Here is a 57,671-nt window from a genome sequence, read left to right as displayed (position 1 = left end):
AGAGAGGTTTTGATGAATGAAATTACATTAATTCAAGGACTTCTGCTGATGATTGTCGTTTTCATCTGTGCATTGGACCAGCAGATGGAAGCATTCTATTGGTTCAGACCAATGGTAGTGGCATTCTTCTCAGGTATCGTTCTTGGAGATATGGAATTAGGCATTAAGGCCGGGGCCGTTGCCGAACTTTCATATCTGGGCTTGCTTACCGTAGGAGGTACCGTACCGCCTGATCCGCTGATGGCAGGTTTCATGACTGTTGTCATCGCTTATACGACAGGCAGAGGTGCTGAAACAGCACTTGGTCTTTCCTTGCCATTTGCTTTATTGGCACAGTGGTTAGGTATTTTCTTCAACACAGCTTATTCAACTGTTGTTCGTATGTGTGAAAAAGCCGCTAAAGCAGGGGATACAGGTAAATTTACACGTATCTGCTACGGCGCTTGGTTCGTAAAGTCAGGGGCAATGGCAATCGTTGCGTTCTTGGCTGCTTATGGTTTACAGGAACCGATCCAGAACTTCGTTAATGCCTTCCCAACAGAATTGGTACATGGCTTTGAAGTTGCCGGCAACATGCTTCCGGCAGTAGGTTTGGGTTTATTGTTGATGGTTATGTTAAACAACCAGAACATTCCTTATCTGTTCATCGGATTCTTCATGGCTACTTTTACCGGAGTTGACAATGTACTTCCGATTGCGATGGTTGCAGTTGCGATTGCTTATATCGACTATCTGTACAACCAGAAAATGAAAGCTGCTTCTGCGGCGGCAGTTGCAGTAGATGGAGGTGACGACGAAGATGGCATCTAATTACAAAATTACAAAGAGCGACTTAACAAAGTTAGGTTTGTACTCAGTTATTGAACAGATCGGTTTCAGTTTTGAACGTATGCAGGCGCTGGGCTTTACTTGCTCTATGTTGCCTACCATTAAAAAGATCTATGGTGATGATAAAGAACAGTTGGCTGACTTCATGACCAAAAACATGGAATTCATCAACACTGAAATGCACATGGCAACTTTCTTGATGGGTCTGATCGTTTCTATGGAAGAAGCTGGAGAAGATCGTACCTTGATCTGCAATATCAAGAACGGTTTGTTTGGACCATTGGCAGGACTTGGAGATGCGATCTTCTGGTTTACGCTGCTCCCTATTTCTGCCGCAATCTGTACTTCATTAGCACAAGACGGTTCACCGCTTGGACCGCTTCTGTATATCGCAATTTGGTTCGTATCAGCGATCTCTCGTATCTGGTTTGCTCGTTTGGGTTATAGCTTAGGTACAAAAGCGGTTTCTACGATTTCTGAAAATGCGAACGCGATCACTCGTGCCGCAGGTATCTTGGGTGTCATGGTAGTCGGCGGGTTGATTCCGACTTATATCACATTTGCATTTGGCGAAGGCTTAACTTACGGTATCAATGAAGCTACGGTACAGAGCATCTTCGATAATGTTATGCCAAATATCCTGCCGCTCGGCTTTGTATTCTTAATTTACTACTTGTTCAAGAAAAAGAACATGTCTGTACTGGCAGTTATCTTAGGAATCATCGTATTCGGCATTGCAATGTCCTATTTAGGATGGATGTAATCTGATAAATAACTGTTAAAAAGGACTTCCGCGGCAGCGGGGGTCCTCTTTTTTTTGAAATGTTAGGACATTAGTGTGTTTATTGACAAATGGAAACAAAGCATGACAATAGGAAGATGTGTCATAAATAAGGAGATATAAGATGAAAGAAATGGTTAATTTCGATGAACAGAACTTTTTGAAGATCGGAGCGTCTATTTATGAAAAGCGTTCGATGATCGAGCATATTGCGGAAGTGATCTGCAAAGAAGACTTTACCAACCTGTTTTTTACTTCCAGCGGCGGCAGCCAGGCGATGATGGACCCATTTTGGGATATGGTAAATGAGATGTCGGATATTCCGGTATACCGCATGATTTCCGCAGAATATCTTGCCTGCGGTCATAATCAGGTAAAGGAAGGAACCGTTGCTTTTTTAGCGTCAAAGTCCGGCGATACGAAAGAAACGATGGCAGCTGCCAAAGTATTAAAGGAAAAAGGGGTGCGACTGGTATCGGTGATCGGTAAAAGTGATTCGCCGTTAGAGAAGATCAGCGATTACAGCGTTGTTTACGGAGATGGACGGCCACAGGAACTGATCTTGTATTTGTTGATTGGGAAGCTGCTTCATATAGAGGGCTATTTTGACGCATATCCACAGTTTGCGGATGAACTGAAGCATTTGCCGCAGGTATTATGTGATGTGCGTATCGCCGTTGATGAAAAAGCAAAACAGTATGCACAGGATTATCATAAAGAACCATACAATATCTGGATCGGCTCAGGCAACTGCTGGCCGGTATGCTATGCGTTCGCCATGTGTGTATTGGAGGAAAGTCAATGGATCCGCACCAAGTCGGTATCTTCGCCGGAGTTTTTTCATGGGACATTGGAACTGGTAGAAAAGGGTGTGTGCTGTACACTGGTGGTGACAGAAGGCAAAACAAGAGAACTCGATCTGCGGGTAAAACGTTTCTTAGAAACGCATACGGATAAATTCACATGCTTCGATACGGCGGATTATCCGTTTGCGGGCATCAGCGATGCGTTCAGAGGCATCTTGTCGCCGGTCGTGATGAATGCGATCTTGCAGCGCATTTCCAAAAATATGGAGGCAGTTACCGAGCATTCACTAGACATTCGCCGTTACTATCGCGTGGAGTCTTATTAGGAGCGTATTTATGAGATTAGTGGGAGTAGGCGATAATGTAGTAGATCGCTATCTGAACTTAAAAGTCATGTATCCCGGCGGCAATGCCGTCAATGTGGCGGCACATGCGGCGCTTTTAGGGGAGAAAAGCGCCTATTTAGGCAGAATTGCCGAAGATACAGAAGGGAAACTGATCAAAGAGAGCCTGTGTGATCTGGGAGTGGATCTTTCCCATTGTGAATTTGTGAAAGACGGTACGACAAAGAAATGCGATGTGAATGTTTATGAAGGGGAACGGGAGTTTGTCAAGGTAGATCTAGGGAAGAATTGGCCCGGCGCACCGATGTTAAAGGAAGCCGATCTGATTTATTTGGATACGTTTGATGTGATCCATTCCAGCTGTAACGCCCATATGGAAGATCAGATCGCTCTATTGAAGCGTTGTCATGGGGTGATCACTTATGATTTCAGCACCAAGGATAAATATCGGACAGACGATTATTTGAAGAAAGTGTGCCCTTATTTGGATCTGGCGCTGTTCTCCTGTGATGATAGGAGCGAGGAGGAACAAAAGGCCTTTGCCCGTGAAATACATGCTTATGGTGCAGTGCATGTGTTGATCACGGATGGTGATGGGCAGTTGTTTTATAACGGCAGCGATTTTATACGCGGTGCGATTGCCTATGTGGAACCGCTGGATACGATGGGTGCCGGTGATTCTTATTTAGCTGCCTGTGTTCGTGAATTGGTGGATAGCGGCTGGCAGAAAGGGCAAGTACTGTCGGTATCGCAAATGCAAAAAGCGATGGAAGCAGGGAAGCGTTATGCGGCGCAAAACTGTCTGCGCGCAGGAGGTTATGGCTATCCACGTAAAATGATGGAGTAGAAAAAGGAGAAAACAGGGCCGCAAGCAGATAGAATGTTCTTTTTCATTAGATAAGCAGTCAATTCTATGTTATAATGTTATAAACTAATAAAATTGTAAGAAAGGAGCGGCGCGCCATGGATAAACTCTATGAAAAACTTGTTCTGCAAAGACAGTCCGCAATTCCGCTGTATTATCAGTTTAAGCAATTCATCATTGACAAGATCGAAGCCAATGAATTGCATGAAGGAGATCTGATTCCGACGGAAGAAGAACTGTGCAAGCTGTATGCCATTTCTCGGCCGACGCTGCGACAGGCTTTTGCGGAATTGGTAAATGAGGGATATTTGACCAGACAGCGGGCAAAAGGAACATTTGTGGCAAAGCACTCGCTTTCCTCTAAATTTGTCAATAAGATCATGCAGTTTAATGAGGAGATGGAAGCGCTTGGTGTAACGCATCGCACAGAGGTCAAAAAATGTGCGGTGGAAAATGCTTCGCCGGAAATTGCTTCGGCATTGCAGCTGCGTGATGGAAAAGCGATTGCACTGCAGCGGCTGCGTTTTGCGGATGGCGAACCGCTGGTCTTTGAGTTTACCTATATTCCTTACAGGCTGTTTCGCGGGATTGAAAATCTGAACTTTGCGAAGGTATCGCTCTATGAAAATATGAAAAAAGAGTATGGTTTGTATGTCGCAAGAACGGAAAAAAGTGTGCGTGCCATCGCGGCGACGGCTGAGATCGCGGAAATGCTTGGAACAAAGGAAGGTGCACCGATCCTACGCATCGTAACGAAAGGATTTTCAGTTGAGAATCTGCCGCTGGAGTATTCGATCGCATATTATCTGAGCGAACGCTATAATATGCGTTTAGATGTCGTATCACCTGATTTTAAGGGGTGCATCAATCAATAAGGAAAAAGAAGCGAAGGCTTCTTTTTTTAGGATAAAGGGTGTTTAAGGTAAACCGATTGTGTGAAAAAAAGGAAATGACTGACAGAAAATATTTACATCCTTATTCCAATATGATATAATGTCATTACAAATGAAAGCGGGTGTAAATGTGGATGCAAAAGAATTAGCTGCTTATATTGATCATACGAACTTGAAACCGGATGCGAGCGAAGCGGACATGAAAAAGCTTTGTGAGGAAGCAAAAGAATATGGCTTTTGCATGGTAGCCATTAACTCGGTGCAGACTTCCTGCTGTAAAAAGTGGCTGTGCGACAGTGCTGTGCATGTAGGCGCCGCCATCTCCTTCCCTTTGGGGCAGACGACCATTGCAACAAAACTGTTTGAATGTGAGGATGCACTGCGAAATGGCGCCGATGAAATTGATTATGTCGTCAATTTGACAAAAGTAAAAGACCATGACTATGCGTATATCGAGGATGAGATGAGACAGATGGTAGCGCTTTGTCACAAGTATCATGTCATTTGTAAAGTAATTTTCGAAAACTGTTATTTGAATGATGAGGAAAAGATCCAACTATGTGAAATTGCCAATCGTGTCAGACCCGATTTCATTAAGACAAGCACCGGTTTCGGTGTTGGCGGAGCAACCCTTGAAGATGTCAAACTAATGGTAGAACACGTCGATGAAGCGATCGCGGTGAAGGCGGCAGGCGGTATTCGTGATCTGGACACGGCGCTTGCCATGATCGAGGCCGGAGCGAAACGAATCGGCACAAGCAGCGGCATCTCATTGATTCATGAATTGACAAAACGGAAAGAAAGCTGTTAAGAGCAGCTTTTTTTCATGATAGGATTTTAAGATGGGCATTCATTGTGTTTTTGATAAAACTTCGCTATAATCATTACAGTTAAATTGAGGTGAGCAGATGAGAAAAGTGGAATTGCTTGCGCCGGCTGGATCAATGGAGGCGCTTGAGGCAGCGGTACAGTGTGGGGCAGATGCTGTTTATTTGGGAGGACAGGCATTTGGGGCAAGAGCCTTTGCGGCTAATTTTGATCGGGAGCAGTTAAAAGAAGCGATCGCTTATGCACACCTTTATGGGGTAAAGGTCTATGTAACGGTCAATACGCTTGTTTACGAAGAGGAGATGGAAGCTTGTCTTGCTTATGTGGAAGAATTGCAGAAAAGTGATGTAGATGCCTTGATCATTCAGGATTTAGGGGTGCTGCGTCTGATCCATTTGCATTTTCCGGATATGGAGCTGCACGCTTCTACACAGATGCACGTGCATCAGGAAGACGGAATCGCCTTGTTGAAGGAATATGGCGTAAAGCGTGAGGTGGTTGCCAGAGAAACGAGCTTGGCGGATCTGCGCCGCTTTTGTGAAACAGATGTGGAAATCGAAGCATTTGTGCATGGTGCGCTTTGTGTCAGCTATTCGGGGCAGTGTCTGTTAAGCGCCGATTTATTCAAGCGCAGCGGTAATCGGGGCATGTGTGCGCAGCCTTGCAGGATGCGCTATACGCTTTTAGAAGAAGGACAAAAGGTCGCATCGGCCGGCAGTTATTTATTGTCGCCGAAGGATCTTTGTACCTTAGATCATATCGGGGATCTGATCGATGCCGGGGTTGCTTCCTTCAAAATAGAGGGGCGCATGAAAAAAAGTGAATATGTGGCGCAGGTGGTAAGCAGTTATCGCCGTGCCATTGACGCGCATTTACAGAAAAAAGCTTATCACAGCAGGCAGGATCTGCCAGCCTTGCAGCGATTGTTTCATCGCGGTTTTACGCTGGGACATCTGTATGAACAAAGAGGACCGCAGCTCATCAATCAATATCGCCCCAATCATATGGGAGTAGCACTTGGCAAAGTGGTATCGGTGCGCCGGGATCGCATTTCTGTTTCTTTGTGTGCAGATCTGCATCAGGGTGATGGGGTGCGTATTTTGAAAGCAAAAGAGGATGATGGCTTCATCGTCAATCGTATGTATGATACAAGCGGCAGGCTGATTTCTCACGCCAAGGCCGGTGAACAGGTCGCGCTTGATAAAAGAGGCTATGTCGAGGTCGGTGCGAAACTGATCAAAAGCAGTGATGTGCTGCTGGAACAGGCATTGCAGGCACAGGTAAAGGCAAGACCGCGTAAGGTCTTGATTAAAATGCGTGCTGAATTGAAAGTTGGTCATGTCGTGCGGCTTTGGGTGAATGATGGGGAGCGGGAAGTATATGCGGAAAGTGAGATCGGTTGTGAAGCGGCAAAAAGCGCCGGCATGGGGAAAGAAGCGATCGCGAAGCAGCTGTCTAAATGCGGCGATACGCCTTTCCAAATCACATCTATGCAGATCGAGGTGCAGGACCACTTGTTTATCGCCAATAAGGCGTTAAATGAGGTGAGAAGAAATGCTTTAGATGCCTTGGCACATAAGCGCATGCGCCGTTATAAAGAAAGAACAGTGTGGAAAGAGGTGGAAGCGATCGCGTCATCGCCTCAGAGCGTTTATCCGCTAAAGGTGTATTATCATGTGCACCAAAGCAGGCAGGCAGCGGCGTTAAAGGATGCAAAGGGAGAAATCGTCGCTTACGGAACGCTTTGGGAAACACTGCGAAAAGAAGGCATCCATGCGATAAAAGGTGCATCACGTGTCAAAACGCATCCTTATCAAGAGGAAACCCTGATTCAGGAAATCGGCGGTTTAAGATCGAAAAAGGCAAAGATCAGCGGTGCATCGCTCAATGTGGTAAACGCTTCGGCGGTACGTTTTCTGCAAGAATATGGCATAGAGGATATCTGCTTGTCAGATGAATGTGAAAAAGAACAGGCAGCAGCCATCATCAAAGCATACCGACAGCGTTTCGGTACGACCTTTCAGGCAGGTATCAAGATCTATGGCAGAATGGAGGATATGATCTCCAAGCATTGTGTCATCGCTGATGTATTGGCGAACGGTGCGATCCATTGCGGGAAATGTCATGCGCATCACTATGCCTTGCAGGATGAAAAAGGACGCCGCTTTCCATTATATGGTGATGAGGATTGTCTGATGCATGTGTTATCACCGCAGGTACGCGATTGGATCGATGCGCTTCCTGCATTCTATGAGGCAGGTGTGCGCAGTTTCCATGTGCATTTCTATGAGGAAGAGGAAACGGTGATCAAGCAGATCGTGAAACGGATCGAAGCGAAGCGGGAGCAGCTTTCATGAAGCAGAAAGGCTTGTTGGAAGGAAAGGTATCGCGTGTTTATATCCGCTATCTGATTCCCACGATCATCGCGCTTGCTTCTCAGTCTTTGTATTGTCTGGCTGATGTTTATTTTATTGCGCGGGGAAGCGGCAGCGTTGGCTTAGCGGCGCTCAATATCGCAATGCCGATCTTTACCTTCTATTCGGCATTCGGTTTGCTTATGGGGATCGGCGGGGCAACGACCATCTCTATTTTAGAGGGACAAAACAAGCTCCGTCAAAAGCATGCGGCTTTTACGCTGGCACTGCTGTTTACGATCGTTGTTACCTTGCTTATGACGATCGTGGGACTTCTTTTTATGGAGGAGATCGCTTTGTTTTTAGGGGCAACCGCAGAATTGCTGCCATATGTCGTCGATTATATGACGCCGATTCATTTATTGAGCGTATTTGCGGTCTTGTCTTATGCGCTGCAAGTACTGATACGCGGTGATCATGCACCCAATTTGGTAATGGCGGCAATGCTGATCAGCAATTTCACGAACATCGTCTTAGATTATGTATTTGTCGTGCTGCTGGATGATGCGATGCAGGGTGCGGCGATCGCGACCGGGATTGCGCCGATCATTGCCGTTTTCCTGTTATCGACACATTTTTTCAAAAAGGACTGCTCCCTGCGCTTCACAAAACACGGCTTTTCCTTTTCGCTGTTAGGGCGGATCTTTGCGAATGGCATGGCAAGCGCATTGATGGAAATCAGTGTCAGTGCGGTGGTGGTCGTCATGAATTATGTGATCCTGCGGGTCGGCGACGCGCTGTATTTGGCGGCCTATGCCATCATTACCAATATCGCCTATGTCGCAAAAGGCATCATCAATGGCTTTGCCCAGGCGGCCCAGCCGCTTTTTTCCACGAATTTCGGTGCCGGACATTACAAACGGGTGCGGCATAGCTTCTATGTGGCATTTGGCATCACCTGCATGAGCGGTATCGGTGCCTACCTCATGATGGCCGTTTTTCCGAATGCGGTCGTTTCGCTGTTTGCGAGTGGAGATCGCTCGCTTAGTGAAATAGCGGCGAGAGGCGTGCGGCTTTATTTTCTCTGCTTGCCTTTTCTCTGCGCCAATACGATGATGATGTATTATTTCCAGTCGATCGAATTGGCGTATCGCTCGATGGGACTTAGCCTTCTGCGCGGTTTTGTGCTGGTCCTGCTTTATTTAGCTCTGCTCAGCACCGCTTATCAGATGAACGGGGTATGGCTCAGCGTGAGCGCGGCGGAAGGGACGTCCTTTTTACTTGGCGGCGGGATGGTGATCGCCTATATGCGAAAGGAAAGAAAGGAGCGTTTAGATGTTACGGATCTTGGTCATGGTATCGTTAAATGAAGATGAAAAAATGCGGCTGGAGTCGTATTTGTTTGCCCATTATATGTATGCGGAAACACCTAGTAAGGAACAGCTTGTGAATGCTGATATCATCATCGGCAATCCCGGCAAAGAACAGCTAAAACAATGCCGGCGGTTAAAATGGGTGCAGTTGATGAGTGCGGGAAGTGATGCGTACTATGATGATCCGATGTTTGAAACGGTGTATTTGACGAATGCGAGCGGAACCTATGGCTTGTCTGTCAGTGAACATATGATCGGCGCGCTGCTCTTTCAGTTTCGCCGCTTCAAGACCTGTCAAGCGCATCAGCAGCAGCGGATCTGGGAAAACAGCGGTGAAGTGCGCTCGATCGACGGATGCAATGTGCTGATCCTGGGGCTTGGGGATATCGGCTCTTCCTTTGCCAAACGCATGCATGCGATGGGTGCCTATACGATCGGGATCCGTCGTCATCATCAGGAAAAACGGCCTGCTTACATTGAGGAGCAGTATGGCATAGAGGCCTTGGCTGATGTCCTGCCGCGCTGTGATGTCGTCGCCTTGTGTCTGCCAAAGCATGAAAGCACACATCATATCATCAATGCGGACATGCTGGAAAGGATGAAAACAGACGCGGTCTTGATCAATGTCGGCAGAGGCAGCGCTGTTGATACAGAAGCTTTGATCAAAGCGTTGAAACAGAAAACGATCGGCGGTGCCTGTCTTGACGTATTCGAACAGGAGCCGCTGCCGCAGACCCATCCGCTATGGGACTTAGACAATGTTTTTCTTACTTCGCATTGTGCGGGAATCTGGAACGCTCGGGCAACGCGCAACCGCTTCCTTTGTCTGGTAAAAGAAAACTTAGAGCGTTTTATGAAAGGAAAGCCACTGTTGAATATGGTCGATCGACAAAGCGGGTATCGCCAATTTGATGAGGATCTGATGTTTCGCTGAAAAAGGGATCGTGATTCACCGCAAGAGCACTAGGCTGCTTCGTATGCATCAAACAAAAGGAAATACCTGATTGATAGAAAAAAAGACTGCGAGACAGTCTTTTTTGAAGGAAGAGGAACATTCGTCATTTTTATCATGACTAGTCTATTATATGAGGATCGATCGTATTCGGTGCTTCTTCGATGTCATGAAGGTCTTGATCGGCAGGTCCTTTTATCAGTTTTCCATCATAAGTAAAGCGTGAACCGTGGCATGGACAGTCCCATGTTTCATCAACGGCATTGTAGTTAAGGATACAGCCAAGATGGGGACAGCGGATATTGACGATCGACAGCTTCCCATCTTTTTCCACCGCACCGTAAACGGTGCCGTTTTCATGGAAGGTGCGCACATGAAAAGGGTAGTGATCAGGGAAAAAGGATTTTATGTGGCTGGTCAAGTAATGTTTGATCATCTTCATATTTCCAAGGAAATAACTGCTTTGAAAGATTACCTGACGGCGATGGGGTGCAAAAAGCGCTGCGTAGGGCGTCATCTCCACCAGTAAATTGGCGACCATTGTCTTGGCGGCGACCACGCTCATCGTATTGCCCCATTTACCGAATCCGCTTGCGAATTGTATGCTTGGATCATCGGCGATCAGATTGCCGATGAAAGGCAAACGGTCATGTGATACATAATCTTGATTGCGCCATGTAAGGATCGGCTGTTTCAGCTGAAACTGACGGGTGCACATCTTGACCCACCGGTCATGATCTTCCAAAGTCATAAAACCGGCATGATGCTGATTGCCGCTTAAAATGGCCAATACGCTTCCATCATCATCTATCTGCGTGCGCGCTGAAAAGATGTGATCGCTGTCGATGTTGATCATCATCGTATCATGCAGCGGATAGGCGCTTTTGGCAGCCAACAGATCGCCCTGTACGAAATCCACCTTGGTAAAAAACAGATTGCCATGGTCACTGATCGGGAAATGTGTTGCCATGATGATTGATTTCGCATGAATCGTGCAGTTGTTGCAGGTAATGGCGTAACCCTCTTTCTGCTTGTTGATCGCAGTTACGGGACTGTGCTCATGAATGGCAACACCGTTTTGATGCATACGCTGTGCTAATTCCAGCATAAAGTGATAAGGGTGGAACTGCGCCTGTTTCATCATTCTCAATCCCTTGACAAAAGGCATCTCATAGGGCGGCTGAGTAACGACTTCATAAGGGATCCGCAAAGCATCATATGCCTGCCGCTCTTTTTCTAGTGCTTCTTGTTCCCGCTCGTCAAGCGCCATTAACATTGCATCTACACGCCGAAACTGACAGTTGATCTTTTCATCGTTGATCAGATCTTCCAAAGCGGTAATGGCATCACGGTTTGCTTCATAGTAAAGCCGTGCTTTTGCTTCACCGTGGGTCTTGATCAGATCGCTGTAAAGAAAGCCCTGCTGTGCCGACAGCTTGCCGGTGTTTCTGCCGCTTGCCCCCTGTCCGATCCTTTCTGCCTCTACTAAAGCGATCCGGCGATCGGTATGGCTCAAATAATAGGCGGACATCAAACCGCACATACCGCCGCCGATCACCAGCGTATCCACATGGATAGAATCGCTTAGTGACGTGTAAGCTACAGAAGGTTCTTTGATCCAGTAAGAACGTTTCATTTGTATATCACCTCATGATTAGTATGAGGATAAAACCCTTGCTTATGCGTTAAGGGAAACGGGAATCTTGAAAAGTTGATGAAAATGAGTGAAAACGCTTGCATAAAATGAAATTCATAGTAAAATAAAAGTACAAAGAAAACAAGTAGGAGCGTGATTGTCATGATGAGTTATGGCGGCAACAACAAAAATCCTATTGCGGTTGGCGACAACCTAGTTTTCGACAGGGCTTTCTGAATGACGCTGGTGTTAATATGCTTGCGTCATTTTTTATCCCCGTTATTTATCTTTCATGATCAAATATCATATAAAAGGAGGAAGGTATCATGGATCAATTCAACAAAGTATTTTGGGACGCTTGCGGAAACGGTGATTTTACCGCAGTATGCGCGGAAATGGCAAAAGGAGTGGATATCAATTATCAAAACGGCGACGGCAGAACGGCACTGATGCGTGCCGCAAAACGTGATTATAAGGATATCGTGCGCGTATTGCTGGATAACGGCGCCGATGTAAACATCGAAGATCATAAAGGAAAGACCGCTATCATGGGCGCAGCGAAAAAAGGCAATAAAACGATCTGTAAGAAGCTGATCGAAGCCGGCGCCGATGTCAATAAACAGGATGATCGCGGGCGCAATGCGTTGATGCGGGCGGCTTTTTTAGGACAGGATCGCTGCTGTGAACTGTTGCTGGATCATGGTGCGGATATCAATGCGCAGGATGAAGTGGGACGTACGGCTTTGATGGAAGCGTGCGTGGCGTTCAAGAAGGATACGATTCGGTTGCTGATCAGCCGCGGCGCCGATGTGAATGCGTTTGACAACAATGGTTGTACGGCGCTGATGCGTGCCGCATACGGTGGATATGTGTCGCTTGTGGAAGAACTGTTAGCGGCCGGTGCGGACAAAGAGATGGTGGATAAAGAAGGAAACAAGGCGATCCACTATGTAAGAGAACACTGCTTGGCTCAGTTAAAGCCGATCTTGAAATAGGAGGGAAACGGTATGCGGGATTATTTAGCTCATGAAGTGCGCAATGTCAGTGTATTGGGACACTCCGGTGCAGGGAAAACGGCAGTATTGGAAGCGATGCTTTACTTTACCAATGCGAGCGATCGCTTTGGCAAGACCAGTGAAGGAAGTTCACTGATCGACTATGATGCGGAAGAAATCAGACGCGGTATTTCTGTCTATACGAGTTTAGTGCCGATCGAATGGAAGGAGAACAAGATCAATTTCATCGATACACCGGGTTATTTGGATTTCATCGGTGAACAGGAGGCAGGACTTGCGGTCGGCGATAATGCGCTCATCGTTGTCGGGGCAAAGGACGGTGTGCAGAGCGGTACGATCAAAGCGTGGGAAGCGGCACAGGCACATAAACTGCCGACGATTTTCTTCATCAATAAAGTAGATGAAGACCATGCTTCTTTTGAAACGGCTTATGAAGGACTGCGCGATGCGTTTGGCAAAAGCGTCATTCCATTTGAAGTACCGATTCGGGAAAACGGCGAAGTGATCGGCTCGATCAATATTTTGCGTGATAAAGCGTGGTATTTCAAAGGACCGTTGGCGGATCCGCAGAAAGCCCAGCCGATTCCGGATGATTATACACAGCAGGTAGCGGCTTATCGTGATCAGATCGCCGAAGCGATCGCCATGGGTGATGATGAGCTGATGGAAAAATATTTCAGCGGCGAAGCGTTTACGGAAGCAGAATTGACACGTGGGGTGCGTATCGGCGTGCGCAGCGGCGAGATTCGTCCGGTATTCAGCGGCAGTGCGATCAATTCCACCGGTATTGAACGTTTAATGGATCTGATCATCAAATATTTCCCGGCTTATGGAGAAAGCGGCAGTTATGTGGCGATGGAAAACAATGAACCGGTAGAATTGGCAACCAATGAGAATGAAGTGCTTTCCGCACAGGTATTCAAAACGATCGTCGATCCGTTTGTCGGCAGGATCTCTTATTTGAAAATATTGTCCGGCGTCATGAGCAGCGATTCGCTCGTTTATAATACGAATAAAGACCGCAGTGAAAAGATCAATACGATCTATATCATCAAGGGAAAACATCAAACTGCGGTCGGTAAGCTGTTTACCGGCGATATCGGGGCAGTTGTGAAATTACAGGCAACGCAGACCAATGATACCCTCTGTGATAAGGATCGGCGCATCTTGATCGATCCGATCAAATTCAGTGAACCGATGCTGGCAATGGCGGTCTCACCGAAGACGAAAAATGACGAGGATAAGATGAGCAACGGCTTACAGCGGATGTGTGAAGAAGATCCGACGATGAAAGTCGTCAATAACCCGGAAACAAAACAGATGGTATTATACGGTGTCGGGGATCAGCATATTGAAGTGATCTTGGCGAAGTTAAAAGCCAAATATAAAGCAGAGGTATTATTGGAAGAACCGAAGGTGCCGTATCGGGAAACGATCCGCAAAGCGGTAACCGGCGAAGGCCGTCATAAGAAACAGACCGGCGGTCATGGACAATTCGGACATGTATTCGTTGATTTCTCACCGAATGAAGACGAGGAAGAAATGGTATTTGAGGAAAAAGTATTCGGCGGCGCCGTACCGCGTCAATACTTCCCGGCAGTGGAGAAAGGCTTGCGAGAATGTATGGAACATGGTGCGCTTGCCGGTTATAAAGTGGTGAATATCAAAGCGGTGCTTACGGACGGTAAATATCATGATGTCGATTCATCAGAAATGGCGTTTATCATGGCGGCACGTCTGGCTTTTAAGGACGCGATGGCAAAAGCCAATCCGATTTTATTAGAACCGATCATGCAGGTAAGCGTAAAAGTGCCGGATGAATATACCGGAACGATCATGGGCGATTTCAATAAGCGCCGCGGCATGATCATCGGCATGGATCAGCAGGATGGCTATCAGTTGATCCAGGCGCATGTGCCGATGGCGGAAATGATGAAGTACCCGATCGAGCTGCGGGCAATGACGCAGGGACGCGGTACCTTTACACAGGTGTTTGACCGCTATGAACCATTGCCTGCCAATCTGGCAGAGCGCGTGATCGCGCAGGCAAGAGCGGAAATGGAAGAATAACAAGCAGGAAAAGGAAGAGAGCCTGTCGGTTCTCTTTCCTTTTATGAAAAAGGAGGGGAAGCAGTGGCAAACTATTATTTGAGTGAATCCGGCAGTATCTTCAAGGTGCAGGGAGAAGGGGCCTTTATTTATTCCAAGGTTACGCACAGCTTTGAGAAGTGTAATCTGTATGGAGAGATCCTGCGCTTCAAAGAGAATTTTCAAGAATTAAGCAAAGCGGAAGCGCTGCATTTGATCCGCAAGGAGGATGCGTCCGGTGCACCGCCGACCAAACAGTATATGAAGCTGCATGAGGCGATCCAGTTTGCCTGTGTCGCTCATGAAGGACAAATGCGCAAGGGAACAAAAATTCCTTATATCGTGCATCCTTTTGAGGTCGCGCAGATCTTGACGGATGCGGGCGCTGAAGAAGATGTCATCATCGCCGGTCTGCTTCATGATACATTAGAGGATACGGGAACAAGCAAAGAAGAGCTGGAACAGCGCTTTGGCAAACGCGTGCGGATGCTGGTGGAAGACTGTACGCAGGAAGAGGGGAAATCATGGGAAGAGCGCAAACAGAATTATGTCAATTATTTGGAAACGAAGGCTACGCTGGATAATCTGATGATTTCCTGCGCCGATAAGCTCGCCAATTTACGCAGCACCAAAGCCAATTATTTACAGGAGGGCGAGGCGGTGTGGAATCGTTTTAACCGCGGCAAGCAGCACCATTGCTGGTATTTTTCCAAGCTGATCGACGCATTTTCGCCGCTTCAGGATTATGCGATGTTCTGGGAGCTGAATACGATTTATAAAGAGTTATTCGTGTCCTATTTCAAGGAAAAAGACACCATTTATCAAAGCAATGGACAGGAAAGCTACTGTTATCAGAAAAGTATGATGAAATGGCAGGCAATCACGACCCCTTACAGTGAAATCGAAAAACTGGAACCGATTTCCATCGCTGATGCGAATCATTTGATCGAACAGTGGGAAGATGAAGCGATTGCGAAGAAACAGTAAAAAAATGAGGCACTGACAGGTGCCTTGTTTGTTATAGGGGGGGGAAAAGGAAGTGAGGAAAAAATGGAGCTTCAAGAGTTTGTTCATCTGGGAGTCAATAAAACGGAGTTTTTTATTTTGTTGGTATTGTCAAATGAAGTGTGTCATACACAAAGAACGCATTTTTCTACTATGGATCTAATGAAGCCAACACATTACAAAATAGAGACAGTTGAGAAAGCATTGAGAAAACTACTGAAAAAAGGACTCATTCAGTGTGAGGGAAAACAATATAAGATAAAGGATGCGTTAAAGCTAACGCAAGCACAGTTTCAGATATTGAAGCGGTTGAACGAAGAAAAGATCGGGGAAATAACGGCAGATGGATGGCGATGTATCTTGTTTGCGCTGTTAGAAGAAAGTTGTTCGATTACGGAATGTGCAGAAAAATATAAATTGAATAGGAAGTATTTGCAGGAAGCGAGTGAAAAAATGTGTGACAGTCAAATTTTAGAAAAAACAGACCAGGAGCGCTTTCAATTACGTTCTTATTGGCGAAACAGCGCCTTAAAAGCAGTATTAAAGGCATGCTTTTTACAGTCGCTTCTGCCTCAAAAATATCATTGCCATGATCCAATGGAAGAAATCTGCCGTTTTCACTGTGATCCGATTAGCAAGGATCTGGAAAAGCCGGGAGAGCATAATTGGGAATTGTATCGTTTATTAAATTGGAATGATTTTGGCTATTATGATATTATGCAGTCATTTTGGGGAATCTGTAAAATCGGATTGCGATTGCCTTACGCAGATAAAAAGTATAATTTAGATCAAATAGGAAAAAAGGAATTTGTACATCGTTATGTACTGCATGATGAAAAAGTTGTCGGGGAATGGGAAAAGCTGACCAAAGCCTTTCCTAAATTAAATGTATTGATACAACGAGTTTATTCAATTTCTAATATGATGCCGCTGCCACAAAATATGAATCAGTACAAAGGCATCGGCAAATGCATCATAAAGGACAAAAAATATGAAGCGCATGATCAGTTATCTTTATTTGTGGAATTGATCGAACTTGCGCTTAATGAAAATGAATGTAATCTTGTGAAAACTAATTGTAGAGGAGCGATCGTTTCGAAAGCGGATAAAAAGGAATTGGAGAGATGGAAAGCGTTTTTAATAGAGAATCAAGTACACTTGGCATTAGAGGAGGAATTTGGTGTAAAGGATGGACGTTTGTATGGAAAAAAACTGTTCACAAATGCTTCCTTAGATTATAATTTTGATAAAATAAATAAAAGCGATTATGAAAAAATGTTAGACAACATTGTATCACGCATGGATAAACGAGCTGATAAATTGGCAGAAATGATTGATGCGCATGCTATAAAAAGATAAGACGAGGCATCCATATAAAAAGGGCTGATTGGCCCTTTTATTTCATGTAAGCATTCGTATTGTCGCGCATTGCTTCATAGATAAAAGTCGTTTTGTCACAACGAATATAGCTTTCGGTATATTCGACCAGATTGCCTGCTTCATCTATGCCGGTAAATTCAAAGTAGTAAAGCGGATCACCTAGCGGGATGCTTAACTGTTTCGCCAGTTTTTCGTCAGCCGCAATGATGATGAGCTTTTGTCGAAAAGAAACCGGGAGATGTTCGCGGCTGCGCATGTATGCATAAAGCGATACATGGGCATAGTCATATTCCGCAATATCAGGAAAGTAGTGCAGCGGCAGATAACTGTATTCCACGGCAAAAGAATCATCGTCTGCACAACGAATACGCGTTAAAATGAAAAGCGGCGTATGCAGAGGTACACTTAATTTATCGGCAAGATAAGGAGATGCCGGTATTTCATCACTGATCAGCACTTTGTCTTTCTTACGGATCCCGCGTTCCTTGAAGATGGCGCTTAGTCCCATCGTATTAGGACTGTTCCATGAAAATTTGCCGGAATTACGTTTGATCACAAAGGTGCCTTTGCCTTTGGAGCGTACGAGCTTGCCTGCTTCGACCAAAGCGTTTACGGCATTTTGCACCGTCAGACGGCTTACCTGATACTGTGCTGCCAGTTGTCGTTCACTGGGAATCATCTCTCCCGGCAGAAAGGTGCCGTCATTGATCTTTTTCAACAAATCCTGCTGTATCTGCATATACATCGGCTGTTTGTTCATTCGCTTTCACCACTGCTTTCATAGATGAAACGATCCGGCTTCATATAGCTTTGCGCAAATTCGATCGCTTGTCCGCTTCGATCATATACGACCCCCTCCTGTTTTACTAAGAAGCAGCCTTCCTCCACTTGAAGCAGATCTGCGATTTCCCGATCACAGCGCTCTACCAAGATCGATTGTGCGGAGCGATCCAGCCAAAACTGATAATGATCTTCTAAGATGCCATATAAAGACTTTTCATGAAACGGCTGTGTTTCAAAATCCGGTACCAGCGTTTTAGGAAGATAAGAGATTTCTAAGGAAACCGGTTCACCTTCGATTTCCCGGATCCGCTTTACCTCATAAGCCGCTTTTTCCTTTGTCTGCATTTTTTCCTGTTTGTCAAGGGGAAGCGCGACTTCTTTGATCGAGACGACATGAAGCCGCAGCAGTTTTCCTTCCTTTAACATCACTTGTGTCGTGGAAGCAAGACGCGATACATTTTTAATGATGCGGCGCTTAGAAGCATAGTAGCCGCTGCGGTTGCGGGAATAGATCCAGCCCTCCTGCATCAGCAGTTTCAATCCGGTGCGGATCGTCGCCCGCTGCACATGCAATAGCTGCGCCAGCTCTCGTTCACTGGGCAGCTTTTCCCCTTCGCGGATCGGCCGGTGCGCAATCATATATTTTAATTCATTGCAGATCATAATATCCTGTGTCAATCGTTTCATAAAATACCTCGGTTTACCTGTATCTTACACGTTTCTGGCGTATCTGTCAAAAAAAGCAGAAGAATTTTCTGCTTTTTCTCGTTTTGCTTCTTTTTTACAGTTCGTCCTCATTTGTGGCAAGCGGACTGTTGGTACGGTAATTTTCGCTCTTGCTGGAAGCGATCTTATCAAATTCCTTAAACATCGGATGTTTGGACCATTTCTTTAATTCCGTCGTAACCTTGTAAGCCAGATACTGGAATGGTACGACTTCATATAACGGCGCAACATTTGGGCAAGTCGCATGTTCGATCGAGATGATGCGATCACCTTTGCGGTTGTTGGAAATCATGAACGTCTTATCGCTGACAGCGCTTGTCGCATCATAGATCTGGGCGATACGACTGCTGGTCTCATCGTGGTTGTCAATGAAGAATACCGGATAATTCGGGGTCAGCTGTAGGTTTGGACCATGGATATATTCCTCGATCTCATAAGCGAAAGAAGGAATCTGGATCGTTTCACCGATCTTCAAAGCGCCTTCTAGTGCCGGGCCCATTGCCGCACCGCAGCTGCATACATAAACATGCGGCATGCTTAACAATACTTTTTTGTTCTTTTCATAGAAAGCCAAAGTCGCATCATACATCTCTTTATGGCAGGTAAATGCCAGTTCGATCTGATCGATGAAATACTGATAGCGTTCTTCATTGATACGTCCGGTTCTTAACGCCGCCTCCAAAGCAAACAGCATCAGGTATTCACACAGCGTAACAACGCCTTTGGTTACATAGCCGACCGTTTCTACGCCAACGCCATAGTCCACTAACAGATCACAGTGGTCTTTCATATCGGAATTGACATCGCCGGTGATGCCGATCGCCTGTTTGCCCATCGCTCTTAATTTATCTAAGGCCGAGATCGAATTGGTGCTGTAACCGCTCTGACTGATGACGAATACCATCGTATCATCGCTCACTTTGTTTTCATAGTGTTCAAAGGTAAAAGGTGATACGACCTTTACTTCCGCATCTAATACATCACGCATGAATACTTTGGCGCAGTTAGACGCATTGCTGGAAGAACCGCAGGCAACGATGGTCACGTCTTTATAGTTGTTTTTCACATACAGATCGACCAAAGATGCAGTTAATTCTTTTCGCTTACCTAAATTTTCCAGCCCGACTTCTCTTGCTTCCAAGATAAAATCATTCATGTTTTTCTTATTTTCGCTCATAATGTCCTCCTTAGTTATGGCTATACCAATTTATGCTTTTACTATACCAAATTGTTATGACAAAATCAATACCAAATCACCTGAAAATAAGAAAAGCGCCATGTCCGCAACATGACGCTGTATTTGATCAAAAAGAATAGTGAATGCTGGAACGATAGGCCTGGTACAGTTCTTCGTTTTTCGCATCGCCGCCGTCTAAATTGGCGCTGTAGAAGATCGGCGGTGTCTTCATGCCCAGATCCACCAGACGCTGTGCCAATGCCGCAACGATCGCATTCAGCATCACGGCGCCTGCTACGGTAGAGGTAGGCGATACCTTTTGTTCCAGTCCGCTGATGGAAACACAGGCATCGCCGATATCACCGTGATTGTCTAGGATCAAATCGGCCAATTCAAACAGGCGTTTCCCGCTTGGATGACGGGAAGAAACACTTTTTGAATAAGCGAGATTGGTGATCGCGATGACTTTGGCATGATGTTTCTTGGCTTCCATGGCGATTTCGATCGAGACCGGATTGCGCCCGGATACGGAATGAATGATCAAGACGTCGCCCTCTTGAAACGATACCTTGCTGTTGGCGATCTGCGTGCCATAGCCGACGCAGCGTTCCATTTTCGATGTCAGGGTGATCGGTTCATTGTCTAACATCAGCTCTCTTGCAAAGATCGGATTGAAGAGCATGAGCCCGCCGGCACGATAATACAGTTCCTCACTGAGGATACCGGCATGACTGGCACCGAAGGTATAAATGGAATGATGATCCATCACACACTTCGCTAACAGTTCCACACATGCTTCCATGGCACCTGTTTCTTCCTGTTCGATGCAGCTTAACAGTTCATGGATGCGATCTAAATACAGAAACTGCATAAAACGCCTTCTTTCTATGCGATCAATCCGGCAATAAAGCCTTCGATGATGCCCCACAGCGAGAAGTCCTGACCGCCGTAGACTAACATCCACTGCTGGATCGTGTTATTGAAGAAGTAAGCGCCGAAGCCTACCAGCAATACCATAACGACTCCGGATAACGCCGCACCGACGATCGCACCGCGTACCCCGCCGGTCGCATTGCCGACGATCGCCGCACAGCCGATCTCAAAGAAGCAGGTAGAGATCAGCGGAATGATAACGGTCGGGAACATGCCGGCAGTCAATAAGATCGTGATCGTAGAAGTGACCATAGCAACTAGGAATCCGATGATCAAGGCATTTGGCGCATATGGGAAGATAACCGGTACATCCAGCGCCGGGATGGCATCCGGTACAAATTTATCGGCGATTCCCTTAAATGCCGGTACGATTTCCGCGATCAGCATACGCACACCCTGTAACATGATGGTAATGCCGACACCGAAATAGATGGCATGGGTAAAGATATAAGTGAAAACACCGGTCGAAGCTTCGCTGTAGCCCCATACGACGGCAGGATCATAGCCATTGCCAAGCAAGATGAAATACATGACCAGATAAGTGATCGCGATCGCAAAAGAACCGGTGATCGCAATTTCACGCAAGAAGCCGAAAGACTGCGGGATCTTCAGATCTTCTGTTGATTTGTTCTTGTTGCCGATGACTTTACCGATCAAGCCGGACATCACGGAAAGACAGGTTGTCGGATGCCCGATGGTAAAAGAATCATCACCCGTTACCTGTTTCACAAACGGACGCATCAGGTTCGGTGAAACGATCATATACACCGCAGTAAAGACAGTCGCCAAAGCGATCAGTTTACCACCGGTCAATCCGGCATCTACGCCGGCTGCGATAAAGACAAACGGAAACCAGTAAAGCATATGCCCGGTCAAAAATACCGATTTCCACTTCGTGAAACGCGCCACCAGCAAGTTGATGGCAAAAGCAACGACCATAACGATACCGATCTCAGTACCAAACTGCGCACCGATATCAACAGTGGTGGAAGGAATCGCCTGCGGCATCATCGTATTGAATGCCGTAGCGATACCGTCAATGGAATTGCCGGTAATCAAACCGGTACCGGTCGATAAGATAAAGAAACCAACTGCGGTCATACAGGTGCCGCGGATGACTTCCGATGCGCTTTTCTTCTGCAAGAGCAGACCGATCATGGCGATCAGCGCAATAAAGATCGCACCCTGACCGAAGATCTCATTGATAATAAAATCTAAAACTACCATAAAGTAAACCCCTTTCTATCTTATTTCAATGTTTCAAAGTAGGCGAGTGTCTTTTCTTCCACTTCCGCCTTGTTCATGAAATTGCCGATGACGACAACCGGCACGCTTGCCCGATCTTCAATGCGTTCTGCCAATTCTTTGGAAATAAAGATGACATCGCATTGATTGGAAAGACAAGTTCCGACATCTCCGCAAAATGCTTCAATGGCAACACCGGCTTTTTTGGCAATGGCTTCGATGTTCATGCGCAGCATCAGCGAAGAACCGCAGCCAAATCCGCATACGGTTTGGATCTTAGGTACTTTCATGATGTTCCTCCTTTCTCATCTATGCTTAAAGTAGAGATACTTTAGGCTATTGATTCAATAATTCATACAGCGCTTGTACGCTTTGACAGGCACAGATCTGTTCGATGATCTCTTCCTTCATCAGCTTTTCCGCAATCAGTGATAACTGTTTCATGTGCGAAGTCTTATCTTTGCAGGCAAGGCACATGACGACTTTCACCGGGTCATTGTCGCTGTGAAAGATGACATCTTCCACAAAGGTTGCGATGGAAATCTCGCTTCGTTTTACCGCATCGCTAGGTGCGGCATGCGCTAAGGCAAAATGCGGCATGATGACGATGTATGGTCCCAACGTCTTGACGCTGTTGATCATGCTGTCGACATACGCTTCCTTGATCGCTTCACTTTTGATCAGCGGAGCGGCTGCCTGTCTGATGGCGTCCTCCCATGAATCAGCATGCTGATTGATTAAAATATGATGAAAATGTATCACTTCTTCCATTGTCTTTCTCCTTTCAGTCGTGCATGGATAAGATCGCCTGCACATCGACGTCTTTTGCGCACAGTGTCTTGATATTGCGCTCCTTTTCTAAAATATATGCCAAATTCAATAAATCGTTGTCCTCTTTGTCATGGATCCCCAATACGACGATGGTATGAACGCTTTTTGCGTTGTGATCACCGAAAAGCAGCGGCTGATGCATCGTAAGCAGCGCCGTGCAGTTCTCTTTGATGCCGTCATGGATCCCGGCATGGACATAAGCACAGCCCGGTGTCAAGACCATATAAGTGCCATAGTTTTTTACCGCGTCGATCATAGCGTTCACATAGCGCTGTTCGATCGCTTGCTTCGCCAACAGCGGAGCGGCTGCCAAGGCGATCGCCTTTTCCCAGCTTTCACAGCGTTCGATGACCTGTATGGCGTCTTTTTCGATATAATCACTGATCGCATGCGGTATTTTTGCGATTTCACTGCTTTCGCTGGACTTGATAAAGTGATCGCACATCTTGGAATAAGAATCCTGAAACAGGCGATTTTTGATCTTTTCGATGTCGCTTGCGGATAGCAGCGGATTGACGACCAGCACCGGAATATCATTTCGTTCATAGGTATTGGTGGAAATAATGAGATCCACTTTCTGCTTTGATAAAAATATTTCCGCTTCGGCCTTTGACATCGGACCGTCGACATGACATTCGGCCAACGTCTGTTCGATGCGGGTCTTTAGGATAGCGCTGCTTGCCAAACCGAAGGAACAGACCAGCAAGATGTGCAGCGTAGTAGATGCTTTGATATTGCGTTCATAGATCGAAGCGATATACATGGCGATATAAGCTGTTTCATGCTCGTTGAAATGAATGTGAAAGCGTGTTTCCATGAGCGAGAGCTGCTTGCGGGTAAACGCATAGATCAAAGAGATCGAAAGCTTGATTTCTTCCAACAGTTCATTGCGTATGGCAATGTGATTGCGGATGCGGTAGATGGCAGAGCGAATATGGATCGTTAATCCGCGTATCATTTCTTCATCTTCCAGTTCATCAATGTGGTGCAGCCTTTTTAAGGCGTCCAGCAGTTCATGAGAAATCAGATAAGCGTCATCGTAGATCGTTTCGGAAGCATGATCCTGCTGCATGCGTTCACTCAGCATAATGGTGCTGATATAGGCGCGTTCCGCTTTTGCGCTGATATAAGGCGTCAAGGTATGAAACAGTTCTTCCTCTTGCTTTTGTAATCGTTTGGCACGTTTTAGACAATGCCCTTGTTCCATGCGCCATAAAAAGAAAGTCAGCAGCAGCGTCAAACGGTTTTTATTGACGAAACGAATGCTGTGGGCATGTTCGATTTCCCGGATCATTTGGGATATGACGCTGTCATAGCGTTCACTTGCCAGCTGTAAAGGAACGGCGTTGCTTACGATCAGCGGATATTCATTTACCATCTGCAGGAAAAGCTGCCGCAGCGCACGCTCATCACCGCTTAAAGAAATCCCGACGCCTTGCTGCTTCGTGATATGCAAAGCGTTCTTTTTGATGATCGCTTCAATTTCCGCAAAGCTGTTGATGATCGTCTGCCGGCTGACTTGACACGCTTCTCCCAGTTCCTGAAAGGTACAGGAATCATGAATCAGCAGCAGTGTCAAGATCAAGGCATGGCGTTCCTCTTTATTGAGGTAATGTCCATCGCTTGCCTCCAGCATCTGCTTTAATTCCATTCGCTTCTGCACATCTATGAAAATGCGTACGCCGATTCCGCTTTTGCGCACGATCAGAAGCTGCCGTTCTTTCAAATAGGCTTCGATCTGATCAAGGTCATTGCGGATCGTACGGATGCTGACGGAAAAATGCTCGGCCAGCTGTCTGCCGGTGAGATAATCGTTCTGCTTCAGCAGATATAAGGAAATATCTTTCTGTCTTTTGGTTAAAGTGATCATGGCCGCCTCCTGTTTCCATTATAAAATCGTCCTGTTTTTTGCCAATACCAATTTTCACCCAAACAAGTGGCAATTTTTGTACTATTTCCCTGCGCTTCCACATCTTTTCTTACCTTTGCCAAGGGAAACAGATCAATATAACAGGAAATACTTTTTAATCAAAGTTTGACATTCAAAGTAATAAGTGCTATCATAGCGAGTATGTGCAATGGCACATGGGAGGTATTATGAGCAAGAAAACAAAGAAAATATTAAAAATTGTCGCTGCATCGGTCGCAGCTGTGCTGCTTGCGGTATGTATCGGCATATATGCGCTGTTCCACAATGAGATCAGCACCCTTCGATCATTAGAGAAAGTAAATGATTACCCGCTCTATACGATGGATTATCAGGGTGATTATGGCTTAGATGCGTTTTTGGAGCAGGGCGGCGCTTCTAATGACGGGGAACTGGTATCGTTCGTGGTAAAAAGACTGTTAAAAGGCTTGCCGATCGAAATCAATATTCCCAGTCTTGGCTGTTCTACTTTTACGGCAACGACACCGGACGGCGATTACTTGTTCGGACGCAATTTCGATTTAGATTATTCACCGGCCATGCTGGTACGCACCAAACCGGACGACGGCTATGAATCGGTTTCTATGGTAAACTTAGGCTTTATCGGTTATGGAGAGGAAAAACTGCCGGATAGCCTGCTTAGCAGCATCACGACATTAGCCGGTCCTTATGCCCCATTAGACGGCATCAATGAGAAAGGGCTCAGCATCGGCGTCTTGTTGATCCCAACCGAGGAAACCAATCAGGATACGGATAAGACCGATATTACGACGACAACGGCGATCCGTATGATCTTAGATCGCTGTGCGACGGTAGAAGAAGCGGTTGCGCTGTTAGAGCAGTATGATATGCATTCCAGCGCCAACAGCTGCTATCATTTCCATATTGCCGATGCGCAAGGCAATTCAGTGATCGTAGAATACATCGACAATGAAATGAAGCTGGTAGAGCCGCAAGGCGCTTATCAGGCGGCAACCAACTTTTTATTGACACCGGGCGATTATGATTTCGGTCATGGGCAGGATCGATATGAAATCTTAACGACAGAGCTGGATGCCAAAAACGGCGTGCTTTCAGAAAAAGAAGCGATGGAATTGTTGAAAAGTGCATCACAGAAGCCGCATAAGACGGACAGCGGCAGCATCAGCTCCACCCAGTGGTCAGTTGTTTACAACAACACCAAACGCACGGCTACGATTTCCATGGGCAGGGATTATGAACAAACCTTTGAGATATCCCTGTTTGATGAAAAATAAAACTGAAAAAATGATGCGCAGAGAGCGTGTTGAAGCAGACAGACGGTCGCAGAAAAGAACAGATGACCGTTGACAGACAAATAAAAACCGCTGTTTCTTTTAAGAAGAGCGGTTTTTATTTGCATCAACAGCTTGTGATCGTTTGCTCGCTGTTTTTTTTCATTATGAACAAGTAATGGGAACTTATCGATCAAGTCCGTAATAGGCGCTGTACGTTTCGATCAAATAATCGATGTAGCAGTTAGGGTCAAAGGGCTTGCCACACACGGCCATCATGATCTCTTCCGGTGTTTTCGTTGCCCCATAACGGTGGATATGTTCTTTCAGCCAATCCATAATGATGTCGAAATCACCTTTTTTCAGTGCTTCATCTACATGGATATCTTTTTGCATCTGGGCAAAGAACTGTGCCGCAAACGCACTGCCTAACGCATAAGTCGGGAAATAGCCGAACATGCCGTTTGCCCAGTGCATATCCTGTAAAATACCTTCAGCCGGCTTGCTTGGACGGATCCCCAGATATTCCTCATATTTATCTGCCCACACTTTATCTAAATGCTCTAAAGGCAGATCCTCATTGAAGATCATCTTTTCCAGCTCATAACGGATCAGAATATGGATCGGATACGTCAGCTCATCGGCTTCGGTACGGATCAGCGATGGTTTAGAAACGTGCAGCAGCTTGATGAAATCATCGAGCGTCAGTGCTTCTAACTGTTCCGGGAATCGTTTTTTTAATTGCGGGAAGTTGCTTTCCCAAAATGCCCGGCGTCTGCCGATATTGTTTTCCAGTAAACGGCTTTGACTCTCGTGCATACCCAGTGAAAGACTGTCGCCCGCCGGCATGCCATCATAAGCGCGATCCACCTGCATGCCATACAGCGCATGTCCATATTCATGAATGATCGAGAAGATCGAAGAAACCAGATTGTCTTCCACATAAGCGGTGGAAAGACGCGTATCATCGGCACAGATCTTAGAGGTGAACGGATGCATCGTAACGCCCATATAGATCTTGCGCGGGTCATAGTGGAGATATGCCTGTAAATCATGCATGACTTGTTCTTGTACGGCGCTGTCATAGTGCTGATGCAGGATCGTATCGTCGATCGGCTTGCCTTCTTTTTGGAGACGTTTGATAAAAGGCAGCAGTCTGCTTTTGATCAGGGCAAAAAATTCATCATAGGCTTCCATGCTCATGCCCGGCTGAAAGCGATCTAACAGCACTTCATAATCGCTTTTCTCACTGTGCAGGTAAGAAAGTGATTCCTTCAACATCGTAATGACTTTTTGTAAATGCGGTTCAAACAACGCATAGTCATTTTGCTTTTTGGCTTCCTCCCAGGCGCTGGAAGCATCACCGACACAGTTTTGATAAGCAACATAAAACGGTTTCGGCAAAAAACGCAGTTCCTCTAGATCTTTTAACAGCAGCTTGGCATTGATCAGATCCAGTGCATCGCTATCCTCCATCTTGACGATCGCTTCTAGTTTGGCGATCGCATCGGGATCAGTCAAATGACTGAATAACTCTCCGCTGAGGATCGCAACACATTTATTGCGGTAAGGTGCACCGTCTTTTGGGGCAACGGTAGACTGATCGAAATTCATGATCGACAGCGCACACTGGTAGGCGCTCAACTTTTCCATATAGGAAGTTAAAAAGGCACTTGCTTCTTGTTTTGTCATTTTCATACCTGATTTCAGTATCTGAAATCTTTTCCTTTCCGTAACTGTTTTTATTATGATACAATTAGTTTATAAAATCAATCATAGAACATCATAAAATACGGTATGATAAAGCATAGCAGAGTCAAAAAAGCGAGGTGAAGCACATGTATATGAAATGTGTCGGATTATTAGAGAAACGCGGTGTGCGCAGAGAGGATATTGCGGAATGCGTCTTATTTTTGCAGAAGCAGTATATCGAGGATCTGCATGTAACCCAGTGTCTGAAAATGGTAGATGACGTTTTGCATAAGCGGGAGGTGCAGCACGCGATCATAACGGCAATCGAATTAGACAGGAGCGCGGAACAAGGCAGTATGATCGATCAGGATCTGCGCCGTCTGCTCATGCAGGATGCGCCGCTATATGGCATTGACGAGGTATTGGCATATGGTATCTGTCATTTGTATGGGTCGATCGCCATTACCAATTTCGGTTATATCGACAAGGTAAAGCCGGGAATCATCGGCAAGCTGAATACACATCAGGAAGGCGTGTGCCATACATTTCTTGATGATATCGTCGGTGCGATCGCCGCAGCGGCAGCGGGAAAACTGGCGCATGGAAACAGCAGAAGCGAGCAGGAGGGATAACATGACACAGCGAAAAGAGCAGAAACAGATTCCCTGCGTATGCGATAAGCATTATATCAAGGAACAGCTGCAGGGCATGGGCGTACGCAAAGGCATGGTGCTGCTTGTGCAGGGCAAGATGGAAAAGCTGGGGAAGATCATCGGCGGCGCGCAGACACTGATCGATGCGATCATGGAAGTGATCGGCTATGAAGGCACGCTGGTCATGCCTGCTTTTACACCTTATAAAAAAGATCCCGCATGCCTGTGGGATGGCAAGGAATATCGGGAGCAGTGGGAACAGATCCGCAAAGGCGAGCGTCCTTTTGATCGCAAGCTGGATGCGCCGCGCAATACATTAGCTGCCCAATTTATGCGCAATGAAGGCGTGCTGCGTTCCCATCACCCGCTTTATTCTTTCCTTGCATGGGGCAAGTACGCAAAGGTAATCGTGGAAAAGCATCCGCTGCATTTCGGCTTGAATGAAGAATCACCGCTTGGCAAGCTTTGTGAGTTAAATGGCTATGTGCTGCTGTTTGGATGCGGCTATGCTTCCTGTGCCGTATTTCAAATGGCAAACCATGCGTTAGATCTGCCGGTGCGTTTGGTAAGCGTACCGATTGCCAAAGGCGGGGAAACAGCGTTTCAGGAGCTGTTGGATATCCCTTATCAAAACGACGTGTTTCAGGAAGTCGGCATGGTCATGGAGGATCGCAAGATCGTTGAATTTATGTATATCAACAATGACCGCTGCCGTCTGTTTTCCGCAAGAGAAGCAGTCAATATCGCCATTACATACGGACATTTGAAAAACGGTGCGTTCGCTTAGCGATCAAAAAAAAGGACAGATGTCCTTTTTTAGTGCGCAGCTTTTATTTTTTGACCCAGCGCCCATAGATGCCGCAAGGCAACGTAAGCGCAGAAGCGCTGATCGGCAATGTATTTTCACCTGCTTCGATCACGCCGTTTGGATGTTTCTTCATCACGGTAGACGCCAAAATGTTTTCTAATGCGGTCGGCGGGAAACCGGTCGTATAAGCGTTGATCAAAAAGAACAGCGGATCATCGTCAAGGATTTCCATACATGCGGCAACCAGCGGATATAACTGTTCTTCGATCTTCCATACTTCTTTATTGGGACCGCGTCCGTAGCTGGGCGGATCCATGATGATCGCATGATATGTATGACCGCGCCGTTTTTCTCTCGCCACAAATTTTAAGACATCGTCAACGATAAAACGGATCTTTTTGTTTTCCAAATGGGATAACGCCATATTTTCTTTTGCCCACTGCACCATGCCCTTGCTGGCATCGACATGCACGACTTCCGCCGCCCCGGCTGCCGCACAGGCCATACTCGCCCCGCCGGTATAAGCAAACAGGTTCAGGACGCGGATCTCGCGATCGGCGTTTTTGATCTGTTCCATCATAAAATCCCAGTTGCTTGCCTGTTCGGGAAATAAGCCGGTATGCTTAAAACCGGTCGGCGACACCTTAAAACGCAGATCCCGATAGGAAATGACCCAGCTCTCCTTTAACGGCTTTAAGTATTCCCAGTGTCCGCCCCCTTGCTTTGAACGATGATAATGCGCATGGGGATGCTTCCACAGCTTGCTTTCCTCCTGAAGCGGCCATAGGGCGCTGGGATCGGGACGCCGCAGGATCACATCTTTCCAGCGTTCCAGCTTTTCATTGTTTCCGGCATCCAGACATTCATAGTCTTCCCAGTGCAGCGCAATTTGTTTCATCATGGCTCCTCCGTTCTTTCTTTTTTCTCATTGTCTATCATTATAGCATGAGATAACATCATTTCACATAAAAAATGACAGGAAATCAAACGGAACTGTGATAAAATAATAAGAAATAAGTGTATCGGAATGAGAATAACATAGAGAGAACAGGAAGGAGTGAAAGGATGTTGAATCGTTTATTGGATGACTGCTTTTTAAGCGAATTTCAAAGCGAAGTGATCGAGGTGGAGGAAGAGAACGGCCTGTACTGGCATGCTTTGCGGGAAACGATCTTCTTTTATGAGGGCGGCGGCATGAGCAGTGATGAGGGGGTCATCGCCAATCATCCGGTCTTGGCTTTAAGAGAAAAACGCGGTATGCTTTGGCATTTGTTGGATGTGAAACTGAGCGGACAGGTGCATCTGTCGATCAATATGCACGCGCGTTTTCGCAAATGTCAGATCCATACGGCGCAACATCTGATCTCGGCGCTGGTCAATCAGGTTTATCATACCGAGGTCTTGGCGCATCATGTGAGTGATGAACAGAACGATATTGAGTTTAACTTAAAGAGCTTCAGTGAAAAACAGGTCAGTGAATTACAGATCTTATGCAATGGCCTGATTCGCGACGATCTGCCAATCAAGGTGTTTTATCCGACCCATGAAGAAGCGATGAAGCACGCCCCGCTCAAGCGTTTGGCACATGATGATCTGCGCGTCGTCAGCATCGGCAATCTGGATTATAATCCATGCGGCTGTATGCATGTGCCAAGTTTGCGCTATATTCAGTCGATCTATATCATGGGCTATGAAAAGACGACAAACGGCTATAAGATCCTATATCAAGCCGGCGATCAGCTGCTGGAAAACATTGATAAACGCTATACGGTGCTGGATGAAGCGGGAAAAGCGCTGGCCCTGCCGCATCTTTACATTAACAGCGGTATTTATAAGCTGGGCAATGAGGTCAAAGCGCTGAGTGCCGATCTGATCGTTTGGAAGCACAAGTATTATAAACTGGGCGCCGCTGATTTGGCGAAGCGTTTTCCGCATACGATCTTTATGGAGTTTGATGATATTGACGTGAAGTCGCTTTCTCAATATGCGCGCTATATCGTATCGCATTATGAGCGGATCGTCGTGTTTGTGGCAAAGATCTATGACAGTGCGCAGGTCGTGATCGCCGTTTCTTCCACTTTAGAAGAAAAAGCCGATGATTTATATCGCCGCATTGCCCCGGTATTGCATTTGCATGGCGGCGGCAATGAAGTGCTGGCACAGGGCGGCGGCGCTTGGCATAAAAATTTGTTTGAACAGATAAAAATTTTGCTTACAGCAGAATAAATATGCTATACTTATAAAGCGAGAGGAGTTGTCAATGTGAAGAATTTTAGGAAAATGACCCTTGCTTTGTTTGCCTGCCTGCTGTTTACGGTAAGCGGCTGCGGCGGCGAAGACAGTGAAAAAGAAGAAGCCAATAAAAAGGTGAAACTGGTAACCAATGAGATATATGAAGCACCGCAGGATCCAAACAATACGCAGACCGAGCTGTTCAATCAGCTGAGCAAAGCGTTGAAGGACGGAGCGGATGAAGAAAAATGTGCAGAGCTGGTGGCAAAGAATTTTGCCTTTGACTTTCTGACGCTGGCGAATAAGAAAGACGGTACGGATATCGGCGGTCTGACGTATCTGCCGCAGGATTACCGCGAGGAGTTTTCCCTGTATGCGCAGAGCAATTATTACAACAGCTATGCGACGATCGTAAAGCAGTATGATAAAGATTCTCTGCCGCAGATGAAGGAACTCAAAACGGAAAAGATCACGCCTTCTTCACTTTATATCGGTGAAACGAGCGGGGAAGGTTATATCGTATCCTTAACGGCGAAATATGAGAATACCGAACTGTCAAACGATGCGCTGAAGACGTCTATGAGCATTCAGGTCATGAAGAATGCGCAGGGGCGCTTAGAAGTGATCGGATTAGAATAAAAGCTGAGCAATCAGCTTTTTTAGATGGAAAGTGAGGCTAAAAAATGGAAATCGAATTACTGATGGAAGGCGCGCTGGGGAAACTGGAGCCGGAAAGCTTTACCAAGCAACTGCGAGAGCTGGGCGAAAAGGAACAGATCAAAGTGGAGGACTATGGCGATCTGGTGCAACTGCACCTTTGTCCAAATGGGATCATTTCATGTGTGTATGAAAAAGGCTTTGTGAGCTTAACGGCGATCACCAGTTATGCCGGTGCGGGGTTTCATCATGCGGCTTTGAGGCTGATGCAAAAGATACAGGAGGAAAGCGAGATCGATTTTTCTTTGCAGGATTCCAGCAATTATCTCACCCATCAGGATTTTGAATTGCTGGAAGCGCACTTTTATGAATGGCTGGAGGAAATGCGGGAACAGATCATCGGCGCTGCTTTTGATGCACAATTCATGATCGCATGGGATCATCAAAGCTATGAACCGCAGCCAAAGGAAGCACATGTGATCACCCCGCTTGGCTACTTGTCGTATGATGAGATCGCAATGAATGAGGCGCCGGAACTGGCACAGCGTGTATTTGTTTGGAATCAGATCGAAAAAGACGCGTCCTTTTATCGCAATACCGCTTTGGCGCTGTTGTGGAAAGAAGGCTATTTTACTTACGCCAACATGAATGAAACGACCAAACAGATTGCACATGAGATCGTGGATCGCTTTGAGATTGCCTATGAAAAAGACGCGCAGATCGCGATTCCGATGCACGCGTACAGTGAATTGTGTCAGGTGCTGGGCAGAACGCCGCAGATCCATCTGGCGCATAAGCTGGATGAAACAACAGCTTTCGGATACCGCCGCCATCATGTATATTATCCTTTTCACAACTGGCGCATTGCCGCCATAGGTACGTGTGAAAAGCAGGAAGATGCTTTCAGCGATGCGCTGATCTTGATCGGACCTTATGAAAGCGAAAACGCACCGTGGTCATGGATGATGAAAGCAACGCCTGTCCCTTTGCGAAAAGCGGCTTATGAACATGCGCTCGTGATGGATGGGGAAGGCTTGCAGGGCAGTTATCGTTTGATAAAGGAAGTGGATCATCAAGTGTTAGATGCGCAGATCGTGCATGATGAAGAAGCGCTGCAAGTGCAGTTTATCTATCAGGAAGCTGCCTTATTGGAAACAGCGCTAGCACTGTTAAAAAAGATGACTTACATCAAAGAAGAAACGCCAAAGACACAAGCATAAAAAAAGCAGCATGCACGCTCACGCATGTTGCTCTTTTTTTATGGCTGTACCGTTTGTGAAGTATCCGGTGTGCTTGGATCGGTTTCCGTATTTCCTTCATCCGGCTCGCTTGGCGCAGTCGTTTCTTCATTGCCGCCGGTGCTTGGCTCGCTTGGCTGCGTCGGCGTTGTCGGCTCGCTTGGCTCACTAGGAGTCTGGGTCGGCGTATCCGGCAAGATCGTTTCTTCATTTATGACGGCTTCCCATTGTGATGTGTTATCGCCTGCCCATAAGAAGTTATAATCGCTTGATACATAGACCCGATCTTTTTCTAAATTGTTGAGATCAAAAGCGAAGGTCGAAAAATTCATCAGCTCGCAAAGTTCTTGATAACGATCGATCACCGCCTGAATATCATCTTTATTTAACAGATAAACACTGAGCGGAAGCGCGCTTCCCATGCTGGCAGTCGCAAGCATATCCGAATAGCCGTTGTTCAAAGAGATCGAGGAGAACGTCCACTCCTGCGGATGATCCAACTGATAAGAAATGAAGTTGGTTACTTGTTCGATCGGCATATTGGTCGCACAAAGGCGAGTCGCAATATCCATCAGCTTTTCGATCTTACCGACGTTGCCGATATGCAGCATACGTTTGACGATTGCTTGGAATACGCGCTGCTGTGCCTGGTTGCGCGATAGATCCTGATCGACATAGCTGTGGCGATGACGGGCATAGGCAAGTGCCTCACGGCCGTCGATCCGTTGTTCGCCCTTGCTTAGACAGATCAAATCTTCCTGTGCAAAGCTGCGGTTTTCATCCTGTTCACAGAAATCAAGCGGAATATCGATGTCAATGCCGTCCAGTGCATCGACGATCTCGATAACGGAGCTGAAATTGAGCTTCAAATAGAAATCTACATCAATACCGAACAACTGTTCGATCGCCGTTACCGTATTTTCACTGCCGGAAGAACCGGTATGCGTCAATTTGTCATTGCGGTTGCCCAGTGCCGGATTCGGCACAAAGCTGTCGCGCGGAATGGAGATCATTTCCACGTGTGCCGCAAGCGGATTCACGATCAGCAACATATTGACATCACTGTTGTTATCCGTGTTGATATCGCCGGTTCCTTCATTTCCGGTAATAAAGATCGTAAAGGTTTCATAGCGGATATCCTTTTCACTGCCGTTTGCGGTAATGGTTTTCTTTTTCTTATAGGTCTGAATGATGCCGGTATCGCTCTTTACCGCAGCAATGCTTTGCCCCAGCGTCTGATAAGCGGCGTCGGTAATGACGATCGCATCGCACTTTTCATTCAGCAGATCGCTGATCATCGTACTGTAATCCAGTTTTTCCTCAAATGTCACATCTTTGGCTTTCTTGGATGCAGTGATCTTCTTTTTTACATATTCACCGTATTCTTTGTCGTTGCCATCTTGGATTAGCACCTTTTTATCGCTGAGATCGGCAATCGCATCAATTCCGCTGTCATTTCGCACAACGACATGGATATTGGTGTAGCCGATGGTTTCCGCTGCGGTGATCTTGCGGGTAGAAGATTCCACATTGCCGATCGTTACTGCCGCAAATGTCAAACCGATGCACAGCAGCACGATAAGCACGCGTTTGATCCACTGGATCCACTCTTTGACTTTCGCAAAGATCATCAGGATAAAGATCAAAGCAAGCAAGACCAAGATCAAAATGATCATGTATAAGTATTTATCCGGCAGAAAGCGGAACGCATAAAGCCGATATACCAAATAGGATCCCGCTGCCACAAACAAAACCGCCAGCAGCGCATCCCAGAATTTTCGAGATTTTAATAATTTCATCAATATCACCTCAATATCAGTATTATACACGATAATAGGGCAAGATAACTAATAAAATTGTAAAAAGAATGAAAAAGAAAAGATCGGAAACAGACAGCACTGACAGATGAAATGATTGAAATAACCGCTTTCCATCGTTTGCGCTTAGATAAAGAGTAAGAAAAATGCACTTCACGATCTAATAAAAAAGCCCCTGTAACAGAGGCTTTTTCAAAAGTAACATCAATGTGGATACTGCGCATCGACATCATATACGACGCCGTTGTTTTTTAATTTCTCATAAGTCTTGCCATGCAGATCATCTAAATCAAAGCTGAAATCGGAAAGCTTTTGTGGATCGATAAAGGAATCGATCGCTTCTCTTACTTCCGCCACATCTTCTTTTGAGAACAAATAAACATCTAACGGTCCCAGATCCGGCGCCGACGCATTGATCCTGCTGTCGAAAGTGCGGTCGCTGATCGTAAGCGAAGAAATCGTCCAAGCTTCTCCGTCTTCCAGTTCACTGGCCGCAAAAGCAGAAATCTCATCGCCGCTGAAGTTCGTCATGACATAATCGCTGACATTGCCAAGCAGCGTATCCACTTTGGTGATGCCGGATGGCGATAGGATCTTCTTTACGATTCCCTTGACGATATCGACCTGCGCTTTATTTCTGGAAAGGTCCTGATCGACATAGCTGTCGCGGTGGCGGGCGTAGGCCAAGGCCTGTTTGCCGTTTAATTCCTGAGGACCGGCATTCAGACAGATCAGATCTTCCTGTGCAAAGCTGCGGTTTTCATCCTGTTCACAGAATGTGATCTGGACATCGACGTTAATACCGTCTAACGTATCGACGATTTCGATCAACGATGAAAAATTGATCTTCACATAGTAATCGATATCGACCTGAAACAGATTTTCGATCGTCTGCAATGTATTCTCCACGCCATACATGCCCGTATGCGTTAATTTATCATTGCCATATTCCAAAGCCGGATTTGGCAGATAAGAGTCACGTGGAATATTGATCATCTTCATCTCATTGGTGATCGGATTGACCAGCATCAGGATATTGACATCGCTGTGCAGATCGGTGTTGAGTTCGCCTGCTTCATCCATACCGCTGACGAATACGACAAACGGCTTTTCGGTAATGTCGATATTGCCGCTGGAGGTATGTTCTTTGGTATAGGTGATTTCGCTTAAAATGCGTACGGAAGCAGACAGGTTCTCGTTTTTGCGGGTCAAATAGTTGTACTGTGACTGCGGTACGATGATCGCATCGCACTGTGCTGCCAACAGCGCTTCACTCATATCCAGATAGCTTTCATTTTTCTCATAGCGAATATTCGCCACTTCTTTATTTAACGCTTCCTGTACTTTTTTGCCGATATCCGCATCGGTGCCGTCATGATAAAGCACGCTCTTTTGCGAAAGCTCGCTCTGTTTTTGAATATCACTGTCCGCTTTTACCAGTACATAGGCGATTTCCGTCGTCGTGGAATTGCCGATCTGGTAAATGCTGTCCTTTAAGCGCCATACAAACAATGTGCCGACACTGGTGGCGATCGCAATCAAAAGCAGTAAAAATCGTTTTACGACGCTGATCCAGCGTTTGGTGCGCACGATGCTTAAAAAAGCTAAGATCAATAATACAAACGATAGGCCCAGCATGATCAACATGACCCATTTCGTCGGGATCACCTTAAATGAAAACAAGGAATATAGAAAGGCAGCGCTAGTCAAAACCGCAATGATCGCGATCAATACATCAAAAGAAGAACCGCGTTTCAGCTTGACCGGTCTGCCGGATGTCCTTTTTCTTTGTTTCAAGTTTTATCACCTCGTTTTCTAATTATAATACAGATTGAAATAATAAGGAAGAAAAAAACAGACAGAAAATCTTAATTTTACTGAAGTATATGGCATATGCGCAAGCATAGCTGCCTTGAAATTTCGCTGTACTGTCTTTATAATGAAATAGAATGAAAAGGGGAAATCATCGGTATAACAAAAAAGAGGAGGGACGCACATGGCGCAGGAAAATCAAATGAAAAAAGCGATCTATGACGCACTTTGTATAGAACTGGGAATCCAACCCATTCAAGTATTGAAAGAGGGAAACAGAGAAACGCTGAAAGGCTTTACCGCACAAGGGCTGGCAGATCATTTTCAAGTAAGCCGTAATCTGATTTCTCATTATCTCAACCAACTGTTTGCACAGGATCTCGTCTTTAAGATCGACAGCAGACCGGTTTACTACTTTCCCAGAAAGGCATTCCTTGAACAGTTCCATTTAGAAGCGCTTAGCCGAAGCTATACAAGCCTTTTAGAACTGATGGAAGAAATCACCCTTGCGGAAGGAAGATCCGCTTCTTTCTCTTTGATGATCGGCGCAAATGAAAGTCTGAGCTATTGCATCGAGCAGTGCAAAGCGGCTATCAGTTATCCGGGGCAGGGGTTGCCGATTTTATTGAATGGACCGACGGGAACCGGAAAATCCATGTTGGCGAGCTGTATGTATGAATATGCGAAAGAAACAGGACGCATTCAGCCAGACGCCCGTTTTGTAACGGTAAACTGCGCCGAGTATGCCAATAATCCGGAACTGTTGCTCACCAATTTATTCGGCTATAAAAAAGGTGCTTACACCGGGGCGGATAAAGATCGTCAAGGGCTTATTGCGGCTGCTGAGGGCGGTGTATTATTTTTAGATGAAGTGCATGCCCTGAAGCCGGAGAGCCAAGAAAAGATCTTTCTGTTCATGGATAAAGGCATTTATCATATGGTGGGCGATAATGATACTTGGTATGAGGGCAGTGTGCGCATGATCTTTGCGACGACCGAGGATCCCAAGACCTGTTTATTGAAAACGATGCTGAGGCGCATTCCGATCACGGTCAAACTGCCTTCTTTGAAGCAGCGTTCCCGTGCCGAGAAAAAAGAACTGATCGCTTATCTGTTCAAGCGTGAAGCCAAGGCGATCCATCAGTCGATCCGTATTTCCAAGCTGGCTTATCAGGTCATGGAATCAGTGGACTATTTAGGCAATGTCGGAGAACTGAAAAACTATGTCAAAGCCAGTGTGGCAAAAGCGCTGCTGCATCGCGGCGATACACAGGACGTGGAGATCCATATTTATGATCTGCCTAGTGAACTTCTGGATATGCAGCGGCGGGAAGTGCCGCAGGCGCAGTTTGACGATCATACGATGATCGATCTGGAAGTGATGGAAGATGAAAAGCGAAACAGCCAGCTGTATCAGTTCAATCTTTCGGTCCTGCGCAGCTTCTCTACCTTTCCAAACAAAGAAAGCAATTTTCCCGCATTCGCGTATTCCATGCACGAGCGCATCGAACAATACATTGATGATCTATATTACAGTGAAGAAGAAAAGGATTCTCCCAACAGTAAATTCGTCTATAACCTGCTAAGCAATATCTTTCAGATCATCGCTTCCAAATATCATTTGGAGAAGGTATCCAACAATGAAACGATCATTTTATCAAGACTGATCATGGATTATCTCAATCATGCAACGGTCAGAAAAGCCTTCAGCCATACGCTGAATCAAGAACTGAATCAGTGCTTAGAGCTGATCAAGACTTATTATCCGCTTGATTACAGCGTAGCGGTGGATGTCGCGGCGCTGATCGAAGACGCCTTGCATTTACATATCGGCAGGATCGGACAGATCAATGTATTTTTATTCTTCCATTATTTTGATCGAGATATGAAAAAGGCGGCGATCCCCGGCATTATCATCGCACATGGCTACAACATCGCCAGCAGCATTGCGGAAGTTGTCAATCAGCTCCTGAATCGAAAAGTATTCGATGCGATCGATATGCCGATCGAAAGTGATTTTACTTTGGTCGTTTCCCGTCTGCGTGAATATCTATTGCAGAAAGAGGGCTGCCGTGAATTCATCGTCATGGTCGATATGGGATCGTTAGAAGATATATATGCTTATTTAGAAAATGTATCGAATGTCGATCTGGGCATCATCAACAATGTATCGACCAAACTGGCACTGGATATCGGTTCCATGATCTTAGATGGCAATTCGATCGATCAGATCTTGGAAGAAGCCAGTATCCGCAACCAACACCGTTATAAGATCATCTCTAACCGCAAGAAACAAAATACGATCTTGACCGTATGTGAAACCGGCATCGGCACGGCTGAAAAGATCGCTTCTTTGATCGAGCAGTCGCTGCCGCAGGCAGTGGACATCAAGATCATTCCTTATGACTACGCGTCCCTTTCTACGATTGGTATCCATGATCCGATCTTTCAAAAATGCAATGTCATCGGCATCGTCGGAACAAAAGATCCGCAGATCGGCATCTGCTTCATCTCGATCGAAGAACTGCTGGAACAAAAGCATTTGGATACGATCTTGGCGATCTTTGCACCGTATTTAGATGAAAAGCAGATTACGGTGTTCAATGAAAACATGATCAAGTATTTCTCTATGGATCATCTGCTTGGCTATCTCACGATCTTGGATACGGAAAAGATCATGGACAGTGTACAGGATATTATCGCAAAACTACAAAAGGGCTTGCAGATCGTCTTCCCTGCTGGAGTCGTCATGGGATTGTATGTGCATATCGCCTGTCTGATCGAGCGTTTGATCATCGACAAGCAGGCTGTCTATTATGAGGATGTGGATAAATTCACTGCCGCGCATCCGGATTTCATCAAACTGGTCAAAACGATTTTTGCGGATGTAGAGCGCATCTACAATGTGGAAATTCCGGTCAATGAGATCGCTTATATCTATGCGTATATTTATCATCGTCCTGTTAAAAGTGTCAATAGAAACGAAAATAGTGTCAATGACTTTGAAAATCTGTAAATTCTGTTATTTGTCACATGGAAAAAAATAAACTGATAAAACCGTTGTTTTATGTAGTTGAAAGCAGCGTGCCGACTGAAATGAGAAAAGTTGGCACGCTTTTTGCTTATAGATAAGTGAAGCGAATCAGTGGCAAAGGAGGGATGGAAGTTGCGAAAGGTCATACTGGCATCGCATGGCTCTTTGGCAGAAGGAATGTTCAGTGCCGCACAGATGATCATCGGCGACTGTTCGGATATAGATGTATATGGATTAGATTGCTATGGACAGCCGCAGGTAATTTACCAGCATATCAAAAAACAAGTTGATACGCATGAAAACTGGGAATTTGTCATATTATGCGATATCAACGGCGGAAGCGTACACAACCAGTTGATGCAGCTGATGGATCATGAAAATGTCTATCTAGTAACGGGAATGACGCTTTCTATGGTGCTGGAGCTGAAACTGAGCAGTGAAGATGCAAAGGTGCGCCCGCTGCTTAACAAGGTGGTGAACAGTGCGAAGGAAAATACGCTGATCTTTGATCACGATAGTGTTGTTTCAGAAATTGCGAAAGGATTGGAGGATGACTGTTTATGGTAGAACTATTGCGAGTAGATGATCGACTGCTCCATGGGCAGGTGGCGACGACATGGACCAACGCGGTCGGTCCGGAGGCGATCTTGATCGCCAATGACGAGGCTGCCACCAATGAAATGAGCAAGCTGGCCTTAAAGATGGCAAAGCCGGCAGGGGTGAAATTGGCAATCAAAACGATTGAGGACGCGATTGCTTTGTTGAATAATCCGAAAGCGAAAGGGATCAAGATCTTTGTGATCACCAGAACGATCGAAGACGCTGAAAAACTGGTTGCACATACCAATCAGATCGACAAAGTCAATGTCGGCGGCGTGAAGAAAAAGGAAGGAGGAAAGATGGTAGCGGCAGGAATCTATTTGACGGAAGAAGAAATCGCGATTTTACGCCGTATGCGCAAGAAAGTTACAGAACTGGAACTGCGTATGGTTCCAAGTGAATCGAAGCACAACATTGATAAAATTTTAGGTTAAGGAGGAAATGATTTATGACTGAGGCTATTTTAGTCGGGATTACCGTTTTTGTATTAGAGTTTATCGAAACATGGTTCTCGTACCCGATGACGACCAGACCATTAGTGGTCGGTACGGCAATCGGTATCGTACTGGGTGATGTGACGACCGGAGTAACGGTTGGGGCATCGTTGGAACTGGTATTTATGGGGGTCATGGCAATCGGAGGTACCGTACCGCCGGATGCTTGTTCAGGTACTGCCGTAGGAACGGCTTATGCGATCATCTTAGGGCAGGGAGTAGAGACGGCGTTCGCCCTTGCAGTACCGGCTTCCATGCTTTGTCAAATGCTGTTTGTACCGCTGGTTGCACTTCGTTCTTTATGGAGCCCATTGATCGACAAATGGGTAGAGAACGGAAACTGGAAAGGTTTGCAGCGTATCGTACCGGTTGTATCAGGCACGATGTATGTGTTCAAAGGACTTGTTTGCGGTGCTGCGGTCGCTTTGGGATCCAGCGCGATGGAAGGCATCATCAATGATATTCCACAGGTATTATTAGATGGTATGGGTAATGCGTCAGGCATGCTGGCGGCAGTCGGATTCGGCTTATTGTTAAAGATGATGTGGACCAAGAAATTAGCTGTCTATTATTTCTTAGGTTTCATCATGGCGGCTTACTGCGGCATGCCGTTAATGGCGATCGCGATTACCGGAATTATCTTGGTCATCATCCTGTATTTTGAAGGAGAAATGGCAAAGCGTAAAAATACGGTAGCATTGGCAACAGCTGATGACAGTGAGGAGGAATTGTTCAATGATTAAGGATAAATTAAATTTGACGCAAGAAGAAAGCAAGATGTGTTTCCAGATCGCTTTGCGTTCACATACGATGAGCGCACCGTATAACTGGGAAAAAATGCAGGCGCTGTCGTTTCTTTATACGATGATTCCGGTCATCAACCGTTTCTATGATAAGAAAGAAGACCGCATCGAGGGTTATAAACGGCATTGGGAACTGTTTAATACGACGCCGACCGTATCCGGTTTTATTACCGGTCTGGCGGCTTCTATGGAAAAACAGGGAGCGGAAGATGCGAATTTCGATAAAGCGTCGATCAATGCGGTCAAAGCGTCGCTCATGGGACCGTTTGCCGGTATCGGTGATTCGATCTTTCAAAGCACATGGCGTGTCATTACGATGGGTATCGGATTATCTTTGGCTGCGAATGGCAGTATCTTAGGACCGATCATGTTCTTGGTATTATATAATGCACTGGCGATCCCGGTACGTTTCATGGGTCCTTATATCGGTTATGGATTAGGTTCAAAATTCATGTCGCAGGCAGAAGAAAGCGGCATCATGAGCTTTGTTACCAAAGCTGCCAGCATTGTCGGTTTGATGACCGTAGGAGCAATGACGGCTACGATGGTATCTATGAAGATCGCATATGTATTTGAGATGAACGGCGCAACCCAAAGCATTCAGGATATGATCGACACGATCTTCCCATGTCTGCTTCCGCTGCTGCTGACCCTTGGCTGCTTCAAGCTGCTGAATAAGAATGTCAAACCGACAGTCTTGATCTTTACGATCATGATCTTGGCGATCTTATTGACTTATGTCGGTATCTTATAAAATGTCTGAAAGTAAATAAAATCTCTCTATGCGGTGATAGGCATCTGCGCTTATCACCACTGATGAAATAAGCAAACCCAAATGATGAAGATGAGAAAATGATAATGACAAAGCAATGAAGGAGGAGTTATGTTAACGTTAATGGATATGATCGAGCGGGTACCTTCCGTGATCGAAGCAATCTTGGAAAACCGCAAAGAAGCGACAAAAGAGATGATGGCATATATTGCCCCGCGTCTACAGGAAATTGATGAGATCGTATTGGTGGGATCGGGTACGAGCAATACATGTTCGCAGACATCACGTGAAGTTGTGGAAGAAGTGAGCGGCATCAGCACAACAGCGATCTTGCCAAATGTATTTCTGGCAAAGAAAGCCTATAATCCTAACGCGCTCTATCTTTTTACTTCTCAGTCCGGCACTTCCACACTGACGCAGGAAGCGCAGAAAAAGATGAAAGAAGCAGGCAATCTAGTTGTTGCCATGAGCGAAGCCAATACGACCCCACTGGCAAAGGAAAGCGGTGCGCATGTCGATATGGGATGTGGCAATGAGGAGTTTGGACAGCGTACGATCGGCTATTGCGCTTCGATCCTGACGCAGATCATGATCGGCATGGAAATCGGCCTGGCAAGAGGTTATTTAAGTGAAGAAGCGTATGAAAGTTATTTGGCGGATGCGCGTCGTGTGCCGGCCAGCCATAAGGCGATCTGTGAAAAAACGATGAAATGGTTTGACGACAATAAATGGAAACTCATGAATGTAGAAAGCTTTGCTTTATACGGTGCCGGTCCTTTGTGGGGCGTTGCTCAGGAAGGCGCGTTAAAGATCTTGGAAATCGCAAAGCGGTTCTTATGTGTCGGTTATGAAATGGATGATGGCATGCATGGACCGACGATGGGCTTTACGAAGAAAATGGGCATTATCATCTTAAATGACGGACGAAATGAAGGAATCGCAAACGGTTTGGCAAACTATGTGAAAAAAGAAGTCGGTGACTGCTTTGTGATCGGACAAAATACGATAGATGCGCGTGATCTTCCTTTTGATGCGGTAGGCGGCGTGTTCAGATGTTTGGAGTATGCGCCGGTCGTAGAAATTCTGGCGCATCGTTTGGCGGCAGATTACGGCATCGTGACGAAAGAATGGAAACTACAGGATCCGCTTCCGGAGGCGAAGTATTTTAATACACACGACGAAGAATGAGCAAAAGGGAAGCGATCGCTTCCTTTTTCAAAAGAAGGCAGGTGAAGGGAATGGGAAAAAAGCAGTTTTATCGAAGCATGATGGTGATCGCAATGCCGATCGCATTGCAGAATCTCATCACGGTCGGCGTATCAATGATGGATACGCTGATGCTGGGCTCGCTTGGAGAAGCGGCGCTGTCCGCCTCGGCTTTGGCCAATCAGCTGTTTTTTATCTTTACGCTGGTGATTTATGGAACTGCCGGAGGAACCAATGTGCTGGTGGCACAGTTTTGGGGCAGGAAAGATCGAGAAAGCATCCGCAGAACACTGGCTTATACGTATCGGATCGTTCTATTGTTCGCTTTTATCATGGTCGCGCTTTCTTTGTTTGCGCCGCGCATGGTCATGCACATCTTTACAAACGATCCGGAAGTAATCGCGCTGGGAGCAGATTATTTGCGCATCGTCAGTGTTTCCTATCTCTTTTTCGGCATTGCGACGATCAGCGGCAATGTGCTGCGGGCTGTGCGAACGGTGCGGATCGGACTGATCGCTTCGCTGGTGTCACTGTCTGTCAATATCGTTTTGAACTGGATCTTGATCTTCGGTAATCTGGGCATGCCCGAAATGGGAGTCAGCGGTGCGGCCTTAGCGACGACGATCGCCCGTATTTGCGAATGTATCACCGTTTTGGTTTACATGAAATATTTTGAGAAAAAGATCATGTTGAAAATACGCGATCTGCTTCATTTAGATCGTTCTTTACGCAGGCGGTTCATACAAAACAGCGTGCCGGTCATCTGCAATGAAATGCTGTGGTCGCTTGGCTTCTCGCTGCTTACGGTCATCATCGGCCATATGGGAACGGCAGTAACGGCTGCCTACAGCATTTACAATGTCGTATCGCAGCTTTCTTCGGTCATGTCGCAGGGGATTGCGGCAGCGGCGGCAGTCATCGTCGGCAACACGATCGGTGCGGGGAAGCAGGGACAGTTAAAGGAAGTGATCGCCCGTTTACAAAAAGCGGCGGTCGGGGTCGGTCTGTTTGCGTTCACATTTGTATTTTTAAGCCGTTATAGTATGCCTTTTCTTTATGACATCAGTGCGGAGAGCATGGGCTATTTAATGGATATTTTGTTGATCGGTGCATTTTTGGAAGGACTTCGTCCCAACGCATTTGTCAATATGATCGGGATCTTGCGCGGCGGTGGCGACGCTAAATTTGTCTTGATCAATGATATTCTCTTCCTTTGGACGATCTGTATTCCGCTTGGCTATCTCTGTGCCTTTGTTTGGAACTTGCCGGTTTGGTTTACTTTTCTGGTGCTGCGCTTTGATGATGTGATCAAGTTGGGAACGAGCACGATACGCATCATGCAAGGCCGTTGGATAAAAGATGTGACCAGGGAAGAAAAAACGATAAATGAAACGGAGGTATCTATATGAAAGAAGCATATCGTTGTTTATTTGAACCGATCAAGATCAATCAACTAACCTTGCAGAATCGAGTAATTGCGGCTCCTACCTCACCTTTTTCGATCGACAAGATCGCTTGTAAGGCGGGATTGATCGTAATGGGAAGCGGCGGGATCAATGTGAAAGGAGCATGGTGGGATACGCCTTATCTGTTTTCAAAGTATGAACGGGAAAAGACGCGCCATACGCTGAATCAATTAAAAGCGGGCGGTTCCAGAGTTTCACTGGAATTGATACACATGGGGCTTTATAACCGCGGAGCAGAAACGGTAGGACCTTGCGACGGCGTCAATGATGAGGGGACACGGATTCGCGCGCTCACGGAAACGGAACTGGCGGAACTTGCCGAAAAATTCGCAGAAGCGGCGTTAGATGCCAAACAGTTCGGCTTTGATATGGTCATGCTTCATTTTGCGCATGGGTGGCTGCCCGCACAGTTTTTATCGCCGGCTTGGAACAAACGCACGGATCATTATGGCGGCGTTTTGGAAAACCGCATGCGTTTCCCGCTTATGATCTTAAAGCAGGTACGAAAAGCGGTCGGTCCCGATTTCCCGATCGATCTGCGAATCAGCGCGGTGGAATGGATCGAAGAGGGCATCACTTTTGCGGATACGAAGCAGTTTTTAACAGAGGCGCAGAAGTATGTAGATATGATCAATTTGTCTGCGGGCACGGATATGAATAAACAAGGCTGTATTCATATGGCGACGACTCCTTTTGCGCCGCATAATGTCAATGCGCATTATGCACGGGAATTAAAACAGACGCTTGCTATTCCGATCGCGGTGGTCGGCGGGATTTTAGAGGCAGATGACGCGGCGGCGATCTTAACGAAGGGACAGGCTGATCTGGTTACGATCGGACGCGCATTGATTGCCGATCCTAAATGGCTGCGCAAGATTATGGAAGGAAAAGAAGAGGACATCGTTCCTTGTTTAAGATGCAGTTATTGTTTACACTGGACCACGGATCGCATCAATGTCGGATGCAGCGTCAATCCACGCTATCTGAATGAAGATCTGCTTCCGGAAACGATCGTTCCCGCTGCGGTTTCTAAGAAAGTGGTTATCATCGGCGGCGGTATCAGCGGCATGCGATCAGCGATCACCTGCGCAGCCAGAGGGCATCAGGTCATCCTTTATGAGAAAGAAAAAGACTTGGGCGGAGTTTTGCGCTTTTGCGATCATGTGGAAGATAAAACCGAATTGCGTCGATACCGCGATTATTTGATCCATCAGATCAAACAGTTGCCGATCATACTTAAATTGGGAGAGATGCCGAGCCGTGAAAGCTTGCTTGCCATGGAACCGCAGGCGCTTTTGATCGCGGTAGGGGCAGTTTCTATTATCCCTCGGTTAGAGGGGAAAGCATATGCGATAAAGGCGCTTGACGCTTATGAGCAGATTGATTCGTTATCGGATAAAATCGTCATCATCGGCGGCGGCAGCATCGGTTGTGAATTGGCGCTTACACTGGCAAAGAAAGGACGCCATGTTACGATCTTAGAGGCGGGAAGTGTTTTACATCGTCAGGATAATCGCGCTTATGATCTTGCGATAGAGGAACAGTTGGCAAAGTATAAACAATCCATTTCCATATACAAAGAAGTCGATTGCAGCGAAATTACGGCGGAAGGCGTATGGAGCAAAGACGGTATATTTTATGAAGGACAGGTAATTTTAGCCTGCGGCATGAAACCGAATAAAGAAATGGCAGAGCGTTATCAGGGAATCTGCGCCGATACTTATCTGCTCGGCGATTGTCGAAAAGTCGGAAAGGTCAAAGATACGAGTGCGGACGGCACCTTTTTGCCATACTATCTTTAATTGATAAGGAGGGATCAGATGAAAAAACTGTACCATCGCATAAAAGACCCGCTCGGATTACATGCACGTCCCGCTGCTAAGCTGGCAGAATTAGCAAGAAGCTATGCTTGCAGAATCACGATTCATTCAGAAGATCGATCGGCAGTGGCAACCCGGATCGTCGATGTGATCGAACTGGGCATACGCCACGGTGAGCAGATCTGCATCATCGTCAACGGCGAACAGGAAGAAACAGCCTGTCAGGCATTGATCGATTTTTGTCAAAAGTATTTATAGAGGGATGCTTATGTATCGAATCGTGATATTTGACTGTGACGGCACGCTGATGGATTGCAGCAAGATGATCACCCATCTTTATGAGGGCTATCATAAACTGTATCCAGATCGCAAAGCCCTGCCATATGAACACTTTATTCCCTGCTATTATATGAGTGATCGGGAAACGCGTGCATACCTGCACATACCGCCCGAAGAGCAAGCCTTGTTTCAACAGGTCTGTTTTGGGGAAGCAGATGACTTTATGTCAGATATCGTTGCTTTTGATGGAATCTTGGAGGTCATGCGTACCCTGCATGCCTATGGGATCCGTTTGGGCATCAATACCTCTCGCAATCGGGAAGGGTTTACTTTGGCCAAGCAGCAGTTACAGGATGTGTATGATCTTTTGGAGGAGGATCTGATTGCCACAAATGATCGCATCGCGCATACGAAACCGGCGCCGGATTCTTTATGGTTCATTCAAAAACAGGCGCACTGTGATGTAAGTGAGATCTTATTTGTCGGTGATTCTATCAATGACGCACTGTGCGCAAAAGCGGCAGGCTGTGCTTTTGCTTTCGCCAAATGGGGCGCTGTCAGCGATCAGCCGGTTCCTTGTGATTTTATCTTACAACAGCCGGATGATCTGTTGCAGGTGGTAATGAGAAAAATAAAAGTGTAAAACGGTTGTCAGGGAAAAACGAACGTCTTGAAAAAAAGGGTATAGAGAATGTTTACGTCTCATTTTGGGCATAAAAACATCGTAAAACAGCGGTTCTGTTACGATCTTTCATCATTTGCTTGACCCGTCTTGAAAAAACTGATACAATCCATTCATTCTGTGATATACTGATGAAGAAATGGAGGGTGTGTATGGACAGCAAACTGAAACCGAAAGACCAGTTTTATGATGTCATGACAGTCATTGGCGGTACATTGATCTTCGCGATCGGCGTCAATCTGTTTATCATGCCGCTTGGCTTTTACAATGGCGGCGTTCTTGGAGCTGCGCAGATCATTCGTACCTTGCTGCAGCGTGTCGGCATGACGTTCGGTGGGATGGATATTTCCGGTGTTTTGAACTTTTTGATCAATTTACCGCTGCTGTTCATGGCCTATAAGGTAATCAGCCACCGTTTTTTCTGGAAGACCGTCGTTTCGCTGTTTTTTACAACCGTATTCTTATCGGCGATCAGTGTTCCCAAAACGGCACTGGTCGATGATGTACTGGCGAGCTGTCTGTTTGGCGGGATCATATCGGGGGTTGGCCTCGGCTTAACGCTGAGAGCCGGCGGAAGCAGCGGCGGCGCGGATATTTTAGGGGTTTATCTCGCGTCAAAGTATTCTGATTTCAGCGTCGGAAAAATGTCTCTGCTTTTGAATCTTTGCATCTATATTCTATGCGCAGTGCTGTTTGAACTGCCGACCGCACTTTATTCCGTGCTGTATTCGGCGGTAACGACTTTTGTCTTGGATCGCATTCACTATCAGAACATCAATATGTCCGCCATGGTCTTTACAAAGGATGAGCGGGTCTATAAAGCGATCATGGAAGGCTTGAGCCGAGGCGTTACGTATTGGAAAGGAAACGGCGCATATACAGAGAAGGGAACGTATATCGTGATCGTGGTCGTTTCTAAATATGAAGTCAGCCGATTGAAGAAGATCATTTATGAAATTGATGAGAATGCGTTTGTGATCTTCCATGAGGGCATGAGCGTCAGCGGTAATTTTCAGAAGCGATTATCATGATCGTATGAAACAAAGGAATTGTAAGGATAAGATCCCACTAACGCAGTGATACAAAAAGGTGTCTGTGTCGGTGGGATTTTATATGGAAAAATGATGCGCATTGATACAGCGGAAACTTTTCGGTGTATGATCAATTTATGCGGATATATGATAAAAATTATAATAAAAATTAAAGTTTTTTCGGATTATCAGTAAAAACTATTGTTATTTTATAAGTTTTTGGTTATACTCTGATTAAGAAATAGGGAGATGATAAGATGATCATAAGACCATATTATATGAAACGATTAAAAACGTATCGTGACGTTCCCTTAGTAAAAATTCTTTCGGGCATTCGTCGCTGCGGCAAGTCCACCATTTTAGAAATGTTGCGTAATGACTTATTGGAAAGCGGTATTGCCGCAGATCATATTATCAGTATGCGTTATACCGCAGAAGATTTTGACGCGGGAATGAGCGATAAAGAAATGTATGACGGTATCAAAAAACAGATGAATAAAGAAGGGCGGTATTATCTGCTTCTTGATGAAGTGCAGGAAGTGAGCGGCTGGGAAAAAGCGATCAACAGCTTGCTTGAAGATGAAAACGTCGATCTTTATGTAACCGGCTCTAATTCTAAACTGATGGCAAGTGAAATTTCAACTTATCTCACAGGCAGATATATTTCCATTCCGGTTTATACGCTGTCCTTTGCTGAATATTTGGCATTTAAGAAAGAAAGCAGTCTTTCGATAAGAGAACACTTATCTGATTATATTCGTATGGGCGGCTTTCCGATCGTTGCGATCGGTGATTTCGATGAAGGCTCTGCTTATCAGATCGTAGAAGGGATCTATCATTCTGTCATTACAAGCGATATTACAAAACGGCATGCGATTACGAATTATGATCTGTTTAATCGGGTCGTTCTCTACATTGTTGAAAATGTCGGTAAAACTTTTTCTGCCAATGCGATCGTGAAGTTTTTGAAGAGTGAAGGCCGTTCTTTGTCTGTTGAAGCTGTGTATAACTATTTGGAGTGGCTGGAAAAAGCGTTTATCATCTATCGCTGTCGTCGCTACGATTTACAGGGAAAATCAGTTTTGAAAACACAAGAGAAATTTTATCTTGCCGATTCATCGCTGAAATACTGCATCATGGGATTCAATCCGAAATCACTTGCGGCAATGCTTGAAAATATCGTCTATTTTGAGCTGCGCCGAAAAGGCTATGATGTCTATATCGGCAAGCATGGTACAAAGGAAATTGATTTTGTTGCAGTGCGGCGTGATGAACGGATCTATGTGCAAGTGTGCCGGCAATTGCCGGAAGAATCTGATCGGGAAATTGCCAATCTTCTTGCAATAAAGGATCATTATCCAAAATATGTTGTTACCTTAGATGAATTTGCGGCGGGAAATAGCAATGGGATCAAAATCGTGTATTTGGCAGATTTTCTCCTATGTGAACAATATTGAGGAAACAAGATATAAAATAAAACCTTCTATGAACAGTACTTTCTTTTCTGTGCATAGAAGGTTTTTATCAGCGGTCATTTCCGGTGCATTTGTCGTAAATGATCTTTAAGCCTTTGAATGTCAGATCCGGATCATAGAGATCGATCAGATCGGTTTCTTTATAGAGGATTCGTCCCAAACCGCCGGTCGCTACGACTTTCATATCGGTCTTGAGCGCGCGCTTAAATTCTTTGATGATATATTCTACCTGTCCGATGTAGCCGTAGATCAAGCCGGCCTGCATGGAAGAAACGGTATTTTTACATAAGATCGAACGCGGCTTCTTGATTTCGATTTCCTGCAGCTTGGCAGCTTGGGTCCAAAGCGCCTGTGCACTGATCTCAATGCCGGGTGCGATCACACCGTATTGAAAGGTCGTATCAGCCGCAATGTAGTCATATGTGGTAGCAGTACCGAAATCAATGACAAGCACCGGTCCCCCATAAGTATAATAAGCGCCTGCCGCATCGACGATTCGATCGGCGCCAAGCGTGCGCGGAGAGTCTGTTTGTACGGAAATGCCGGTACGAATGCCCGGTCCGATGATGATCGGTTCTTTTTTCAGATATTTGCGTACACCGTTATTAAAGGAGTGCATGATCTTAGGAACGACGCTGGCGATGATCACATCGTCGATTTCGTCGATCGTAACCTGATTCGCAGATAAAAAGGACAGGATCGAAGAGCCGAATTCATCGCTGGTACGCTTCAATTTAGTGGTTAAGCGGAAACTGCCGAGCAGCGTATCGCCGTCATAGATCCCTAAGGTAATATTGGTATTTCCGATATCAACTACTACTAACATTTCTAATTCCTCATTTCTTATGGTACAGCGCAATCAAACGCTCCCAGATTTCATAGGCCAATGCCGATTTATCCATGATCGGCAGTTCTTCACTCTGTGTTTCACTTATGATCGTAACGATATTGGTATCACACTGAAAACCGGCGCCGCTTGTTTTCAAACTGTTGGCAACTAACAGATCACAGTGTTTCTTTTTGAATTTGTCGGTCGCATGCGCTAACAGATCCTGTGTTTCCATCGCAAATCCGCATAAGACGCATTTGGCGGAAACATGTTCGCCCAGCCATGCGAGAATATCCGGATTTTTGGTTAATTCTAAAGTCAAAACAGCATCGTTCTTTTTGATTTTTTCAGCTGCAATGGAAGAACAGCGGTAATCGCCGACCGCCGCCGCCATGATGATAAAATCAGCATCCGCATAAGTATCTTTTACGGCGGTGAACAGTTCCTGTGCACTGGTAATGGCGACATCGTCTGCCCCATATACCGCAGGCAGATTGATCGGTCCGTGGATGTAAGTTACCGATGCGCCTAGACGCTTTGCGGCAACTGCCAAAGCATGTCCCATTTTCCCGGACGAATGATTGGTGATATAGCGAACCGGATCGATCGCTTCCTGTGTCGGCCCGCCGGTAATGACGACCTTTTTGCCTTGCAGCGGTTTTTCCGTCTGTAAAGCGTCTTCGATCGCCTCCATCAAGATCGAAAGATCAGCGAGTTTCCCGCTTCCATGATCCCCGCATGCCAGAAAGCCGTTTGCGGCATCGACTACGTGATAGCCATAAGATCGACAAAGCGCCAGATTGTTTTGGGTAATCGGATTTTCATACATATTGGTATTCATTGCCGGAGCGATGATCTTAGGACAGGTTGCCGCTAAAAAAGTCGTCGTCAACATATCATCCGCAATTCCATGTACGATTTTCGCAATGACGTTGGCAGTCGCCGGTACGATCATAAAGACATCTGCTTTTTTGGCTAGTGAAATGTGTTTGGTGCTGCGCACGACATGCGAATCGAACATATCGACGCAAACATTATGATTGGTCAAAGCCTCAAAGCTTAACGGCTTTACAAATTCACATGCGTGCGGGGTCATGATGACCTCGACATCATAGCCTTTTTTGATCAGATCACTTGTTAATTGAACGCTTTTGAAAGCCGCAATACCGCCGCTTATGCCAAGCAGGACCGTTTTCTTTTCCATTTGTTTTACCTCGCTGTCTTCAGTGTTGTTAAGCGTTTGTATGAAAGTATTTGCGTGTCATAGGCGCCAGCGCTTTGCAGATCACACAGACCATGACTGCCGCTGCGATTGCCTCGATCACGCCGTTATAAGTAACGATGCCCATGATTGCGCCGAGCAGCAGATCGTAGCTCATATCAAGCGCCGCCGCATAATCCGGACCGAAAAATAAATAGATGCCGCCCATTACTAAGACCGTATTTGTCATTGAGCCGGCAAATCCGCAGATTACCGTTGCGATGGAATCATTGGTGCGTAAATTTTTCAAGAAACGATACAGCAGGGCGCTGACGACTCCGATCATGATACGCGGTACGATGGCAATGAGCAAGGAGTAGAAATTGCCGCTGACTGCTCCGATGCTGTAAAAAGGAGTAAAGACGAATGAAGTAGGCACCGGGTTGATCGTGGCGTTGATCACCGAACAGATCCCGAATACCGCCCCAATCAGACTGCCGCCTTTTACGCCTAATACGATTCCCGCAATGATAACGGGAATGTGCATCGTCGTGATCTTGATGGCGCTTAGAGGAATAAAGCCAAGCGGCGTAAACATCAGCACCAGCTCGATCGCGACAAACAGGGCATAAAACGCCATTGTCGTTGTTTGTTTTTGTTTCATAACTTACCTCCGCTGCTACTCATAGAAGATGTAGCGCATATAAAAATGCCGTATTTTAAGCACAGACAGATACTTACTGTTCATCGTCCTCACGATTATTCTGCCCTAATCAGGAAAGGAGAACGTTCTCGGAATCAGTAGTTGTGAAAAAAATATTTTTTGGCTTATACATTATATACCTTTTTAGAAAAGAGTACAATAGCAATTAAGACTGTTAAAAAGAGCCTTTTCTGCCTTGTTTTGAAGCTGCTGATCTTTTACTATGCCGCATCTTTGGGTAATGGATGCATACCTGTTCTATCAATACCAGTCAATAAAAAAACATCATGGGAATCAAGCATACACAAAGCGTTTTTCCAATGATGTCTATGATCATAATTCGTAATAAAAAGAAATGACAGACAAAGCATAAAAGGCAGCGGTCTCCGCCCGTAGAATTCTTCCTCCCAGCGATACACAGGCAAAATCATGTTGCCGCAGCAGTTCCACTTCTTCCTTGGCAAAACCGCCTTCCGCACCGATCACGATCAGCACATGCGAAGGTTTTTTGTGCTGCGCCAATAATGATGCAAGATGCTGCCCTTCCAGATCCGCGTCTTCATAGGCAATCAACTTTAAGGCATTCGGCTGCGTCCATTTTGTAAGTTCCGCAAAAGGAATCGGCGCATGTACTTTCACAAGAGCAGAGCGCTTGCACTGTTCACATGCTTCCTTTGCGATCTTGTTCCAGCGGGTCAGTTTTTTATCCTGCTTTTCCGCTTTGTTTTTTACGACACAGCGACTGCTGGTAAAAGGTATGATCTGTTCCACTCCTAACTCACATGCCTTTTGGATCAGCAGATCCCATTTATCACCTTTGATCAATCCCATTGCCAAAGTGATGGGAACCGCTGTCTTGGTCTTATCTTCGATCCTTTCATAAGGCAGTGCATAAACCGCACCGTTTTCAAAATGCAGGCGGGCATAGCACAGCTGTCTTTCATCACATAAGCGAATGATGTCGTTTTCCTTCATGCGCAGCACATGTGAAATATGATGAAACGCCTCGTCATCCATTTGGATCGGCTGATCTAATACAATGTGCTCTTTTACAAAATACTGCTGCATAACAAGCTCCTTTCTGTTAGCGGGCAATGGTATAGCCGCGCCCATGCACTTCGGTCGTTTCGTTGATCATCATAAATGCTTTGTCATCGATGCGCATGACGATCTGCTTTGCTTCGGTCAGCTTACGATGGGACAATACGGATAAGACTGCCTTTTGTGCCACCTTTCCCCAACCGGTTTCAATATCCACAAGCGTAACGCCGCAGTCCAGATCATGTAAGAAAGCATCTTTTATTTCCTCATAGCGATCGGAAATGATGAGCATCTGCATCTGTCCTTTGCCAAACAGCAGCACTTTATTGATGACAAGCGAGGTAAGCAGAACGACCATGATTCCGTGCAATACCTGACTGGTGGAAGAAAAAGCCATCTGGGCGAGCAGGATCGTCGTATCAAACAGATAAAGCGTAACACTGACCGGCAGATCGTATTTCTTCTGTAAGATCAGCGGCGGGATGTCCATGCCGCCGGTAGATGCGCCTGCTTTGATGACAAGTCCGATGCCAACACCGATCAACAGACCGGCATAGACCGCTGAAAGCAACAGATCATCGCTGAGATCCTGTAATGCGTCCATCGAAGAAAACACATCGAGAAACAGCGGATAGATCAGGGTGGATAAAATGGTCGTCAAGGCAAACTTTTTACCGAGGATCCAAAAGCCCAGCACAAACATGACGATATTGACGATCAATACGCTGAGGGAAATGCGCAGACCGAAAAAATGTTCGCCGAGCAGCGCCAGTCCGGTCGTTCCTCCTGCAATCAGGCGCGCCGGCAAAATAAACGCCGCGATGGCAAATGCCAGTATCGCATTGCCGATCAGGATCAGAATGATCGTTTTACATTGTTCTAATAAGCTATGCTTCATATAGGCTCCTTTCCGGCATCATTTCAGAAAACGCCGAATGATTTGATCTTTTGCTTTGGAATAAGGACGAAAGCGCACCGGCACATCTGCCCTGATCGCTTTTTTGACGATGCTGCGGCGATGCGAGAAGGTACGAAAGCTCTCATAGCCGTGATAACTGCCCATGCCGCTGTTGCCGACCCCGCCGAATCCAAGCCGGGAAGTCGATAACTGAATGATCGTATCATTGATGCAGCCACCGCCGAAGCTGCAGGCAGAAAGCACTTTTTTCACCGCTTTTCGATCTCGGGTAAACAAATACAGCGCCAACGGCTTTTCCTGCTTCTTGATCAGCTGAATGGCCTCAGGAAGACTTTGATAGGTAAGGATCGGCAGGATCGGTCCGAAGATCTCCTCCTGCATCAGCACATTGTTTATATCATTCAACTCCACCAAAGTCGGTTCGATCAACTGCTTCTCTTCATCAAATCTACCGCCGTATAACAAGGATTGATCGTTTAATAAAGCACATAGCCTGCGCATATGTTTTGCATTGATGATCTTTGGCAAATGGGGATCCTGAAGCGGATCACTTGGAAATGCCAGTTTGATCTGCGTGATGATTTCCTTTACCAGCGCCGCCTGGATCGTTTCATCGACCAGCAGGTAATCAGGCGCTACACAAGTCTGTCCGCTGTTGAGAAACTTGCCGAAGACGATGCGCTTCGCCGCACTTTTCAAATGGGCGCTGCGCTCTACGATACAGGGACTTTTTCCACCCAGTTCCAAAGTAACCGGAGTCAAATGACGGCTTGCTTTTTCCATGACGGTCTTTGCTACGGCAACGCTGCCGGTAAAAAAGATGTAGTCAAAGCGCTCCTCCAATAACTGTGTATTGGCTTCTCTGCCGCCCTCTATACAAGTGATAAATGCCGGATCAAATAATGCTTCTATCATCTTTGCCAGTAGGGAAGAGGTATGCGGCGCATAGGCAGATGGTTTTAAGATCACACAGTTGCCGGCCGCGATCGCGCCGATCAAAGGCTCCATGCAAAGCAAAAAAGGATAATTCCAAGGCGCCATGATCAATACGACCCCATATGGTTCATGATCATAAAAACCGCGGCTGTAAAAATGGGCAAGCGGCATTGGCACCGATACCGGCTTCATCCATTTGCGCAGATGCTTCATCTGAAAACGCAGTTCACTCAGCGTCATGCCGATCTCGCTCATATATGCTTCGCTCGGTGCTTTTCGCAAATCCTGATATAAAGCGTCCTGAATCATTGCTTCATGCTTATGGATCCAGGCTTCGATCTTGTTTAATGCCGCCATTCGATGCGCATAAGACTTTGTCTGTCCGCTTTGAAAATACTGACGCTGTCTTTCCAATTGCTGCCGCAGTTCCATACGATCCCTCTTTTCTTCATTCGCATAGCTGATCTGATATCATCACGTTCATCATCATTTTCATGATCTTCCATGCACTATGGTTATTGTATCATAAAAGATCCGTCTAAGTGGTGGAAAGTCATAAATTATGGTATGATACTAAAAAAGGAAGTGAATTTATGAATGAAATGATTACCGCTGCGTTATATCAAGAACGCAGACTTGCCCTGATGGAGCAGATGGATGAAAAAAGTGTCGTGCTGCTTTTTTCGGGCAAGACGATCATGCGCAGTGCGGATGAGGAATATCCGTTTTCCGTAGATCGTAGTTTTTATTATTTATGCGGTATTGACCGTGCGGATATGGTATTGCTCATGCACAACTTGCAGGGTGAGGTCAAAAGTGAATTATTTATTCCGCCATATGATGCAGAATTGGCAAAATGGGTCGGTCCGCGCATGAAAGAGAAAGAAGCAATGGAAATCAGCGGAGTGGACGCGGTTTATCCGATCGAACAACTGAAGGAACATCTGCATGATAAGATCGTTTATCATCGTGACGGCTGTCCGCTGACATTCGGCTTAGATTTATGGAAATATCGTGTCGATCAGGACGATACGCCGGCGCATGCGTTTGCGGCTTATGTTCGTCATCAGTATCCGGACTGCTGGATCAGCGATATTTATGATCGTTTGGTGGCTTTGCGTATTGTGAAATCAAAGGCGGAAATCGCTTGTATGCGAAAAGCCCAGCAGACGACCAAGCAGGCGATCGAGGAATTGATGGCCTATGCCAAGCCGGGAGTCAATGAACGGGCATTAGAGGGCGCATTTGATTTTGCACTGGCAAAGCAGGGCGTAAAAGAGCATGCGTTTCCGAGCATCGTAGCCGGCGGAGCAAGGGCGACAACGCTGCATTACAGCGACAATGACCAGATCGTAAAAGACGGCGAACTGGTATTATTGGATCTGGGCAGCACCCATCAGCATTACTGTGCCGATATTTCCCGCACGTTCCCGGTAAACGGCAAATT

51 protein-coding genes (1 of these 51 running past the window's edge) are annotated in these 57,671 nt (G+C 46.1%); 32 read left to right on the top strand and 19 right to left on the bottom strand.

What is annotated here, in order from left to right; all coding sequences use genetic code 11:
- Positions 1 to 12: 12 nt before the first annotated feature.
- The 9 genes from C1712_RS06365 (at position 13) to C1712_RS06325 (ending at position 10,006) form a co-directional block, all read left to right on the top strand.
- A complete protein-coding gene (locus tag C1712_RS06365) occupies positions 13 to 810 on the top strand; it encodes a PTS mannose/fructose/sorbose/N-acetylgalactosamine transporter subunit IIC (RefSeq protein ID WP_102267822.1) in 798 nt (265 codons plus the stop codon).
- On the top strand, positions 800 to 1,591 hold the full coding sequence (locus C1712_RS06360; RefSeq protein WP_102267820.1) for a PTS system mannose/fructose/sorbose family transporter subunit IID: 792 nt from the start codon (positions 800 to 802) through the stop codon (positions 1,589 to 1,591). The genes C1712_RS06365 and C1712_RS06360 overlap by 11 nt, the downstream gene beginning before the upstream one ends.
- Before the next feature lie 142 nt (positions 1,592 to 1,733).
- Positions 1,734 to 2,741 carry an SIS domain-containing protein gene (locus C1712_RS06355; protein WP_219718844.1) on the top strand — a complete coding sequence of 336 codons (1,008 nt, stop codon included), beginning with the start codon at positions 1,734 to 1,736 and terminating at the stop codon, positions 2,739 to 2,741.
- A 10-nt stretch (positions 2,742 to 2,751) separates the two neighbouring features.
- The gene (locus tag C1712_RS06350; protein ID WP_102267818.1) at positions 2,752 to 3,606 is read left to right on the top strand and encodes a PfkB family carbohydrate kinase; all 855 of its coding nucleotides are present in this window, start codon (positions 2,752 to 2,754) and stop codon (positions 3,604 to 3,606) included.
- A gap of 116 nt (positions 3,607 to 3,722) precedes the next feature.
- Complete coding sequence (locus tag C1712_RS06345) at positions 3,723 to 4,499, top strand: GntR family transcriptional regulator (RefSeq protein ID WP_102267816.1); 777 nt, start codon at positions 3,723 to 3,725, stop codon at positions 4,497 to 4,499.
- Between the two features lie 130 nt (positions 4,500 to 4,629).
- On the top strand, positions 4,630 to 5,328 hold the full coding sequence (deoC, locus tag C1712_RS06340; RefSeq protein ID WP_102267815.1) for a deoxyribose-phosphate aldolase: 699 nt from the start codon (positions 4,630 to 4,632) through the stop codon (positions 5,326 to 5,328).
- A 97-nt stretch (positions 5,329 to 5,425) separates the two neighbouring features.
- Entirely contained in the window at positions 5,426 to 7,702 is a 2,277-nt protein-coding gene (locus C1712_RS06335) for a U32 family peptidase (RefSeq protein WP_102267813.1), read from the top strand.
- The gene (locus C1712_RS06330; RefSeq protein WP_102267811.1) at positions 7,699 to 9,069 is read left to right on the top strand and encodes an MATE family efflux transporter; all 1,371 of its coding nucleotides are present in this window, start codon (positions 7,699 to 7,701) and stop codon (positions 9,067 to 9,069) included. Before C1712_RS06335 ends, C1712_RS06330 begins: the two co-directional genes overlap by 4 nt.
- Positions 9,035 to 10,006 carry a D-2-hydroxyacid dehydrogenase gene (locus C1712_RS06325; RefSeq protein ID WP_102267809.1) on the top strand — a complete coding sequence of 324 codons (972 nt, stop codon included), beginning with the start codon at positions 9,035 to 9,037 and terminating at the stop codon, positions 10,004 to 10,006. The genes C1712_RS06330 and C1712_RS06325 overlap by 35 nt, the downstream gene beginning before the upstream one ends.
- A 139-nt stretch (positions 10,007 to 10,145) precedes the next feature.
- Here C1712_RS06325 and C1712_RS06320 read toward each other — a convergent pair whose 3' ends face one another.
- Entirely contained in the window at positions 10,146 to 11,660 is a 1,515-nt protein-coding gene (locus C1712_RS06320; RefSeq protein ID WP_102267807.1) for an FAD-dependent oxidoreductase, read from the bottom strand.
- 326 nt (positions 11,661 to 11,986) lie between these two features.
- Here C1712_RS06320 and C1712_RS06315 point away from each other — a divergent pair, with 326 nt between their 5' ends.
- From C1712_RS06315 to C1712_RS06300, 4 genes are all read left to right on the top strand, one after another.
- Positions 11,987 to 12,655 (top strand): ankyrin repeat domain-containing protein, encoded by a 669-nt coding sequence (locus tag C1712_RS06315; protein ID WP_102267805.1) that lies wholly within the window; start codon positions 11,987 to 11,989, stop codon positions 12,653 to 12,655.
- A 12-nt stretch (positions 12,656 to 12,667) separates the two neighbouring features.
- Entirely contained in the window at positions 12,668 to 14,746 is a 2,079-nt protein-coding gene (gene fusA, locus C1712_RS06310) for an elongation factor G (RefSeq protein WP_102267803.1), read from the top strand.
- Between the two features lie 63 nt (positions 14,747 to 14,809).
- Positions 14,810 to 15,751 (top strand): HD domain-containing protein, encoded by a 942-nt coding sequence (locus C1712_RS06305; protein ID WP_102267802.1) that lies wholly within the window; start codon positions 14,810 to 14,812, stop codon positions 15,749 to 15,751.
- Positions 15,752 to 15,814: 63 nt separating this feature from the next.
- Positions 15,815 to 17,128: a hypothetical protein gene (locus C1712_RS06300; RefSeq protein ID WP_102267800.1), complete on the top strand. Its 1,314-nt coding sequence runs from the start codon at positions 15,815 to 15,817 to the stop codon at positions 17,126 to 17,128.
- 37 nt (positions 17,129 to 17,165) lie between these two features.
- Here the strand turns inward: C1712_RS06300 and C1712_RS06295 are convergent, their stop codons facing one another.
- The 8 genes from C1712_RS06295 to C1712_RS06260 form a co-directional block, all read right to left on the bottom strand.
- Positions 17,166 to 17,909: a GntR family transcriptional regulator gene (locus C1712_RS06295; protein ID WP_102267798.1), complete on the bottom strand. Its 744-nt coding sequence runs from the start codon at positions 17,907 to 17,909 to the stop codon at positions 17,166 to 17,168.
- Positions 17,906 to 18,619 carry a GntR family transcriptional regulator gene (locus tag C1712_RS06290; protein ID WP_102267796.1) on the bottom strand — a complete coding sequence of 238 codons (714 nt, stop codon included), beginning with the start codon at positions 18,617 to 18,619 and terminating at the stop codon, positions 17,906 to 17,908. The genes C1712_RS06295 and C1712_RS06290 overlap by 4 nt, the downstream gene beginning before the upstream one ends.
- Before the next feature lie 94 nt (positions 18,620 to 18,713).
- Positions 18,714 to 19,835 (bottom strand): SIS domain-containing protein, encoded by a 1,122-nt coding sequence (locus C1712_RS06285; RefSeq protein WP_102267794.1) that lies wholly within the window; start codon positions 19,833 to 19,835, stop codon positions 18,714 to 18,716.
- 127 nt (positions 19,836 to 19,962) lie between these two features.
- Complete coding sequence (locus C1712_RS06280) at positions 19,963 to 20,706, bottom strand: SIS domain-containing protein (RefSeq protein WP_102267792.1); 744 nt, start codon at positions 20,704 to 20,706, stop codon at positions 19,963 to 19,965.
- 14 nt (positions 20,707 to 20,720) lie between these two features.
- On the bottom strand, positions 20,721 to 21,995 hold the full coding sequence (locus C1712_RS06275) for a PTS ascorbate transporter subunit IIC (RefSeq protein ID WP_102267790.1): 1,275 nt from the start codon (positions 21,993 to 21,995) through the stop codon (positions 20,721 to 20,723).
- 20 nt (positions 21,996 to 22,015) lie between these two features.
- Positions 22,016 to 22,303, bottom strand: a complete 288-nt coding sequence (locus C1712_RS06270; protein ID WP_102267788.1) for a PTS sugar transporter subunit IIB — start codon at positions 22,301 to 22,303, stop codon at positions 22,016 to 22,018.
- A gap of 46 nt (positions 22,304 to 22,349) precedes the next feature.
- Positions 22,350 to 22,784 (bottom strand): PTS sugar transporter subunit IIA, encoded by a 435-nt coding sequence (locus tag C1712_RS06265; protein ID WP_102267786.1) that lies wholly within the window; start codon positions 22,782 to 22,784, stop codon positions 22,350 to 22,352.
- 13 nt (positions 22,785 to 22,797) lie between these two features.
- On the bottom strand, positions 22,798 to 24,714 hold the full coding sequence (locus C1712_RS06260; protein WP_102267784.1) for a BglG family transcription antiterminator: 1,917 nt from the start codon (positions 24,712 to 24,714) through the stop codon (positions 22,798 to 22,800).
- A gap of 227 nt (positions 24,715 to 24,941) precedes the next feature.
- Between C1712_RS06260 and C1712_RS06255 the strand changes: the two genes are divergently transcribed.
- Entirely contained in the window at positions 24,942 to 26,027 is a 1,086-nt protein-coding gene (locus C1712_RS06255) for a carcinine hydrolase/isopenicillin-N N-acyltransferase family protein (RefSeq protein WP_178200044.1), read from the top strand.
- A 183-nt stretch (positions 26,028 to 26,210) separates the two neighbouring features.
- On the opposite strand, the gene C1712_RS06250 is transcribed toward C1712_RS06255, so the two are convergent.
- A complete protein-coding gene (locus tag C1712_RS06250; RefSeq protein WP_102267780.1) occupies positions 26,211 to 27,716 on the bottom strand; it encodes a carboxypeptidase M32 in 1,506 nt (501 codons plus the stop codon).
- A gap of 146 nt (positions 27,717 to 27,862) precedes the next feature.
- Here C1712_RS06250 and C1712_RS06245 point away from each other — a divergent pair, with 146 nt between their 5' ends.
- Complete coding sequence (locus tag C1712_RS06245) at positions 27,863 to 28,348, top strand: phosphatidylglycerophosphatase A family protein (RefSeq protein ID WP_102267778.1); 486 nt, start codon at positions 27,863 to 27,865, stop codon at positions 28,346 to 28,348.
- A 1-nt stretch (position 28,349) separates the two neighbouring features.
- Positions 28,350 to 29,156, top strand: a complete 807-nt coding sequence (locus C1712_RS06240; protein ID WP_102267776.1) for an AAC(3) family N-acetyltransferase — start codon at positions 28,350 to 28,352, stop codon at positions 29,154 to 29,156.
- A gap of 43 nt (positions 29,157 to 29,199) precedes the next feature.
- Here the strand turns inward: C1712_RS06240 and C1712_RS06235 are convergent, their stop codons facing one another.
- On the bottom strand, positions 29,200 to 30,075 hold the full coding sequence (locus C1712_RS06235) for a class I SAM-dependent methyltransferase (protein ID WP_102267774.1): 876 nt from the start codon (positions 30,073 to 30,075) through the stop codon (positions 29,200 to 29,202).
- A gap of 167 nt (positions 30,076 to 30,242) precedes the next feature.
- Between C1712_RS06235 and C1712_RS06230 the strand changes: the two genes are divergently transcribed.
- Genes C1712_RS06230 through C1712_RS06220 form a run of 3 tightly spaced genes read left to right on the top strand, consistent with a single transcriptional unit; the run spans position 30,243 to position 33,286 of the window.
- Positions 30,243 to 31,403 carry an alanyl-tRNA editing protein gene (locus C1712_RS06230; RefSeq protein ID WP_102267772.1) on the top strand — a complete coding sequence of 387 codons (1,161 nt, stop codon included), beginning with the start codon at positions 30,243 to 30,245 and terminating at the stop codon, positions 31,401 to 31,403.
- Between the two features lie 36 nt (positions 31,404 to 31,439).
- Complete coding sequence (locus tag C1712_RS06225) at positions 31,440 to 32,048, top strand: hypothetical protein (RefSeq protein ID WP_146003318.1); 609 nt, start codon at positions 31,440 to 31,442, stop codon at positions 32,046 to 32,048.
- Between the two features lie 44 nt (positions 32,049 to 32,092).
- Entirely contained in the window at positions 32,093 to 33,286 is a 1,194-nt protein-coding gene (locus C1712_RS06220) for a hypothetical protein (RefSeq protein ID WP_102267768.1), read from the top strand.
- Positions 33,287 to 33,324: 38 nt separating this feature from the next.
- Here C1712_RS06220 and C1712_RS06215 read toward each other — a convergent pair whose 3' ends face one another.
- Together C1712_RS06215 and C1712_RS06210 are read right to left on the bottom strand one after the other, a co-directional pair.
- A complete protein-coding gene (locus tag C1712_RS06215; RefSeq protein ID WP_102267766.1) occupies positions 33,325 to 35,103 on the bottom strand; it encodes an LCP family glycopolymer transferase in 1,779 nt (592 codons plus the stop codon).
- Between the two features lie 222 nt (positions 35,104 to 35,325).
- Positions 35,326 to 36,918 carry an LCP family glycopolymer transferase gene (locus C1712_RS06210; protein ID WP_102267764.1) on the bottom strand — a complete coding sequence of 531 codons (1,593 nt, stop codon included), beginning with the start codon at positions 36,916 to 36,918 and terminating at the stop codon, positions 35,326 to 35,328.
- A 199-nt stretch (positions 36,919 to 37,117) separates the two neighbouring features.
- On the opposite strand from C1712_RS06210, the gene C1712_RS06205 reads away from it, so the two are divergent.
- The 12 genes from C1712_RS06205 (at position 37,118) to C1712_RS06150 (ending at position 50,577) form a co-directional block, all read left to right on the top strand.
- A complete protein-coding gene (locus C1712_RS06205) occupies positions 37,118 to 39,949 on the top strand; it encodes a sigma 54-interacting transcriptional regulator (RefSeq protein ID WP_102267762.1) in 2,832 nt (943 codons plus the stop codon).
- A 150-nt stretch (positions 39,950 to 40,099) separates the two neighbouring features.
- On the top strand, positions 40,100 to 40,534 hold the full coding sequence (locus tag C1712_RS06200) for a PTS sugar transporter subunit IIA (protein ID WP_102267760.1): 435 nt from the start codon (positions 40,100 to 40,102) through the stop codon (positions 40,532 to 40,534).
- The gene (locus C1712_RS06195) at positions 40,528 to 41,001 is read left to right on the top strand and encodes a PTS sugar transporter subunit IIB (RefSeq protein ID WP_102267758.1); all 474 of its coding nucleotides are present in this window, start codon (positions 40,528 to 40,530) and stop codon (positions 40,999 to 41,001) included. The genes C1712_RS06200 and C1712_RS06195 overlap by 7 nt, the downstream gene beginning before the upstream one ends.
- A gap of 14 nt (positions 41,002 to 41,015) precedes the next feature.
- The gene (locus tag C1712_RS06190; protein ID WP_102267757.1) at positions 41,016 to 41,804 is read left to right on the top strand and encodes a PTS mannose/fructose/sorbose/N-acetylgalactosamine transporter subunit IIC; all 789 of its coding nucleotides are present in this window, start codon (positions 41,016 to 41,018) and stop codon (positions 41,802 to 41,804) included.
- Positions 41,797 to 42,618, top strand: a complete 822-nt coding sequence (locus C1712_RS06185; RefSeq protein WP_102267755.1) for a PTS system mannose/fructose/sorbose family transporter subunit IID — start codon at positions 41,797 to 41,799, stop codon at positions 42,616 to 42,618. The genes C1712_RS06190 and C1712_RS06185 overlap by 8 nt, the downstream gene beginning before the upstream one ends.
- A gap of 129 nt (positions 42,619 to 42,747) precedes the next feature.
- Complete coding sequence (locus C1712_RS06180; RefSeq protein WP_102267753.1) at positions 42,748 to 43,824, top strand: SIS domain-containing protein; 1,077 nt, start codon at positions 42,748 to 42,750, stop codon at positions 43,822 to 43,824.
- Entirely contained in the window at positions 43,821 to 45,251 is a 1,431-nt protein-coding gene (locus C1712_RS06175; RefSeq protein ID WP_102267751.1) for an MATE family efflux transporter, read from the top strand. Before C1712_RS06180 ends, C1712_RS06175 begins: the two co-directional genes overlap by 4 nt.
- Entirely contained in the window at positions 45,248 to 47,110 is a 1,863-nt protein-coding gene (locus C1712_RS06170) for an oxidoreductase (protein WP_102267749.1), read from the top strand. Before C1712_RS06175 ends, C1712_RS06170 begins: the two co-directional genes overlap by 4 nt.
- Before the next feature lie 18 nt (positions 47,111 to 47,128).
- Positions 47,129 to 47,386: an HPr family phosphocarrier protein gene (locus C1712_RS06165; RefSeq protein WP_102267747.1), complete on the top strand. Its 258-nt coding sequence runs from the start codon at positions 47,129 to 47,131 to the stop codon at positions 47,384 to 47,386.
- A gap of 10 nt (positions 47,387 to 47,396) precedes the next feature.
- Positions 47,397 to 48,050, top strand: a complete 654-nt coding sequence (locus C1712_RS06160) for an HAD family hydrolase (protein ID WP_102267746.1) — start codon at positions 47,397 to 47,399, stop codon at positions 48,048 to 48,050.
- Between the two features lie 191 nt (positions 48,051 to 48,241).
- Positions 48,242 to 49,120 carry a YitT family protein gene (locus tag C1712_RS06155; RefSeq protein WP_102267744.1) on the top strand — a complete coding sequence of 293 codons (879 nt, stop codon included), beginning with the start codon at positions 48,242 to 48,244 and terminating at the stop codon, positions 49,118 to 49,120.
- Between the two features lie 278 nt (positions 49,121 to 49,398).
- Entirely contained in the window at positions 49,399 to 50,577 is a 1,179-nt protein-coding gene (locus C1712_RS06150) for an ATP-binding protein (RefSeq protein WP_245858078.1), read from the top strand.
- A 67-nt stretch (positions 50,578 to 50,644) separates the two neighbouring features.
- On the opposite strand, the gene C1712_RS06145 is transcribed toward C1712_RS06150, so the two are convergent.
- The 6 genes from C1712_RS06145 to C1712_RS06120 all read right to left on the bottom strand — a co-directional run bounded on the left by C1712_RS06145 (position 50,645) and on the right by C1712_RS06120 (position 56,656).
- On the bottom strand, positions 50,645 to 51,421 hold the full coding sequence (locus C1712_RS06145) for a type III pantothenate kinase (protein ID WP_102267740.1): 777 nt from the start codon (positions 51,419 to 51,421) through the stop codon (positions 50,645 to 50,647).
- 10 nt (positions 51,422 to 51,431) lie between these two features.
- Positions 51,432 to 52,628, bottom strand: coding sequence for a bifunctional phosphopantothenoylcysteine decarboxylase/phosphopantothenate--cysteine ligase CoaBC (gene coaBC, locus C1712_RS06140; protein WP_102267738.1), 1,197 nt, complete (start codon positions 52,626 to 52,628; stop codon positions 51,432 to 51,434).
- A gap of 28 nt (positions 52,629 to 52,656) precedes the next feature.
- A complete protein-coding gene (locus tag C1712_RS06135) occupies positions 52,657 to 53,289 on the bottom strand; it encodes an ECF transporter S component (RefSeq protein WP_102267736.1) in 633 nt (210 codons plus the stop codon).
- Between the two features lie 372 nt (positions 53,290 to 53,661).
- Complete coding sequence (locus tag C1712_RS06130) at positions 53,662 to 54,396, bottom strand: RsmE family RNA methyltransferase (RefSeq protein ID WP_102267734.1); 735 nt, start codon at positions 54,394 to 54,396, stop codon at positions 53,662 to 53,664.
- A gap of 16 nt (positions 54,397 to 54,412) precedes the next feature.
- On the bottom strand, positions 54,413 to 55,267 hold the full coding sequence (locus C1712_RS06125) for a YitT family protein (protein WP_102267732.1): 855 nt from the start codon (positions 55,265 to 55,267) through the stop codon (positions 54,413 to 54,415).
- 18 nt (positions 55,268 to 55,285) lie between these two features.
- Complete coding sequence (locus tag C1712_RS06120; protein ID WP_102267730.1) at positions 55,286 to 56,656, bottom strand: aldehyde dehydrogenase; 1,371 nt, start codon at positions 56,654 to 56,656, stop codon at positions 55,286 to 55,288.
- Positions 56,657 to 56,817: 161 nt separating this feature from the next.
- Between C1712_RS06120 and C1712_RS06115 the strand changes: the two genes are divergently transcribed.
- A protein-coding gene (locus tag C1712_RS06115; RefSeq protein ID WP_219718843.1) for an aminopeptidase P family protein crosses the window boundary here: on the top strand, positions 56,818 to 57,671 show its 5' portion. The gene runs 427 nt beyond the window's last position; only the first 854 of its 1,281 coding nucleotides appear in the window; it begins with the start codon at positions 56,818 to 56,820; its stop codon lies off the right edge, out of view.

The sequence above is a fragment of the Massilicoli timonensis genome, assembly GCF_900199515.1.
GTDB lineage: Bacteria > Bacillota_I > Bacilli_A > Erysipelotrichales > Erysipelotrichaceae > Massilicoli > Massilicoli timonensis.
Note: the sequence above shows the minus strand (reverse complement) of the source record. Positions and strands in the feature narration are given on the sequence as shown.

Bases quoted from the DNA above. Each gene is read 5' to 3' on its own strand.
- C1712_RS06365 (WP_102267822.1), top strand. From the start codon at position 13: ATGAATGAAATTACATTAATTCAAGGACTTCTGCTGATGATTGTCGTT.
- C1712_RS06360 (WP_102267820.1), top strand. From the start codon at position 800: ATGGCATCTAATTACAAAATTACAAAGAGCGACTTAACAAAGTTAGGT.
- C1712_RS06355 (WP_219718844.1), top strand. From the start codon at position 1,734: ATGAAAGAAATGGTTAATTTCGATGAACAGAACTTTTTGAAGATCGGA.
- C1712_RS06350 (WP_102267818.1), top strand. From the start codon at position 2,752: ATGAGATTAGTGGGAGTAGGCGATAATGTAGTAGATCGCTATCTGAAC.
- C1712_RS06345 (WP_102267816.1), top strand. From the start codon at position 3,723: ATGGATAAACTCTATGAAAAACTTGTTCTGCAAAGACAGTCCGCAATT.
- deoC (WP_102267815.1), top strand. From the start codon at position 4,630: ATGAAAGCGGGTGTAAATGTGGATGCAAAAGAATTAGCTGCTTATATT.
- C1712_RS06335 (WP_102267813.1), top strand. From the start codon at position 5,426: ATGAGAAAAGTGGAATTGCTTGCGCCGGCTGGATCAATGGAGGCGCTT.
- C1712_RS06330 (WP_102267811.1), top strand. From the start codon at position 7,699: ATGAAGCAGAAAGGCTTGTTGGAAGGAAAGGTATCGCGTGTTTATATC.
- C1712_RS06325 (WP_102267809.1), top strand. From the start codon at position 9,035: ATGTTACGGATCTTGGTCATGGTATCGTTAAATGAAGATGAAAAAATG.
- C1712_RS06320 (WP_102267807.1), bottom strand. From the start codon at position 11,660: ATGAAACGTTCTTACTGGATCAAAGAACCTTCTGTAGCTTACACGTCA.
- C1712_RS06315 (WP_102267805.1), top strand. From the start codon at position 11,987: ATGGATCAATTCAACAAAGTATTTTGGGACGCTTGCGGAAACGGTGAT.
- fusA (WP_102267803.1), top strand. From the start codon at position 12,668: ATGCGGGATTATTTAGCTCATGAAGTGCGCAATGTCAGTGTATTGGGA.
- C1712_RS06300 (WP_102267800.1), top strand. From the start codon at position 15,815: ATGGAGCTTCAAGAGTTTGTTCATCTGGGAGTCAATAAAACGGAGTTT.
- C1712_RS06295 (WP_102267798.1), bottom strand. From the start codon at position 17,909: ATGAACAAACAGCCGATGTATATGCAGATACAGCAGGATTTGTTGAAA.
- C1712_RS06290 (WP_102267796.1), bottom strand. From the start codon at position 18,619: ATGAAACGATTGACACAGGATATTATGATCTGCAATGAATTAAAATAT.
- C1712_RS06285 (WP_102267794.1), bottom strand. From the start codon at position 19,835: ATGAGCGAAAATAAGAAAAACATGAATGATTTTATCTTGGAAGCAAGA.
- C1712_RS06280 (WP_102267792.1), bottom strand. From the start codon at position 20,706: ATGCAGTTTCTGTATTTAGATCGCATCCATGAACTGTTAAGCTGCATC.
- C1712_RS06275 (WP_102267790.1), bottom strand. From the start codon at position 21,995: ATGGTAGTTTTAGATTTTATTATCAATGAGATCTTCGGTCAGGGTGCG.
- C1712_RS06270 (WP_102267788.1), bottom strand. From the start codon at position 22,303: ATGAAAGTACCTAAGATCCAAACCGTATGCGGATTTGGCTGCGGTTCT.
- C1712_RS06265 (WP_102267786.1), bottom strand. From the start codon at position 22,784: ATGGAAGAAGTGATACATTTTCATCATATTTTAATCAATCAGCATGCT.
- C1712_RS06260 (WP_102267784.1), bottom strand. From the start codon at position 24,714: ATGATCACTTTAACCAAAAGACAGAAAGATATTTCCTTATATCTGCTG.
- C1712_RS06255 (WP_178200044.1), top strand. From the start codon at position 24,942: ATGAGCAAGAAAACAAAGAAAATATTAAAAATTGTCGCTGCATCGGTC.
- C1712_RS06250 (WP_102267780.1), bottom strand. From the start codon at position 27,716: ATGACAAAACAAGAAGCAAGTGCCTTTTTAACTTCCTATATGGAAAAG.
- C1712_RS06245 (WP_102267778.1), top strand. From the start codon at position 27,863: ATGTATATGAAATGTGTCGGATTATTAGAGAAACGCGGTGTGCGCAGA.
- C1712_RS06240 (WP_102267776.1), top strand. From the start codon at position 28,350: ATGACACAGCGAAAAGAGCAGAAACAGATTCCCTGCGTATGCGATAAG.
- C1712_RS06235 (WP_102267774.1), bottom strand. From the start codon at position 30,075: ATGAAACAAATTGCGCTGCACTGGGAAGACTATGAATGTCTGGATGCC.
- C1712_RS06230 (WP_102267772.1), top strand. From the start codon at position 30,243: ATGTTGAATCGTTTATTGGATGACTGCTTTTTAAGCGAATTTCAAAGC.
- C1712_RS06220 (WP_102267768.1), top strand. From the start codon at position 32,093: ATGGAAATCGAATTACTGATGGAAGGCGCGCTGGGGAAACTGGAGCCG.
- C1712_RS06215 (WP_102267766.1), bottom strand. From the start codon at position 35,103: ATGAAATTATTAAAATCTCGAAAATTCTGGGATGCGCTGCTGGCGGTT.
- C1712_RS06205 (WP_102267762.1), top strand. From the start codon at position 37,118: ATGGCGCAGGAAAATCAAATGAAAAAAGCGATCTATGACGCACTTTGT.
- C1712_RS06195 (WP_102267758.1), top strand. From the start codon at position 40,528: ATGGTAGAACTATTGCGAGTAGATGATCGACTGCTCCATGGGCAGGTG.
- C1712_RS06190 (WP_102267757.1), top strand. From the start codon at position 41,016: ATGACTGAGGCTATTTTAGTCGGGATTACCGTTTTTGTATTAGAGTTT.
- C1712_RS06185 (WP_102267755.1), top strand. From the start codon at position 41,797: ATGATTAAGGATAAATTAAATTTGACGCAAGAAGAAAGCAAGATGTGT.
- C1712_RS06180 (WP_102267753.1), top strand. From the start codon at position 42,748: ATGTTAACGTTAATGGATATGATCGAGCGGGTACCTTCCGTGATCGAA.
- C1712_RS06175 (WP_102267751.1), top strand. From the start codon at position 43,821: ATGAGCAAAAGGGAAGCGATCGCTTCCTTTTTCAAAAGAAGGCAGGTG.
- C1712_RS06170 (WP_102267749.1), top strand. From the start codon at position 45,248: ATGAAAGAAGCATATCGTTGTTTATTTGAACCGATCAAGATCAATCAA.
- C1712_RS06165 (WP_102267747.1), top strand. From the start codon at position 47,129: ATGAAAAAACTGTACCATCGCATAAAAGACCCGCTCGGATTACATGCA.
- C1712_RS06160 (WP_102267746.1), top strand. From the start codon at position 47,397: ATGTATCGAATCGTGATATTTGACTGTGACGGCACGCTGATGGATTGC.
- C1712_RS06155 (WP_102267744.1), top strand. From the start codon at position 48,242: ATGGACAGCAAACTGAAACCGAAAGACCAGTTTTATGATGTCATGACA.
- C1712_RS06150 (WP_245858078.1), top strand. From the start codon at position 49,399: ATGAAACGATTAAAAACGTATCGTGACGTTCCCTTAGTAAAAATTCTT.
- C1712_RS06145 (WP_102267740.1), bottom strand. From the start codon at position 51,421: ATGTTAGTAGTAGTTGATATCGGAAATACCAATATTACCTTAGGGATC.
- coaBC (WP_102267738.1), bottom strand. From the start codon at position 52,628: ATGGAAAAGAAAACGGTCCTGCTTGGCATAAGCGGCGGTATTGCGGCT.
- C1712_RS06135 (WP_102267736.1), bottom strand. From the start codon at position 53,289: ATGAAACAAAAACAAACAACGACAATGGCGTTTTATGCCCTGTTTGTC.
- C1712_RS06130 (WP_102267734.1), bottom strand. From the start codon at position 54,396: ATGCAGCAGTATTTTGTAAAAGAGCACATTGTATTAGATCAGCCGATC.
- C1712_RS06125 (WP_102267732.1), bottom strand. From the start codon at position 55,267: ATGAAGCATAGCTTATTAGAACAATGTAAAACGATCATTCTGATCCTG.
- C1712_RS06120 (WP_102267730.1), bottom strand. From the start codon at position 56,656: ATGGAACTGCGGCAGCAATTGGAAAGACAGCGTCAGTATTTTCAAAGC.